Raw genomic sequence first — 54,832 nt, forward strand, 5'->3', positions numbered from 1 at the left:
GCAGCTGGTCCGCGACGAACTGGTCGGCGAAGCGCCCGGGGAAGGTCATGAGGTGGTCGGTGGCGATGGAGCCGGTGACTGCGATGCGCACGGCGTGGACTCTCCTGAGGGAGGCGGTTTGACACTTCACGCTACCGGGTGAGGACCGCCCGTAGAAGCAGACAAAACTACCCGATAGTAGACCTTTCTTCGTGACCTTCGGCCTGCGTACGGTGCCGACATGACGAACCTCAGGGTCCACGCCCCCTCTCCGGCCGACCTCGAAGGCGACCTGGCGTCGCTGCGCGGTGACTGCGCCCGGATGGCTCCCCGCTGGGCGGCTCCGGACCGGGTCGCCGCCCGGCCCGTCCCCCCGTCCCTGATCCACGGCGTGACCGTGCCGCCGGCGTCGGCCCGGCTCCTGGACGCGATGTCGGAGTACGGCGACTGAGCCGTAGGGCGACCGGGCCGTCCCCGGAGCCGCCGCCGACCGGACCGGCGCTCCAGGGGAACCGTGCGCTCCCCCGCTGCGTCCCATCGCTGTCCCCCGTGAAGGGGATGCGGGATACGACCCACCAGCGGTCCCGGCACGACCGGGCAGGGTCTTCCGGGACAGCTGTGCAGCCGAAGGAGCGATGCGGTGAACACCGAGCGACCCGACCACGACGACGCCGAGGCGCGGACCGCCCCGGGCAGCGCGCGCGACACGGGGGGCGCTTCGGGCGGCGGGGAGCCGAGCGCTCCGGAGCGACGGCCCCACCGGGAACGACAGGCCCCCGCACCCTCCGGTGCCGATGCCGTCGCGTCCGGGAGCACGGATCCCCGCACCGGTACCGACGGGCCCCAGGACGCGGAGCACGACGGCGACACCCGGAGCGCCGGGACCGGGGCCGGGGCCGGTGCCGACAGGGTCCCGGACGCCGAGACCGGGACCGGTGCCGCCGGAGCCCCGGGCGCGGAGACCGGGGCCGGTGGTGCCGGGGGCCGGCTCGGCGGTGGGTCCGGGACGCAGGGGGTGGCGGGTTCCGGCGGCGCGGGGGTGCGTGCCGACGGGGGTCCGGTGGACGGTGCGGGCGAGCCCGTGGTCGGGGACCGGGCCGCCGCGGGCGACCCGTCGTCGTCCCGGCGGAGGTCACCCGCGCTCGTCGCCGCCGTCGCCGCCGCCGTACTGCTCGCCGGCGGGGGCGGGGCCTATCTCGCCGCCAGTGCCTCCGGCGGTCCGGGCGGCGGGACGGCGCCGGGGGCCAACGGGGACGCCACTCCCCCGCCGCTCGCGCTCGACGGCTTCTCCGAGGACTCCGGCAACGGGATCGCCCCCGGCGAGCCCAACCCCTACGGCGCCACCTACCGCGCCGACGGCACGCTCCCGGACGGTCCCGGCTCGGCGCCGGTGTACCGCGCCGGGGGACAGGTCACCCAGGAGCGGGTGGCCGCGCTGGCGAAGGCGCTGGGGGTCGACGGCAAGCCGGTGGCGGAAGGCGGGGCCTGGCGGATCGGCGGTCAGGACGGCTCCGGGCCCACTCTGCGGGTGGACCGGCAGGCACCCGGTGCCTGGACGTTCAGCCGGTACGCCGCGGGCACCGACGCCTGCAAGGGCGCGACGTGCTCGACCCCTCCCACCGGCGGACCGGCGGTGAGCGAGGCCGTCGCGAAGAAGGCGGCCGCGCCCGTCCTGAAGGCGGTGGGCCAGGACGACGCGAAGCTCGACGCGGGTCAGATCACGGGCGGCAACCGCGTGGTGAACGCCGACCCCGAGGTCGGCGGACTGCCCACGCACGGCTGGACGACCGGAGTGGTCGTCGGTGCCGGGGGCGAGGTGGTCAGGGGCAGCGGCCGGCTCGCGGAGCCGGTGAAGGGGGCCGCGTACCCCGTGGTGAGCGCCGAGGAGGCGCTGGACCTGATGAACGCGGCGCCGGGCGCCGGCCACCGCGCGGGGATCGGCGGCTGCGCCAGTCCCGTACCGCTGGAGGAGCAGGGGCACCAGGAGCCGTGCGGTACGGCGACGATCCCGCCGGAGAAGGACACGCTCACCGTCCGCTCGGCGGTGTTCGGGCTGGCCGCGCACGCCGTGGACGGCCGGCCGGCCCTCGTGCCGTCCTGGCTGTTCGAGGTGCGGCCGGCGGGTCCGGGGGACGCCCTCACGGTGACGTACCCGGCGGTGGACCCGGAGTACCTGGCCCCGCAGGACCGGTCGGGGCGGCCCAGCTCCGGGCCGACCGCGCCGGGCGACGAACCGACCTCCACCCGGAACGTCGCCGTCGAGGGCTACACCGCCGAGGGCACGGAGCTGACCGTGGCCTTCACGGGCGGGGTGTGCGCCGACTACGAGGCGACGGCGAGCGAGAGCGCGGACCGGGTGACGGTCACCGTGACCGAGACGAAGCGGACGGACAAGGTCTGCATCCTGATCGCCAAGGAGTACCGGCAGACGGTGCGGCTGGAGGAACCGCTGGGCGGCCGTGAGGTCGTGGGCGCGGACGGCGAGCCGGTCCCGCTCCTGAAGGACGGCGCGCGGCTGCCGGCACCGCCCTCCGGGGCGCGGTAGGCCCGGGCGCGGGCCCCGCGGACATGCCGGAGGCGGCGGCCCCCCATCGGGGGGGGCCGCGGCTGCGCCCTCACCAACCCCTGGGCCGGCCTCGGCCCCGGGGTGCCGCCCCCCCCCCCCCCCCCCCCCCACATCGCCTGACCGCCGACGGACTCAGCGCGGCACAGAGATCGCTTTGGGCAAGATCACGGACACCGTGCCGAGCGGCCCTGCGCCGTCTCCTCGGTGAAGTCCGCGACCAGCGGGGCGAGCGCGCTCCCCACCTCGTCGGCGGGGAGCTTGCGGCCCTTCACCTCGAACGAGTGGCCGCCGCCGTCGATCCAGGCGATCCGGGCATCCTGACAGGACGCCACTGCCTCCTCGAGCTGCGACAGCGGCTGAACGAAAGGATCGTTCGTGCCCTCCACGAACAGCTGAGGAGGCGCCACCGCCGGCAGGTGCTCCACACGCGGCTTCTCGGGCCTGCCGGGCGGATGCAGCGGATAGCCGAGGTAGACGAGCCCGTCCACCTGCAGCCCCTCCGCCACCGCCATCGACGCCATGCGCCCGCCGTACGACTTGCCGCACGCCCACACGCGCGCGCCGGGAGCCTGGACCCGCGCCCATTCGACCACCGCGTTCCAGGTGAGGATCGCGTGCGCAGCCGGGCCCGGCATCCGCCGCCCCGCCTCCACGTAGGGGAAGTTGAAGCGCAGCGTGGCGAGGTCCCGCTCGCGCAACCCGGCGGCGAACCCGCGGAGGAACGGATGGTCCATCCCGGCCCCGGCGCCGTGCGCGATGGCGATGACGCCGCGTGATCCGTCCACCGGCTCCCACGCCAGCGACACCGAAACGGGACCGCTCGGCAGTGCCACCTCGAGCATCACGTCGCCGACCTCCCGAACGGAATCCGCACGACCTCACCGCGCCGAGCACGAAGCGTCCCGACGATCACCACCACCAGGTGCACGACGCACACCACCACGTACAGCGTCATCGGGATGGCGACCGGAAAGAGTCCGCGCGGCTGCGGCGGCATCCACAGCAGGGCGACAGCGATGCCGAGCTGCAGCACCAGCAATCCGGTGGAGACGAGAAGGAAAAAGGTGCCCCACCGCTTCGCCGAGCGAGCGTTCGCGGCCGCGAGCGGCCCCTGACGAGAGAGCGAGCCGTAGGCGGCGACCATCCCGCCACCCGCCGCCAAGGGACCCAGCAGCGGGATGGGCAGCAGCACGAGTAGCCCGAGAGCCCACGCCGAGGCGCCCGTGGCCGGTCGCGCCGACTGCGTCATCGCCCGGTGGACGGCTCGCCGCCGGAGGATCCACCGGGCTCGCCGCCCGGCACGTCTCCACCGGGCCCGCCCTGACCAGGCACGTCGCCACCCGGGGCGGAAGCGTCACCGACCTGCACCCCACCGACTTCGCCCTCGGGCACCTCCCCCGGCACGGGGGAACCGGCCCGCTCGGGAGCCGGCGGGGCGGGCTGCGGCGGCGGCACCACGTGCGGCTGATGCGGCGTCCCACCGGCAGCGGCTCCTGTCGCCGCCCCCTGACCACCGCCGGGCGTGATCCGCTCGCCGTACTTCGGCGGCTCGCTGAGATCCACCGGCGGCTTCGGCGTCTCGACCCGCTGCGGCCCCAGCACCTGGCGCGCCTTCGCCAGCGACCGCGGCTGCACGCGCACCTCATAGTGATCGGCGACCATCTGCGTGATGCTGGCGAAATCGCGGCGCCGGCGCACGATGGCGTAGGTCACCAGGCTCATGATCATTCCCAGCGCGACGCCGATGAAGACGAACCCGAGGAACAGCGACACCGGCGCGTCGGGGGTGCCGAACAGCATCCACGCCGACAGGAAGAGTCCGATCAGCACGCCGTTGATCGCACCCGATCGCGCGGCCGCCGCGTATCCGAGGCGACCCGTCACCCGCTCGACCGTGCGCACGCCCTCGCCGACGATCACGATGTCGCGCGCGGGCACCTCCCCCGCGATCAGCTTCGAGACGATCTGCTGCGCCCCCTCGTACTCACGGGACGAGGCGACCACCTCGCCGATGTCGGTGCCGTTCGCCGGACGATTCAGCATGCTCATCCGGCCATTCTTCCACGCCGCCTGCAATCGCCGCCCTGTGGCGACATCCCGGCTGCCCGCCCCGGCTCGCGGACTACGCTGGACAGGTGAGCACACAACGGGTTTTCGTCGCGCGCCTGGCCGGGTGCGCCGTCTTCGACCCCGTGGGCGACCGGCTCGGCAAGGTCCGTGACGTCGTCATCGTGTACCGAAGTACGGCAGCGCCCCGCGTGATCGGGCTCGTCGTGGAGATTCCCGGTCGTCGCCAGGTGTTCCTCTCCATCGGCCGCGTCACCTCGATCCGGGCCGGCCAGGTCATCACCACCGGCCTCATCAACGTGCGCCGCTTCCAGCCCCGCCCCGGCGAGATGCGCGTGCTCGCCGAGTACGTCGGCCGCCGTGTGCGACTCGTGGACGGCAGCGGCACCGCCGTCGTCGAGGACGTCGCCATCGAGCAGGACCGGCACGGCGAATGGGCCATCAGCCAGCTGTTCCTGCGCAAGGCGAAGACCAGCGCGTCGCCGTTCGCGAAAGGTCCCACCACGTTCGCGTCGTGGAACGAGGTGGCCGAGCTGCGCCAGCCCGGTGAGTCCCAGTCGGCCGAGCAGCTCATCGCCAGCTATTCCGAACTGCACGCCGCCGACCTCGCCACGACACTGCTCGACCTGCCCCAGCAGCGCATGATCGAGGTCGCCGAAGAGCTGCCGGACGAGCGCCTCGCCGACGCGCTCGAGGAGATGCCGGAGGACGAGCAGGTGCACATCCTCGACCGGCTGGGAGACGAGCGCGCCGCGGACATCCTCGACCAGATGGAACCCGACGACGCCGCCGACCTGCTCGCGCAGCTGCCGCCGAAGCGACTGGAGCAGCTGCTCGCGCTGATGGACCCCGAGGAGGCGGAGGACGTCAGGATGCTGCTGCGCTATGGCGCGGACACCGCGGGCGGCCTGATGACGCCCGAGCCCATCATCCTCTCCGCCGACGCCACCGTCGCCGAGGCGCTCGCAGTGATCCGCCGCCACGAACTGCACCCGGCCCTCGCCGCCGCCGTGTTCGTGACGCTCCCGCCGTTCGAGACGCCCACCGGGCGCCTTCTCGGCGTCGTGCACTTCCAGCGGATGCTGCGCTACCCGCCGCACGAACGGCTCGGCGCCATCCTCGACGACACCCTCGAACCGGTGTCGGTCACCGCGTCGGCCGCCGAGGTCGCCCGTCTGCTCGCCAGCTACGACCTGGTGTCGCTGCCCGTCATCGACTCCGCGCACCGCCTGGTCGGTGCGGTGAGCGTGGACGACGTGCTCGACTACCTGCTCCCCGGCGACTGGCGCACGCACGACGCCGACGAGACCGAGAGCGGGGCGGCGCGATGATGGCCCGGTCCCCTCGCCTCGACACTCCGCTCGGGCGCGGCAGTGCCACCCGCGGCGCGGCGCCCTCGCGCGACCGTTTCGGACGCTTCACGGAGTGGGTCGCCCGCGCCATGGGCACTCCCGCGTTCCTGCTGCTGCTCACCCTGTTCTGCGCGGCCTGGATCGCGTGGAACACCCTCATGCCGAAGCACCTGCGCTTCGACGATGCCGCCCTCGGCTTCACCGCGCTCACCCTGATGCTGTCGCTGCAGGCGTCGTACGCCGCGCCGCTGATCCTGCTCGCGCAGAACCGGCAGGACGACCGCGACCGCGTGCAGATCGAGCAGGACCGCCAGCGCGCCGAACGCAACCTGGCGGACACCGAATACCTCGCCCGCGAGATCGTGGCGCTGCGCCTGGCCCTCGACGAGCGCACCGCGCAGACCGTCACCAGAGACGTGCTGCGGCAGGAGCTGAAGTCGCTGCTCGCCGACCTGGAGCACTCGGACGGCGCCCGGCCGGCCGACCGCGATCCGGCGGATTCCGCGGCCCGCCGTGACGACGACGAGCGGCGACGATGACCCTCGCCGAACGGGTGCGCGACGCGGTCGCCGCCGTCACCGACCCGGAGCTGCGGCGTCCCATCGGCGATCTCGACATGGTGCGGGACGTGCGCGTGAGCGGCGCGACGGCGCACGTCGCGATCGTGCTCACGATCGTCGGTTGCCCGGCCGCCCAGCGCATCGAGTCGGATGTGCGGGATGCCGCGGCATCCGTTCCCGGTGTGGACGAGGTGACCGTCGACGTCGGCGTGATGACTCCCGACGAGCGCCGCGCCCTGACCGAGAAGCTGCGCGCCGGGCGACCGGCGCGGCACATGCCGTTCGGCCCCGACTCTCTCACCAGGGTGATCCTCGTCTCCAGTGGCAAGGGCGGCGTCGGCAAGTCGACGGTGACGGCGAACCTCGCCGTGTCGCTGTCGCAGCTGGGTCTGCGGGTGGGGCTGATCGACGCGGACGTGCACGGGTTCTCCATTCCGGGGCTGCTGGGCATCCCCCCGGGGACCCAGCCGACGCGTCTGGACGACCTCATGCTCCCGCCGGTCGCGCACGGCGTGAAGGCGGTGTCGATCGGCATGTTCCTGCGCGACGGCGAGGCCGTCGTCGCCTGGCGGGGGCCGATGCTGCACCGTACCGTGCAGCAGTTCCTCACCGACGTGTTCTTCGGCGACCTCGACGTGCTGCTCGTGGACATGCCGCCCGGCACCGGTGACGTGGCGATCTCGATCGGGCAGATCCTGCCCCACGCCGAGGTGCTCGTCGTCACCACCCCGCAGCAGGCGGCGGCGGAGGTCGCGATCCGCAGCGGCCTGGTCGCCCGGCAGACGGGTCAGCGCGTGATCGGGGTGGTGGAGAACATGGCGGCTCTCTCCCTGCCCGACGGCACCACGCTCGAGCTGTTCGGTTCCGGGGGCGGCGAAGCGGTGGCCCGCGCGTTGTCCGCCGACGGGCAGGACGTCCCGCTGCTGGCATCCGTCCCGCTCAGCCCGGCGCTGCGCGTCGGCGGCGACGACGGGCGCCCTGTCGTCCTCGAGAATCCCGCGGATGCCGCCGCCGCCGCGATCATCGACCTCGCGGGCGCCATCGCGGCGCTGGGGCGCGACCTGCCGCGACGGCCCCTGCCGATGCGCGTGTCCTGATCAGGTCGCCTCGGCGTCGAACGGCGGCGGGGTGCTGCTACTGAAGGTCGTGCGGGTCAGTCGCGGCCGCGGGGGCGGCGTGACCGGGTCGGTCGCCACGGCGGCGGAGGACGCAGGCGCGGCCGAATCGAACGACGGTTCCTCGAACAGAGCGTCGCGGATGATCCGCCTCGGGTCGTACTGTCGCGGGTCGAGCTTGCGCCAGTCGACGTCGTCGATGTCCGGCCCGAGCTCCTCCCGCATCTTCGACTTCGTCTCGCGCAGATACTCGCCCGCTCGGCGCACGAAACGCGCGAAGCTCTCGGCGGCCTTCGGCAGACGCTCCGGGCCGATGATGAGCACAGCGACAAGGCCGATGAGCAGCAGCTTGTCGAAGGTCAACCCGAGTTCCATCCCTCCAGGCTACCCGTCGCGCCTCCCCTTCCGATGCACTCCGGCCGCTTACGCTGGAGGCACCGGCTTCCCCAGGAGATCAAGCAATGAGCGAGCACGACGCGAACGCCCGATTCGCCAGCGAGACCATCGTCGAACCCACTGCGATCGCCAGGGCCCGCGCCCACGCCCTCGAACTCGGGGCGGCGCCGCTGAGCCCCAGCATCGGCGCGCAGTGCGCTGTCCTCGCCGCGGCGTCGGGCGCACGATCCATCGTCGAGATCGGCACGGGCGCGGGGGTGTCGGGACTGTGGCTGCTCCGCGGCGCCCCGCAGGCGGTGCTCACCACCATCGACAGCGAGCCGGAGCATCTCGCCGCCGCGCGCCAAGCGTTCGCCGACGCCAAGGTGCCGCCCGCGCGCGCCCGGTTCATCACCGGACGGGCCGCCGACGTGCTGCCGCGCATGAACGAGAGCTCGTACGACATCGTGCTCGTGGACGCCGACCCGGAGAACGTCATCGAGTACGTCGAGCACGGCCTGCGCCTGGTGCGCACCGGCGGGCTCGTGCTCGTGCCGCGCGTGCTCGGCGGCGGCCGCGTCGCCGATCCGGTGCAGCGCGACGCGGTCACCACCGCGTACCGCTCGGTGGTGCAGGAGACCCAGGAGTCGCAAGCAGTGCTGTCGGCCCTCACCACCGTCGGCGAGGGAATGCTGCAGCTCGCCCGCACGGCCTGAGCCGAGACACAAGAAGGGCGATGGATCACCCGATCCATCGCCCTTCTCCTTCTCGTTCTCAGGCGGGGTTCACGACGGCGCCCAGCACCTCGTGAAGCTCCTTCGCCTCGGCGTCGTTCACGGAGACGACCAGTCGGCCGCCGCCCTCGAGCGGAACGCGCACGATGATGAGTCGCCCCTCCTTCACGGCCTCCATCGGTCCGTCGCCGGTCCTCGGCTTCATCGCTGCCATCGTGGCTCCCTTTCCTCGGTGGTATGGATCAAGTTTATCGGTACCGCCGGACCGACCGTTGACCGCCGATCCGCATCGGTGCGCGCGTCTACGCGTGTCATCACGGGATCTGCCAGAAGGTCATCCCGAGTCCGTACATTCCGAGGATCCAGACCCACTGGCCGAGCAGGCACGCGGCCAGCACCGCCCATCGGTATCCCGGTCGGCGCGGCACCGCCACCGCTCCCCACAGCGGCGTCAACGGCATCAGCAGCCGGAACGTGCTGGACTGCGGGAAGAACACCGCGAGCAGGTAGAGCAGGTACGAGGCGCTCCACAGCCGGATGTCGACGCCGAGGCGCCGCACCGCCCGCACGCGCATCAGCAGGAAGGCCGCGCCCGCCACGAGCACCGCGAGTGCGATCGGGCCCCACCACCCCGGCATCCCCCAGTGCGAGAACCAGAAGACGGCGGCGCGGAGGAAGCCGTCGAACGGCACGAATTCGGCCGACGCGTCCGGGATCCAGTTGCGTCGCCATGCCAGTTCGGTCTGCAGATACGCGTCCCACTCACCGGTGACGACGGTCGCGATGAGCTGCCACGAGAACCCGACGGCGGTGGCCAGTGCCCCGAGCGCCACGATGTGGGCGGCCTCCCGGCCGCCCAGCGGCTCGACGCGTCGACGCACCCAGCGGCTCAGCCCGTGCAGGCCGAGGAACAGCGCGAAGGCGAGGATGCCGGGGCGCGTGAACCCCATCACCGGGATGAGCGCGTACAGCCAGGCGTACCGGTGCCGCGACACGAGGTCCAGTGCGACGAGCAGCAGCAGCACGAACAGCGCCTCGGCGTATCCGACCTGGAAGAGCGCCGCCAGCGGGCCGCACGAGAAGAACGCCACCGCCCACATCGCCGCGGAAGCGCCGATGCGATCGCGCAGCAGCCGGTGCAGCGCGAGGCAGGCCAGGAACCCGGCCACCAGCGACACCACGAGCGCCCCGGACGGCCAGAAACCGAAGCCGACCAGCTTGGCGACGTGCGCGTACACGGGCATGAACGCCCAGGCGTTCTCGGCGACCTCGCCGGTGTCGGTCCTGGGCAGCTCCGCGGGGTACCCGTACTCCGCGACCGTCCAGTACCACTGCGCATCCCAGCCGATCACGAACTCGGCGACGGACGCGTCGGCACCGAACCGTGACAGGGAGGTGGACTGCGCCGCGGCGAGCGCGAGCAGCGCCGTGGTCACGAGCCGGGAAAGGGCGTAGATCACCCCGATACGGGCGGCGACCGGCATCCGCACCCAGGAGCGGACCGCGCGGGTCAGGCTCCGCTCAGCCACGCGCGCAACCCGCGTTCGACGTCCTCGATCTGCGCGAGCGGCACGCGCTCCTCATCGTGGTGCGCCAGGTGGGGGTCACCGGGGCCGTAGTTCACCGCCGGCACCCCGAGCGCCGAGAAGCGCGCGACGTCCGTCCAGCCGTACTTGGGGCGCGCCTCGGCGCCCACCGCGGCGAGGAACTGCTGCGCGATCGGCGCGTCGAGTCCGGGGCGGGCGCCGTCGGCGGCATCCGTGATCTCCACCTCGAAGCCGGCGAGCACCGAGCGCACGTGCGCCTCCGCGCCGGCGATGCTGCGGCTGGGCGCGAACCGGTAGTTCACCTCGACCTCGCACAGGTCGGGGATGACGTTGCCCGCCACCCCTCCGGTGATGCGGACGGCGTTGAGTCCTTCGCGGTAGCCGAGGCCCTCGACGGGGATCTCCCTGGCGCGGTACTCGGCCAGGCGCGCCAGGATCGGCGCGGCGCCGTGGATCGCGTTCTCGCCCACCCAGGAGCGGGCGCTGTGCGCGCGGACCCCGCGGGTGCGGACGATGGCGCGCAGCGTGCCGTTGCAGCCGCCCTCCACCTGCCCGTTCGAGGGCTCGCCGAGGATCGCGAAGTCGGCCTGAAACAGCTCGGGCCGGTCCGCGGCGAGCAGACCGAGCCCGTTCTTGGACGCTTCGACCTCCTCGTTGTCGTACCACATCCAGGTGATGTCGACGATGGGCGCGGTGAGCTCGGCGGCGAGCCTGAGCTGCACCGCGACACCCGCCTTCATGTCGACCGTGCCGCGGCCCCACAGGAACTCCTCGCCCTCGATCGCGATGCGCCGCGTCGGCACGTTGCCGTTGATGGGGACGGTGTCGATGTGGCCGGCGATGACCACGCGCTGCGCGCGGCCGAGGTTCGTGCGGGCGACGATCGTGTTCCCGTGCCGGATCACCTCGAGATGCGGGTGCGCCCGCACCGCCTCCTCGATCTCGTCGGCGAGGCGCCCCTCTGCGCCGGAGACGCTCGGGATGTCGCAGATCGCGCGCGTGATGTCGAGCGAGGACGCGGAGAGATCGAGCAGCATGACCCCCAGCCTATCCGCGAGCACATCAGCGCCTCCGCTATTTTGGGGGGATGAGCACTGAGCGCACCGTGTGGGGTATCGGACTGTCCACGATCGCCGGCGACGGCACCGTCCTGGACGCGTGGTACCCGGAGATCGGCTTCGGAGAGCCGAACGCCGAGGACGCGGCCTCGGCGGCCGACACCTGGCAGGCGCTCGCCGAGCCGGATTCGCGCCGCAACGTCACGGTGGAACTCGTGCAGGTCTCGATCGACCTGGACGCGGCCGTCGCGTCCACTGTGGACGCGTACCTGCGCCTGCACGCGCTGTCCCGTCTGCTGGTGAAGCCGAACGAGCTGAACCTGGACGGCATCTTCGGGCACCTGCCGACCCTCGCGTGGACCAATGCGGGGCCGATGCTGCCGACGGATGCCGCACGGCTGCGCCCGGTGCTCCAGCGGCACGGCATCCAGGTGCAGGGGCTGGACAAGTTCCCGCGGCTGACCGACTACGTCCAGCCGGAGGGCGTCCGAATCGCGGACGCGTCCCGGGTGCGCCTGGGCGCGCACCTCTCCCCCGGCACCACCGTGATGCACGAGGGCTTCGTGAACTTCAACGCCGGCACGCTCGGCGCGTCGATGGTCGAGGGCCGCATCTCGCAGGGCGTCGTCGTGGGCGACGGCAGCGACATCGGCGGCGGCGCGTCCATCATGGGCACCCTCTCCGGCGGCGGCACCGTGCGAGTGTCGATCGGCGAGCGCACGCTGCTCGGCGCGAACGCCGGCATCGGCATCTCCCTCGGCGACGACTGCGTGGTCGAGGCCGGGCTGTACGTGACCGCGGGCACGAAGGTCGTCCTCGCCGACGGTCCGGACACCGCCGACGGCGGACGGCCGACCGTGAAGGCGGCCGAGCTGTCCGGTCGCGACGGCATCCTGTTCCGCCGCAACTCGCTCACCGGCGCCGTCGAGGCGACCCAGCGCACCGGCGTCGGCATCACCCTCAACGAGGCCCTCCACGCCTGACCTCCCCCTCGTTTGGGGCGGATTCTCGCGTTCGGGGCGGTTGTCATCCGCCCCGAACGGGGAAAACCGCCCCAAACGCGCGACGACGGGCGCACAGGGGGACGTGCTACTGTCAAGGGTCGCTCCCGTTCACGCGGAGCGCCTGCGTCGTCGAACGCTCCCGCGCCGTCCACCGGCCGCGAACTTCTCGAACGGCGAACCGATGCGCGAACCCGCGCCGTCGCCCACCTTCCCGCACGCCGGCTGAACGCCCGTGCCCTTTGGAGCCACCCATGACTTCCTTCCTCGACCTCGGCGTGCCCGCCGCCCTCGCCTCCGTGCTCGCCGCGGACGGCAAGACCGAGGCCTTCGCCATCCAGCGCGACACGCTGCCCGACTCGCTCGCCGGACGCGACCTGCTCGGCCGCGGCCGTACCGGCAGCGGTAAGACCATCGCGTTCGCACTGCCCCTGGTGGCGCGTCTCGCCGCGACGAACGCCTCCCGCCGGCCGGGCCGCCCGCGCGGCCTGGTGCTCGCCCCCACCCGCGAGCTGGCCACCCAGATCGCTGCCACGATCTCCCCACTCGCGGCAGCCGTGGGCCTGCGCGTCACCACCGTGTTCGGCGGAGTCAGCCAGCGCCCGCAGGAGCAGGCGATGCGCTCCGGCGTCGACATCGTCGTCGCCTGCCCCGGTCGCCTCGAAGACCTCATGAAGCAGAAGATCGTCGCGCTGGACGCGGTCGAGATCACCGTGCTGGACGAGGCCGACCACATGGCCGACCTCGGCTTCCTGCCCGGCGTGACCCGCATCCTGTCGGCCACGCCCGCCGGCGGTCAGCGTCTGCTGTTCAGCGCCACCCTCGACCGTGGCATCGACTCGCTCGCGAAGCGCTTCCTGAGCAACCCGGTCAGCCACGAGGTCGACGAGGCCAGCGTGCCGGTCGGCGAGATGACCCACCGGGTGCTGGTCGCCACCAGCACCGAGGCCAAGAAGCAGCTCGTCGAGCACCTGGCATCCGGTCTCGGCCGGCGGATCCTGTTCACGCGCACCAAGCACCAGGCGAAGAAGCTGGCCAAGCAGCTCACCGCGTCCGGCATCCCGTCGGTCGACCTGCACGGCAACCTCGGGCAGAACGCCCGGGAGCGCAACCTGGCCGCCTTCGGCGCCGACCCGGCCCAGGGCGGCGTGCGCGTGCTGGTCGCCACGGATGTCGCCGCGCGCGGCGTGCACGTGGACGACGTCGAGCTGGTCGTGCACGTCGACCCGCCGCTCGAGCACAAGGCGTACCTGCACCGCTCCGGCCGCACCGCGCGCGCCGGCGCCGCCGGCACCGTCGTCACCCTGGTGCTGCCCGAGCAGCGGCGCGACGTGAAGGACCTGCTCCGCAAGGCGCAGATCACCGCGCCGCTGGAGGACGCCAACGCCGGGATCGTGCAGGAGCTGGTCGGCGAGCGTGCAGCGCACGTGCGTCCGGCCCCCGCCGCCGCGCCCGCGAAGCAGGCGTCGTCGGGGTCCCGCGGCCAGTCCGCCGGCGGCTCGTCGTCGTCGCGGCGCCGCCGTCCGCGCGGGCAGGGTTCGCAGGGCGGACAGCAGGCGTCTCAGCACGCCGGGCAGGGCCGCTCCGCCGCCCACGGCCGCCCTGCGCACGGCGCGCAGGCTCCCGCCGGCCGCAGCGCTGGGCGGGACCACGACGCGCAGCGTCCGGCCCGTCACGACGCCCGCCCGCAGGGCTCGCGCCGCGCCAGCCGCCCCCAGGGCCACTGACCCGGTCACTGACCCCGGTCTCCACCTCCCGGGTCTCCACCTCCCGGGTCTCCGCCTCCCGGGTCTCCACCTACCGGGTTTGGGGCGGGTTCTCAACTTTGGGGCGGCGCACCACCGCCCCAAACGCGAGAATCCGCCCCAAACACCCCAGGACACGGGGTACGTGAGCGATCGGCGCCGGGCGCGGGTCAGCGGGCGGCGCGGGTCAGCGGGCGGGGTAGGACCGCTCGGGAGCGCCGATGTAGAGCTGCTGCGGACGGCCGATCTTGGTCTGCGGGTCCAGCTGCAGCTCCCGCCACTGCGCGAGCCAGCCGGGCAGCCGGCCGATCGCGAACAGCACGGTGAACATGCGCGTCGGGAAGCCCATCGCCTTGTAGATCACGCCGGTGTAGAAGTCGACGTTCGGGTAGAGCCGGCGCTCCTTGAAGTAGTCGTCCGCGAGCGCGATCTCCTCGAGCTCCTTGGCGAGGTCGAGCAGCGGGTCTGTGACGCCCAGCTCGGAGAGCACCTCGTCGGCGGCCTCCTTGACCAGCTTGGCGCGCGGGTCGTAGTTCTTGTAGACCCGGTGGCCGAAGCCCATCAGCTTGACGCCCTCCTCCTTGTTCTTCACGCGCTCGACGAAGCGCTGCACGCTCTGACCGGACTCGCGGATCTGCCCGAGCATCGTCAGCACCGCCTCGTTGGCACCGCCATGCAGGGGGCCGGAGAGCGCCTGGATGCCCGCCGAGATCGACGCGAACTGGTTGGCACCGGTGGATCCGACCAGGCGCACGGTGGAGGTGGACGCGTTCTGCTCGTGGTCCTCGTGCAGGATCAGCAGCAGCTCCAGCGCCTTCGACATCACCGGGTTGACCTCGTACGGCTCGCTGTGCACGCCGAAGTTGAGCTTGAGGAAGTTGTCCACGAAGCTCAGCGAGTTGTCCGGATACAGGAACGCCTGGCCCACGCTCTTCTTGTGCGCGTACGCGGCGATCACCGGCAGCTTGGCGAGCATGCGCACCTGGTTGAGCTCCACGTGCTCCGGGTTGTGCGGGTCGGTCTGGCCCTCGTAGTAGGTCGACAGTGCGGCGACCGCCGACGACAGCACCGCCATGGGGTGCGCGGTGTGCGGCAGTGCCGAGAAGAAGTGCTTCAGATCCTCGTGCAGCAGCGTGTGGCGACGCACGCGCTCGTCGAACTCGGCCAGCTCGACCGCGGTGGGCAGCTCCCCGTAGATGAGCAGCCACGCCACCTCGAGATAGCTGCAGCTGCGCGCGATCTGCTCGATCGGATAGCCGCGATAGCGCAGGATGCCCTGGTCGCCGTCGATGAACGTGATCGCCGACTTGGTGGATGCCGTGTTCACGAAGCCGTAGTCGAGTCCGGTGTAGCCGGTCTGCCGCGTGAGGGTCGAGAGGTCGATGCTGCCTGCACCGCTCGTCGACCGCAGCACGGGGAACTCCGCGGTCTTGTCGCCGACGGAAAGAGTGGCCTTGTCGGGCTGACCTGCGCTCACGCGAACCTCCTGCTGCGTTGTGCCTCTGGGGACGATGTCCGGCGCGCAACGCCGGGGCCGGGTCTCGACCGCATCGCGTGTACAGCCTAGTCGCGCACTCGGCCTACTGTGACATCCGCCAAGAGATCACGCGATCGCTCGTCGCCCCTCCACAACCTTCGCGAGGTGGAGAACGGGCTCATCGGGTGGCGGATGCCAGTCGCTCGGCGGCCTGTTCGATCCGGTCCAGCGGCGCGGTGAGCGCGAGGCGCACGTGACGAGCGGAGTGCTCGCCGTAGAAGTGCCCGGGGCCGGCGAGGATGCCGAGCTCCGCCAGCCGCTGCAGCGACTCCCAGGCGTCCCGATCCTCGGTGGCCCAGAGGTACAGTCCGGCCTCCGACCCGTCGATGCGGAAGCCGGCGGCTTCGACGGCCGGTTTCAGCACGTCACGGCGGCGACGGTACAGCTCCTTCTGCGCAGCGACGTGCTCGTCATCGCGCAGCGCGACAGCCATGGCGTGCTGCACAGGTGCGGGCGGCATCAGCCCGAGGTGCTTGCGCGCCGCGAGCAGGCCCGCGATGAGATCCGAGCATCCCGCGACGAACGCGGCACGGTAGCCGGCGAGGTTGGACTGCTTGCTGAGCGAGTACACGCTCAGCAGATCGGCGCGCGATCCGCCGGTGACCCGCGGGTCCAGCACCGACGGCACGGGCTGGTCGGCCCACGGCCCGTCCCACCCGAGTTCGGCGTAGCACTCGTCGCTGGCAAGCACGGCGCCCAGCTCCCTGGCGCGACGCACGGCGGCGGCGAGCTCCTCGACGCTCCAGGTGCGTCCGTCCGGGTTGCCGGGGGTGTTGATCCAGATGAGCTTGGCGCCCTCCGGCCATTCGTCGGGGTCGTCGGCTGCCACCGGGGTCGCCCCGGCGACCGTCGCACCGACCGCGTAGGTCGGGTACGCGATGCGCGGATGAACGACGACGTCCCCGGCGGTCAGGCCCAGCAGAGTGGGCAAAAGCGCGACCAGCTCCTTCGACCCGATGGTCGGCAGCACGTGCGCGGGTGTCAGGCCGGGCACCCCGCGGCGGCGCGCGTACCAGTCCACGATGGCGTCGCGCAGCGCGGGCGAGCCGACCGTCAGCGGGTAGGAGTGCGCGTCGGTGGCCTCCGCGAGAGCACGCCGGATGACGTCGGGGGTGGGGTCGATGGGCGAGCCGACGGAGAGGTCGACGATGCCGCCCGGATGCTGCGCGGCACGCTTACGGTACGGCTCCACCGCGTCCCACGGGTACGCGGCGAGGTCGAGGACCCCCACCTACTCCCCCTGCGGGGGCAGCGCTGCGATGATGGGGTGGTCGTGGTGGATGACGCCGACCTTGGCGGCGCCGCCGGGCGAGCCGATCTCCTCGAAGAACTCCACGTTGGCCTTGTAGTAGTCCTGCCACTCGTCGGGCAGGTCGTCCTCGTAGTAGATCGCCTCAACAGGGCACACCGGTTCGCACGCGCCGCAGTCCACGCACTCGTCGGGGTGGATGTACAGCGAGCGCTCCCCCTCGTAGATGCAGTCGACGGGGCACTCGTCGATGCAGGCACGATCCTTCACATCGACGCAGGGAAGAGCGATCACATACGTCACGGAATCAGTCTACGTCGCGCGCGGAGGTTCCCGTCGCGGTCGGGGCCGCGGTCGGCGGTGCACCGGCGGCTCCGTCCGTGTGGGCGGACCGCAGCCGGGACAGGTCCGGCCAGGCGACGACCAGCACGGTGATGCCGACGGCGAGGTACATCCAGATGTTACCCAGCGGCGTGTTCGGCACGACGACGGAACCGCCGGGGCCGCGCTGCGAGATGACGAGGATCAGCGCCAGCATCCCGATCCCGGCCACGAGCGCCGCCCAGCGGTCGCCGGTCAGCGCGCGCAGGGAGATGAGCAGGGCCGCGCAGGCGATGCCGCCGACGATCAACCCCACCGGCACCGGGCCCCAGAGGAAGCTGTGCGCGATCGTCGCAGCGATCCCGTAGACGCCGCCGACGACGGCGGCCGCGAGCCAGGACAGGCCGCGTGAGATCGATGAGGACACCGCCTCAGCATAGTGGCCGCGCCACCGGCATCCGGCCCGACTCAGACCGCCCAGCCGACCAGCCGCAGCAGCGCCGCCACCGCGGCCGCGGCGATCACGACCACGAGGAACGATTGGCGCATCCACAGCAGGCCCGCGGCGACCAGCACGGCGGGCACGCGAGCGTCCACGACCACCGCCTGCCCCGCGCCGAGCGTCTGCACGGCGACCAGCGCAGCGAGCAGTGCGACGGTGAGCAGGTCGGAGATCCGCGCGGGCCGCGGGGCCTCCATCACCTGCGGCGGCACCAGGTAGCCGAACGCCTTCAGCGCGACGCAGATGCATGCGGCGAGCAGCACGGCACTCCACACGCTCATGACCCGGACCCCGCATCACGTCCCGACCACGCCGACGGGCCGGTCGCCGCCCTGTCGCGGTCGAGCCAGTTGAACCAGCCGACCACGAACGCGACCAGCGCAGCCACCAGCACCGGCAGCCCGGGCATCAGCACCGGTGTCAGCGTCGCCGCCACCACGGCCGCGGCGGCTCCCACGACCACCGCCTGACGGCGGCGCAGGCGCGGCCATAGCAGTGCCAGGAACGCGGCTGCGGCGGCGGCGTCCAACCCCCATGCCTTCGGGCCGCCGACCTGGTCCAGCACGTCGCCGAGCAGCGCGCCGATGAGGGTCGTGAGGTTCCAGCCGAGGTAGATGCCGACGCCGGTGACCCAGAACCCGAGGCGGCTGAGCCGCGGATCGTCCTGCGCGATGGCCACGGCGGTGGACTCGTCGATCGTGAAGTGCGACGCCACCGCACGGCGGCGGAACCCGCTGCCGATGATCGGCGACATGCGCATGCCGTAGGCGAGGTTGCGCACCCCGAGCAGCCCGGCCGAGGCGATGGCGGAGGGCAGCGCCGCCACCCCGCCAGCGGCGAACACGCCGACGAACGCGAACTGCGAGCCGCCGGTGAACATCACCAGGCTCAGCACGCAGGTCTGCCAGACGTCCAGTCCGGACGCCACGGCGAGCGCGCCGAACGAGATGCCGTACGCGCTGGTGGCGATGGCGACGCCGAGCCCCTCGCGCCACACCTCACGTCGGCGTCGCTGGACCTCGGGGAGATGAGCCGCTGCACGCATGCCTTCCATTCTCGGGCATGCGGCGCGGCTCACCCGCGGGTCAGTACCAGTTCACGGCCTGCGAGTGCCCCCAGGCGTTGCACGGCGAACCGTACGCCGCCGCGATGTACTCCAGACCCCAGGCGATCTGCGTGGCCGCGTTCGTGCGCCAGTCGGCACCGGCGGACGCCATCTTGTCGCCGGGGAGGGCCTGCGGGATGCCGGTGGCGCCGCTCGAACCGTTGTAGGCCTGGTAGTTCCAGCCGGACTCCTTGGTCCACAGCGACTCCAAGCAGGAGAACTGCCCGTCTCCCCAGCCGTAACGGCTGGCCGCCATGTCGCGCGCGGTGGCCTTGGCGCCCTCCACGGTGTTCGCGGCCGCGAGGGCGGCGGCGGCAGCGGCCTCCTTCTCGGCCTTGATACGGGCGGCCTCCTCGGCCGCAGCCTTGGCCTTCTCGGCGGCGATACGCGCCGCCTCGGCCTGCTGCGCCTCGGTGAGCGCGGTCTGCAGCGTCTCGATACCCGCGAGGACCTCACGGGTCTCCTTGGCCGCACTGGCGGTGAGCGCGGTGAGACGGTCGGCTTCCAGCTCGTCGGGGTCGGCGAGCGCCCTGGCATCGGCCTTCAGTTCGGTGATGTCGACCGCCGGCTGCGCGACGTCGAGACCCGACGCCGCCACCACGTTGTTCAGTGCGACGGCGTTGGTCAGGGCGATGCCCGCCTCTTCCGCCGCATTGGTGCTCTTGCGGATCTGGACATCGGTCGGGGCCGAGGCGAGATCCGCCAGCGCGGACGGCGCCTGGATCAGGCCGGCGGTGAGCAGGACGCCCAGCAGCGCGGTGCCGCCGAGGATCGCGAAGCGGCGGCGGGGCCGGGGCGAGGGGGAAGCGGATGCCGTTGCGGCGGCGCGTCTGGACGCGCGGGTGTCGAGGGTTTCAGGCATGAGGATTTCGAGACTTTCGGGTCGTCGTTCGCCCGGTCCTGCCGGATGCAGGGTGGTACGTCGGGAACCGCTCACCCGGGCGCAGGAACCAGCCTTTCGGATCCGCCTGGACGAAACCGGCCCGTCACCTGGACATCCGGTGGGCATCCCATGTGAATGCATGCAAAAGGGCCCCGCGCCGCCTGTGGGCGGTGCGGGGCCCGGAGCCTGTGCGGGTCAGACGTTCGCGTCCTGACGCTTCAGGCGCGACGCCTCCCTGGCGCGGGTGGTCTGGTCGAGGATGACCTTGCGGATGCGCACTGCCTCCGGCGTCACCTCCACGCACTCGTCCTCGCGGGCGAACTCCAGCGATTCCTCCAGCGACAGGATGCGCGGCGGCGTCATCGACTCGAACGTGTCGGCCGTGGAGGAGCGCATGTTGGTGAGCTTCTTCTCCTTGGTGATGTTCACGTCCATGTCGTCGGCGCGGGAGTTCTCGCCGATGACCATCCCCTCGTAGACCTCCTCGGTCGGCCGCACGAAGAACGACATGCGCTCCTGCAGCGCGATCATGGCGAATGGGGTCACGACGCCGGCGCGGTCGGCGACGATCGAGCCGTTCTGGCGCGCGACGATCGAGCCGGCCCACTCGCCGTAGCCGTGCGAGATGGCGTTGGCGATGCCGGTCCCCCGGGTGATGGAGAGGAACTCGGTGCGGAAGCCGATCAGACCCCGAGACGGGACGATGAACTCCATGCGGATCCAGCCGGTGCCGTGGTTGATCATGTTGTCCATGCGACCGCGACGGTTCGCCATCAGCTGCGTCACAGCGCCCAGGTGCTCCTCGGGCACGTCGATCGTGAGGTGCTCGTACGGCTCGTGCACCTTGCCGTCGATCTTGCGCGTGACGACCTGCGGCTTGCCGACGGTCAGCTCGAAGCCCTCACGGCGCATGTTCTCGACGAGGATGGCCAGCTGCAGCTCGCCGCGACCCTGCACCTCCCACGCGTCGGGGCGGCCGATGTCGTTGACCCGGATCGACACGTTTCCGATCAGCTCGCGGTCGAGGCGGTCCTTCACCATGCGGGCGGTGAGCTTGTGGCCCTTGACCTTGCCGACCAGCGGCGACGTGTTGGTTCCGATGGTCATCGAGATCGAGGGCTCGTCGACCGTGATCTGCGGCAGAGGGCGCACGTCCTCCGGGTCGGCGATGGTCTCGCCGATCATGATGTCCGGGAACCCGGCGATCACCGCGATGTCACCGGGGCCGGCCGACTCGGCCGGGTAGCGGTCCAGCGCCTTGGTCATCAGCAGCTCTGTGATGCGCGCGTTCTGGGTGGTGCCGTCCTGGCGCACCCAGGCGACGGTCTGACCCTTCTTCAGCGTGCCGTTGAAGACACGGAGCAGGGCGAGCCGGCCCAGGAATGCCGAGGAGTCGAGATTGGTGACCCACGCCTGCAGCGGCGCCTCGTCGTCGTAGGACGGCGCGGGAACGTGCGTCAGAATCGCCTCGAACAGCGGCTCGAGGTCGTCGTTGTCCGGCAGCTCTCCGTTGGCGGGGCGGTTGGCGGATGCCGCACCGGCCCGGCCGGAAGCGTAGACCACGGGCACGTCCAGCAGCGCGTCGACGTCGAGGTCGGGCACGTCGTCGACCAGGTCGGACGCCAGGCCGAGCAGCAGGTCGTGCGCCTCCTCCTCGACCTCGGCGATGCGGGCGTCGCCGCGGTCGGTCTTGTTCACGAGCAGGATGACGGGCAGCTTGGCCTCGAGCGCCTTGCGCAGCACGAAGCGTGTCTGCGGCAGGGGGCCCTCGCTGGCGTCGACGAGCAGCACGACGCCGTCGACCATCGACAGCGCGCGCTCGACCTCCCCGCCGAAGTCCGCGTGACCGGGGGTGTCGACCACGTTGATCGTCACCGGCGCATCGGTGTGCTTGCCGTTGTAGGTGATCGCCGTGTTCTTGGCGAGGATCGTGATGCCCTTCTCCCGCTCCAGGTCGTTGGAGTCCATCGCGCGCTCCTCGACGTGCGCGTGCTCGCCGAACGAGCCGGTCTGACGGAGCATCGCGTCGACGAGGGTGGTCTTGCCGTGGTCGACGTGAGCGACGATCGCGACGTTACGGAGGTCGGGGCGGTGGGCGTGCGCCATGCAGAAGTCCTAAGAGGGGGTGTGGGTGTGCGCCGGGATGCCGACATTCCAGGATAACGCACGGTCCCTGAACGCCCTCCGACCGCTTCGAATCACGTGAATGGTGGCGTTCTGGCCGGGTTCGGAGCCATTCACACGATTCGAACGAGGGATAGCATCGACACCGTGACCGGAGAGCAGCCCGCCAGGACGTTCTCCCGCGCCCGGCTGTGGTGGGAGATCGCGATCGTGCTGGCACTGGGACTCGGGCAGTCCGCGGTGTACGCGGTCGTGCAACTGGCGTACCGGCTCACCGACGCCACTCCCCTCGCGGAGCAGACCGCCACGCTCAACCCCTCCCGCAGCGACCGGGAGGTGTTCGACCTCGTCTACCAGCTGCTGTCGATCGGGTTCTCGATCGTCCCGGTGCTGCTGGTGTGCTTCCTGCTGTGGCGCCCAGCGCGGCCGCACCTCGCTGCGCTGGGCCTGGATGCCGGACGGCCGGCGCGGGACACGGCATCCGGCATCCTGCTCGTCATCGCGATCGGCGTGCCGGGGCTGGCGCTGTACCTGGCGGGGCGCGCAGCCGGCCTCTTCGTCGCGATCGACCCGGCCGGGCTGGACGCGCACTGGTGGACCGTCCCGGTGCTGCTGCTGTCCGCCGCGCGCGCCTCCGTCGTCGAGGAGGTCGTGGTACTCGGCTACCTGTTCGCGCGGCTGCGCGCCCTGGGCTGGGGCACGTGGCCGATCATCATCGCGACCAGCGTGCTGCGGGCGAGCTATCACCTTTACCAGGGCCCCGGGGCGTTCATCGGCAACCTGGGGATGGGCCTGCTGTTCGGATGGCTGTTCGCGCGCGGCGGCCGGCTGCTGCCGTTCCTGATGGCGCATTTCGCCATCGACGCGGCGGCATTCGTCGGCTACCCGTGGGCCGCCGCCACCTGGCCCGAGCTGTTCGGGCTGCCGGGCTGACCCCGCGGTGGTTCAGTCGAACAGTTCGCTGAGCCAGCTCTCGCGCTTGCGCTTGTGGGGCCGATGCCCGCGGTCGTCGTAGCGGGGTTCCTCATAGCGGTCGCTGGGCTGGTCGTACCGCGGCGGCTCGTAGCCGGGCGCCGGGCGCACCGGCTCGGGCCGGTACGCCGCCGGCTGCGGAGCGGCGACGGAGCGGTCGATGATCTTGTCCAGCTCGCCGCGGTCGAGCCAGACGCCGCGGCACTGCGGGCAGTAGTCGATCTCGATGCCGCTGCGTTCGCTCATCACGAGGGTGGTTCCATCTGCGGGGCAAAGCATGCGGCCAGCCAACCAGGCGCGCCTATGAACCGGCTCCACCCGCGCGCGGGCGCTGGGCACCGCGCGACTTCAGGCGTACGCGAGCGCTGCCACCGCGGCGGCCCACACGATGAGACCGACGGTGACGGCGACCGCCACCCAGTCCCATCGGCGATGCACCGGCTCGTCGCTTCCGGCCCCGTGCACCGTTCCCACCGCACCGGAAGCGTGCTGCCGCCCGGAGTGCTCCGCCTTACGCCGGCGCAGCTCCGCCACCACGTCCTCCCCGGTGTGACCGGCATCCTCGAGCCGCCGCTCCGGGCCGAGGCGCCGCGGGCGCGCGATCGCCGGTCCGCCGAAGCAGCGCACGATCGCCCCATCCTCGAGCATCAGCTCGACCTGCCAACGCATCGCGACCTTCTGCACACGCCCCCAGGGGACGAGGATGCGCCGCAGCGGGTTTCGCACCTCCACCCCGTCCGCGTCGGCCCGGATGCCGGCCGACGCGACGAGGTACCCCGCCCAGAGGGCGAGCAGCGGCCAGGGTGCGATCAGCAGCGCCTCTCGCACTCCGGACCGCGCGACCGCATCCCAGAGCAGCATCCCCACGAGGAGTGCACCGATGGCGACGAGCAGGTATCCACCGGGCGGCCGGTACACGAAGGTCGCGGGACTCATGGCAGGGGCGCGAGGCCACCGCCCAGCGGCGCGGACGCCCCCGGGATCGCGTCGAGCAGCCGCCGCGTGTACTCCTCCCGGGGGTCGCTGAAGATGGAGTCGACAGTGCCCTGCTCGACGATCCGGCCCTTCTCCATCACGCACACCAGATCCGCGGCGACTCGCACCACGGCGAGGTCATGGGTGATGAACAGATAGGTGAGCCCCAGCTCGCTCTGCAGCTCCGCCAGGAGCCGGAGGATCTGGTCCTGCACGAGCACGTCGAGGGCGGACACGGCCTCGTCCAGCACGACGATGTCGGGCTTCAGCGCCAGTGCCCTGGCGATGGCCACGCGCTGACGCTGCCCGCCCGACAGCTCGTTGGGGTATCGCGAGGCGAGCTCGCGCGGCAGCGCCACCTGGTCGAGGAGTTCCAGCGTCTGCCGGTGCTGCTCCTGGCGGGTGCCGATGCCGTGCACCTGCAGCGGTTCGGCGATGAGGGTGCCGATGCTGCGGAGCGGGTCCAATGACCCGTAAGGATCCTGGAACACCGGCTGCATGCGCCGGCGCAGCCGGAAGATCTCCCCGCGGCTCATGGTGCTCGTGGACTGCCCGTCGATCAGGATCTCGCCGTCGGTAGGCGTCTCCAACTGCAGCAGCATCTTCGCGACTGTGGATTTACCCGATCCCGACTCCCCGACCAGTGCCAGCGTCTTTCCTCGGGGGATCCGGAACGACACGTCATCGACCGCTCTGAACCGTTCGCGGTGCAGCCCGCCCGTGCGGATCGAGTATTCCTTCACCAGTCCGCGTACCTCGATCACCGCGGGCGCCGTGGGCGCAGGCACGGCGGTCGCGCCGGAGGACCCGATGCGCTGCGACGCGAGGCTCGGCGCCGCGGCGACCAACCGCTGCGTGTACGGATGCTGCGGGTCGGTGAGGATGTCCGCGCTCGGCCCTGCTTCGACGATCTCGCCCTGGTTCATCACGATGATGCGGTCCGCGCGGTCTCCCGCAAGGCCCAGGTCGTGCGTGATGAGGAGCACCGAGGTACCGCGTTCGCTCGTGAGGCGCGCGAGGTGGTCCAGGATGACGCGCTGCACGGTCACGTCGAGCGCGCTGGTCGGCTCGTCCGCGATGAGCAGCTTGGGATCGGCGGCGAGGCCGATGCCGATCAGCGCGCGCTGGCGCATGCCGCCCGAGAACTGGTGCGGGAACTGATGCATGCGACGTTGCGCGTCCGCGAGTCCTGCCTGCTGCAGGACCTCCACCGCCCGGTCGTGCACCTCACGGCGACCCTGCGCCAGGCCGTTCGCCTTGACGGCCTCCTTCACCTGGAAGCCGATGGACCAGACCGGGTTGAGATTCGACATGGGATCCTGCGGCACATAGCCGATGTCGCGGCCCCTGATGCGCTCCATCTCCGCGCGCCCGGTCCGGGTGAGGTCCTTGCCGTCGAGCGTGATGCTGCCGCCCGTGACGTGACCTGTGCCCGGCAACAGGTCGATGATGGCCGACGCGGTGGTGGACTTGCCGGAGCCGGATTCGCCGACGATCGCGAGGGTCTCCCCTGGGAACAGGTCGAAGCTGACGCCGTGCAGCACCTGTCGCGCGTTCGTGCCCTTTCCGAACGCGACGGTGAGGTCGTTGACGCTGAGAAGCGGTGCGTTCATCGCTGTGCCCTCGCCTTCGGGTCGACGGCGTCGCGGAGCAGCTCGCCGAGAGTGATGAACGCCAGCACCGTGATGGTCAGTGCCAGCGAAGGCCAGAACAGCGCCATGGGGGCGGTGCGGATGCTGGTCTGCGCCTGGCTGATGTCGTTGCCCCAGGACATGATGGAACCGCCGAGGCCCACGCCGAGGAACGACAGCACCGACTCGGCGACGATCGCGGTGCCCAGGCTGAGGGTGGCGACGACGATCACCGGGGCCATGGCGTTCGGCAGAACGTGGTACAGCAGCGTCTTGAAGCGGGACACGCCGAGCGCCTCCGCACCCATGACGAAGTCGGCCTGTTTCACCCGCAGCACCTCGGCGCGCATGATGCGGGCGGTGGCCGCCCAGGCGAACCCGCCGATGGCGAAGGCGAGCACGAACTCGTTGCGCACCGGCATCACCGACATCACCACGACACCCGCGATGATGTACGGGATCGTGAAGAAGATGTCACCCACACGGGAGAGCAGCGAATCGAGCCAGCCCCCGTAGAACCCGGCGAAGGCGCCCATCACGATGCCGATCACGGTGCTGATGAGGGTCGCGAGCACGCCCACCACGACCGACGTGCGCGTACCCCAGATCACCCGCGAGTAGACGTCGCACCCCTGGCGCGTGAAGCCCAGCGGGTGCCCCGCTTCAGGGCCGCCGTTGCTCTTGGCGAGCTGGTAGCCGTTGTTGGGCGGGACGTTCGTGAACAGCCCGGGAAACAGCGCGACGACGATGATCAGCACGGCGAACACGACCGAGATCCAGAACAGCGGCCTGCTGCGCAGGTCGCGCCAGGCGTCCAGCCAGAGGTTGCTCGGCTTCGGGTCGATGCGGACGACGTCGACGGCGACGGAGCGGGTGGCGACCGGAGCGACATAGTGCTCCTGCCGTGGGTCAGGTCGAGACATAGCGGATCCTCGGGTCGAGCAGGCCGTAGATCAGGTCCACGATGATGTTGACGAACACGTACACGACGACGAACACGGTGACGAAGGACACCACAGTCGGGTTCTCGCCCCGGATGATGGCTTCGTAGAGCGTGTTGCCCACGCCGGGGACGTTGAAGATGCCCTCGGTCACCGTCGCGCCGACCATCAGAATGCCGAATACGGTCCCAAGGTCGGTCACCATCGGGATGAGCGAGTTGCGCAGCACGTGCACGGGGATGACCCGCCGCCGCGGCAGCCCCTTGCTGTACGCCGTGCGCACCCAGTCTTGGTTGAGGGTGTCGATCGTCGAGGAGCGGGTGAGCCGCATGCTGGTCGCGTACACGCTCACGCCGAGCACGATCGCCGGCAGCCAGAGGTCGCCCCAGTCGTTGCGGGCGCCGACCGTCGGCCGGAACCAGCCGAGCTGCACGGCGAGGAAGTACTGCGCGAGGAACGAGAGCACGAAGATCGGCACGGCGATGAACACCAGCGCGAGGACGAGCATGGCGTTGTCGAAGATCCCGCCCTTGCCCAGCGCCGAGAACAGCCCGATCACGATCGCGAGCACGAACGCGATCGCGACGGCCATCACCGCCAGCCGCAGCGTCACAGGGAAGGTGCGCGCCAGCACGTCGCTCACCGGCTGCCCGGAGAAGCTCACGCCGAAGTCGAGTCGGAAGATGCCGGCGATGTAGTGGAAGTACTGGGCGATGAACGGCTCATCCAGGTGATACCGCGCGCGCAGCCGCTCCAGCAGCGTCTCGCTGGGCTGTCGGTCCCCGAACAGCGCCGCGATCGGGTCGCCGGGCATGGCGAAGACCATGAAGTAGATGAGCAGGGTGGCGCCGAAGAACACCGGCACCGCCTGCAGGATGCGTCTGAGGATGTAGAAGGCCACCCTCGACCTCCCTTCGGGTACGAGCGCGCATCGCGCGCCAGGGGGCAGAGAGAACGAGGCGGTGGTGGACGTCACCACCGCCTCGTTCCGAAGGGTTACTCCGCCTTCTTCTCGATCTGCTCGAACAGCGGGACCGAGTTCCAACCGAACTTCACGTTGTCGACCGTCTCGGCGTACCCGCCCACGACGTTCGAGTACCACAGCGGGGTGGCCGGAAGGTCCTGCAGAAGGATCTCCTGCGCCTGCTGGAACAGCTCGTTCGCCTTCTCCGGGTCGGTCTCGGAGATGCCGTCCGCCAGCAGCTTGTCGAACTCCGGGTTCGAGTAGTCGCCGTCGTTCGAGCCGGCGTTGGTGGCGTACAGCGGGCCCAGGAAGTTGTACAGGCCCGGGTAGTCCGCCTGCCAACCGGTACGGAACGCGGTCTGGATGGAACGGTCGGTGACCTTGCCGCGAAGCTCTGCGAAGGTCGGGTACGGAGCACCGGAGGCTTCGATGCCGAGGGTGTTCTTGATCGAGTTCACCGTCGCGTCGACCCAGGCCTGGTGGCCACCGTCGGCGTTGTAGGCGATCTGGAACTCACCGCTCCACGGGCTGATCTCGTCGGCCTGCTCCCACAGCTCCTTGGCCTTCTCGGGGTTGTACTCCAGCACCTCGCTGCCTTCGAGCTCGTCGCTCCAGCCGTCGATCACGGGGGAGGTGAAGTCGCTCGCCGGGGTGCGGGTGCCCTGGGAGATCACGTCAGTGATCTCCTCACGGTTGATCGACATCGACAGCGCCTGGCGACGCAGCTTGCCCTCCTCCCCGCTGAAGTGCGGCAGACGCTCCGGGATGGTGAACGACTGGAAGACCGCCGCCGGCTGGTTCACGGCCCGGTCGCCCAGATCGGACTCGAAGGTCTCGTACGCAGAGTCCGGGATGGCGTCGAGCACGTCGAGTTCGTTCGCGAGCAGGTCGGAGTAGGCCGCGTCCTGCGTGGCGTAGAACACGATGTTCAGGCCGCCGTTGACGGGCTTGCGCGGGCCGTCGTAGTCGGGGTTGACGACGAGGTCGATGCCGACGTCGTGCTGCCATGCACCCTCGCCGTCGAGCATGTACGGTCCGTTGCCGATCGGGTTCTCACCGTACGCCGCCATGTCCTCGAAGGCCACGTCGGGGAGCGGGTAGTACGCCGAGTAGCCCAGGCGCTGCGCGAAGTCGGAGGCGGGCTTGTTCAGCGCGATGGTGAACGTGTACTCGTCGACCTGCTCGAGACCGGTGAGCTCGGAGTCCTCGTCGTAGCTGAACCCTTCGATGTCCTCGAAGAAGTAGCTGGACAGCTGCTCGTTCGAGGCCAGCGCCCCGTAGTTCCAGGCCTTGATGAAGTTGTCGGCGGTCACCTCTTCGCCGTTGGTGAAGGTCAGGCCCTCGCGGATCTTGATGGTCAGATGCTGCGGGTCGTCGACCGTGATCTCCTCGGCGACGTCGTTGAAGACGGAGCCGTCCTCCGCGTAGCCGATCAGACCGGCGAAGATCGCGTCGAGGATCTTTCCACCGCCGACCTCGTTCGTGTTGGTCGGGATCAGCGGATTCTGGGGTTCGGATCCGTTGACCTTGATGATGGCGCTCGAGTCGACGTCGGATGCGTCGTCGCCGCCCGTGTCGGGATTCTCGGATCCCGCGCAGCCGGAGAGTGCCAGGGCACTCGCCGCGAGCAGCGCGAGTCCCGCCAGGGTGATCTTGTTGCGCTTCACTGTGTCCTCCTGTGGACGAGTAAGCACGCGCTCATCCTTGAGCACGCCGATGCTCCGCGCGTAACCGTGGCCGGCGCCCGGGAGGAACTCCGTTAATGAACTGTTACTGAACGGCCGGTCGGGAAACGACGCGAGCCCGCCCCGGACGGTGTCGGGGCGGGCTCGGGAACGACGAGCGGATGCTACGCGAACGCCTCCACGGGCGGGCAGGCGCACACCAGGTTGCGGTCGCCGTACGCCTGGTCGATGCGCCGCACCGGGGGCCAGTACTTCCCGGCCACCAGCGTCGGCACCGGGTAGGCGGCCTCCTCGCGGGTGTAAGCGTGCTGCCACTCCCCCGCGATCAGCGAGGCGGCGGTGTGCGGCGCATTCACCAGCGGGTTGTCGGATGCCGGCCAGCGGCCCGCCGCGACGGCATCCGCCTCGGCCTTGATCTCGATCATCGCCTCGATGAACCGCTCGATCTCGCCCAGGTCCTCGGACTCGGTCGGCTCGACCATGAGCGTTCCCGCGACCGGGAACGACATGGTGGGCGCGTGGAAGCCGTAGTCGATGAGCCGCTTGGCGACGTCGTCGACGGTGATGCCGGTGGCTTCGCGCAGCGGGCGCAGGTCGAGGATGCACTCATGCGCGACCCGGCCGTTCTCGCCGGTGTACAGCACCGGGTAGTGGTCGGCGAGGCGCACGGCGATGTAGTTCGCGGACAGCACGGCGGCGGCGGTCGCCTCCCGGAGGCCGGCCGCGCCCATCATCCGGACGTACGCCCACGAGATCGGCAGCACACCGGCCGAGCCGTACGGCGCCGCCGAGACCGGCCCGCCCTCAAAGACGTGACCGCCGGCGTGCTGGGTGCGCTGCGCCAACGGATGGCCGGGCAGGTACGGCGCGAGGTGCGCCTTCGCGGCGACCGGGCCGACACCGGGCCCGCCGCCGCCGTGCGGGATGGCGAACGTCTTGTGCAGGTTCAGGTGCGACACGTCGCCGCCGAGGTCGCCGAACCGTGCGTAGCCCAGCAGGGCGTTGAGGTTCGCGCCGTCGACGTACACCTGCCCGCCGGCCTCGTGCACGGCCGAGGTGATCTCGACGACCTGCTGCTCGTACACGCCGTGCGTGGACGGGTAGGTGATCATCAGCGCGGAAAGCTCGTCGGCGTGCTGGGCGATGTTGGCGCGCAGGTCGTCGAGGTCGACGTTGCCGAGCTCGTCGCAGGCCACCACCACGACCTTCATGCCTGCGAGCACCGCGGATGCCGCGTTGGTTCCGTGTGCGGAGGACGGGATCAGGCAGACGGTGCGCTGCGTATCGCCGTTGGCGAGATGGTACCCGCGGATCGCCAGGAGCCCGGCCAGCTCGCCCTGTGAGCCGGCGTTCGGCTGCAGCGAGACGGCGTCGTAGCCGGTGACCTCCGCCAGCCACGCCTCGAGCTGGTCGATCATCGCGAGCGACCCCTCGACGTCGGATGCCGGGGCGAACGGGTGCAGCTGCCCGAACTCCGGCCAGGTGACGGGAGCCATCTCGGTGGCGGCGTTCAGCTTCATCGTGCACGAGCCGAGCGGGATCATGCCGCGGTCGAGCGCGTAGTCGCGGTCGGCGAGCTGCTTCAGGTACCGCATCATGGCGGTCTCGGAGCGGTGCACGTGGAACACCGGGTGGGTGAGGTACTCGTCATCGCGCAGCAGCGCCTCCGGCAGCGCGTCTTTCCCGGTCGTTGAGCGAGCACCGCCGAAGGCGGAGCGAGACGAAACGCCTCCGCCGAACACGCGCGCCACAGCCTCGAGATCGGCGACCGTGGTGGTCTCGTCGACGGAGATGCCGACGGTGTCGGCGTCGACGAGCCGCAGCAGGATGCCGGCGTCGTGCGCCGCAGCGACCAGCGCCTCCGCGTCACCCGGGACACGCACGTTCAGGGTGTCGAAGAACGCGTCGTGCACGACCTCGACGCCGGCCTCGACGAGCCGGTCGCGCAGCAGCGCGGCCTTGCCCGCCACGTCGGCAGCGATCGCCCGTAGCCCGTCCGGACCGTGGTACACCGCGTACATCGACGCCATCACGGCCAGCAGGACCTGGGCGGTGCAGATGTTCGAGGTCGCCTTCTCACGGCGGATGTGCTGCTCACGGGTCTGCAGGGCGAGGCGGTAGGCGGGCCTGCCCTCCGCATCCTGCGAGACGCCGACGAGCCGGCCGGGCAACTGCCGCTCCAGCCCGGAGCGGACGGCCATGTACCCGGCGTGCGGGCCGCCGAAGCCCATCGGCACGCCGAAGCGCTGGGTGGTGCCGACCGCGACGTCCGCGCCCATCGATCCGGGCGAGCGCAGCAGCGTGAGCGCGAGCAGGTCGGCGGCGACGACGGCGAGCCCGCCGGCGACGTGTGCGGCGTCGATGACGGCGGTCGGATCCCACACCCGACCGGAGGCGCCCGGGTACTGCAGGAACACGCCGAACAGCGCGGCAGGCAGCTCCTCACCGGCGGCCAGGTCGCGCTCCACGAGGTCGATGCCGACGGCATCCGCTCGGGTGGCGAGCAGCGCCTTGGTCTGCGGCAGCGCGTCGGCGTCGACGACGAACACGTTGGACGTCGACTTCGACGCGCGGCGCGCCAGCAGCATCCCCTCCGCGACCGCGGTGGACTCGTCGAGCATCGACGCGTTCGCGGTGGACAGCCCGGTGAGGTCGGACACCATGGTCTGGAAGTTGATCAGCGCCTCGAGCCGGCCCTGCGAGATCTCCGGCTGGTACGGCGTGTAGGCGGTGTACCAGGACGGGTTCTCAAGCACGTTGCGCTGGATCACCGAGGGGGTGAAGGTGCCGTAGTAGCCCAGCCCGATCATCGGCCGGTTCACCCGGTTGCGGGAGGCGAGCCGGCGCAGCTCGGCGAGCGCTTCCGCCTCGGTCGCCGCCGCGGGGATCACCGAGTCGGAGGTGGCGGGGGTGAAGATCGCGGCGGGCACGGCCTGACGCATCAGCGTCTCGACCGGCTCGTCCCCGGTGACGCCGAGCGCGGCGAGCATCTGCCGCTGCGCGTCGGCGGGCGTGCCGATGTGACGGTCTGCGAACGAGACCACTCTCAGCCCTCCGTGATCGCGACGTACGCGGCGCGGTCGAGCAGGCCGTCCAGGGCGCCGTCCGCGACCTCGACCTTGACCAGCCAGCCGTCCTCGAACGGCGCGGAGTTCACCAGCGACGGGTCGTCGACGACGGCGTCGTTGACCTCGACGACGGTGCCGGATACGGGTGCGTAGAGCTCGCCCACCGACTTGGTCGACTCGATCTCGCCGACGACGGAGCCCGCCGTGATGGCGGTGCCGACGGCGGGCAGCTCGACGAACACCACGTCACCGAGCTTGTCGGCGGCGTAGTCGGTGACGCCGAGCGTCACGACCGGGCCGTCGGCGGTGACCCACTCGTGCTCTTCGCTGTACTTGAGGGCGTTGAGATCGGTCATTTCTTCCTCCGGTAGAAAGGCAGTGCGGTCACGGTCGCGGGGACGAGGGTGCCCCGCACATCAAGGAATACTCCGGTTCCCTCGGCGGCGGAACCGGCGTCGAGGTAGGCCATCGCGATGGGGTGGCCGAGGGTGGGGCTGAGGGCACCGCTGGTGATCTCGCCGATCTCGGCGCCGTCGGCGTCCCGCACCGGGTAGCCGGCGCGGCCCGCGCGACGTCCCTCAGCGGTGAGGCCGACGAGGACGCGGGCGTCGGCGGCGGGTGCGACGGCGTCCTTGCCGACGAACCGCTCCTTGTCGGTGACGACGACCCGTCCGAGTCCGGCCTGCGCCGGCTTGGTGTCCAGGGTGAGCTCGTGGCCGTACAGCGGCATCCCTGCTTCGAGACGGAGGGTGTCGCGGGCGGCGAGCCCGGCGGGGACGAGGCCGTGCGCCGTGCCCGCCGCGGTCACGGCATCCCACAGCGCGACCGCGTCCTCGGCGCCCACCAGCAGCTCGAAGCCGTCCTCACCGGTGTACCCGGTGCGAGCGAGCAGCAGCGGGGCACCGGCGAACGTGGCCGACGCCCAGGCGTAGTACTTCTGCTCGCCCCACGGGATGCTCACGTCGCCGATGCCCTCGGTGGCCGCCAGGATCGCCTCGGCGTGCGGGCCCTGCACGGCGATCAGCGCGTAGTCGTCGGAGACGTCGGCGACGTCCACCTCGAACCCGGCCGTGCGCTCGGTGAGCGCGTCGCGGACGGCGTCGCGGTTGCCGGCGTTGGAGATGATCAGGTAGTCGTCCTCCTGCAGGCGGTAGACGATGACGTCGTCGACGATGCCGCCGGACTCGGCCAGCAGCAGCGAGTACTTCGCCTTGCCGACCGCGAGCGCGGACAGCCGGCCGGCGAGGGCGTAGTCGAGGAACGCGGGGGCGCCGGCACCGCGGACGGTGAACTCGGCCATGTGCGAGATGTCGAAGATCCCGGCCGCCTGCCGCACCGCGTGGTGCTCGGCGAGGTCGGAGGTGTAGCGCACCGGCATCTGCCAGCCGCCGAAGTCGGTGAAGGACGCGCCGAGCGCCTCGTGGCGCTCGCGGAGCGGTGTGTAGCGGAGTTCGGTCACGGAGTTCTCCCGGTCGGGACGGGCGGACCAGCGTCGGCGCTGATCCCTGGAACTCCCCCTCTGTCATGGGCCTGAGAGCTTCACCCGGACTCGATCTCGAGAGGGGCTTTCACCGTCGGCGGATGCCGGAGCATCGCTTTTCAGAGCGGCCTGGGCCCGGGCGGTGGGGGTACCTGAGAGATTGGCGGGGAGGCTTGCTCCTTCGGTGCCCGGCTGCGTTCACCGGGCTCTCCCGCACGGGTCGTACGGCCTGTGTTCGGTTGTGGCCCCAGTGTAGCGGCAGCGGGCGCCGCCCGCCGACCCGTAGGCTCGGTGCTGTGACCGGAGAGAGCACTGAGAACGACGCCATCCGCGTCGCCGTCTCCACCGTCATCTTCTCGCTGCGGGCGGCCCCGGACGGCGATCGTCTGATGCTGCCCCTGGTGCGGCGCACCCGCGAGCCGTTCCTCGGGATGTGGGCGCTGCCGGGCGGGTGGCTGGACGTGGCAGAGGATCTGGATGCCGCGGCGTCGCGCACCCTCGCCGAGACGACCGCCCTGATGCCCAGCTACCTCGAGCAGCTGTACACGTTCGGCGCGGTCGACCGATCGCCCACCCGCGTGGTCTCGGTCGTGTACTGGGCGCTGCTGCGCAGCGATCTGGTGGACGCGCAGCGTGCGGCGGCGGACGCGCCGGAGAACGTGGAGTGGTTCGACGTCGACGAGCTGCCTGAGCTCGCGTTCGACCACAACCGCATCGCCGAGTACGCGCTCTGGCGGCTGCGCAACAAGGTCGGCTACAGCACGATCGCGGCAGGCCTGCTGCCCGACGAGTTCACCCTCACCGAGTTGCGCGAGGTGTACGAGACGGTGCTCGGCCGTCGGCTCGACCCGTCGAACTTCCGCCGCCTGCTGGAGGGCTCGGACGAGCTCGTCCCGACCGAGCACTTCCGCACCGGCAAGCACCGCCCGGCCCGGCTGTACCGCTACAACGCCGAGGCCTGACCCAGGGTCGTCGCCCGCACACGCGAGAGCCGTTGCAGTTCTGGTCAATCCGACATAATCTGTGAGCAGCACAGTAAGTGTCAGATCGACCAGAAGAGGCGATGCCCGATGCCCACGCTCTCACTCCCCGCCGTCGACCCCTCGGTCGACCACGCGATCCAGGCGATCGTGGCCGGCGCCTCCGAGGACGCCACCTGCACCACCGACCTCGCCGCCGGCCCCTGGAACTTCGACACCCGACCGGGCTACGGCCCCGGCTCCTCGATGGGCGACGTCATCCGCGTCGGCGCTCCTCGGCAGGGCGAGCTGCCCGCCGAGTACCGCGAGGCCGGCGAGGACGAGCTGGACGCGCGCATCCGCGCCGCCCGCGCGACGCTCGGCGATCGCGTCGTCATCCTCGGGCACTTCTATCAGCGCGAGGAGGTCGTGCGGCACGCGGACTACGTGGGCGACTCGTTCCAGTTGGCCGGCGCGGCGAAGGGCCGCCCCGAGGCCGAGGCGATCGTGTTCTGCGGCGTGCACTTCATGGCCGAGACCGCCGACCTGCTGTCGGGCCCGGATCAGGCCGTCATCCTGCCCAACCTCGCCGCCGGCTGCTCGATGGCCGACATGGCGAACATCGACGAGGTGGAGGACTGCTGGGAGCAATTGGCGGACGTGCTCGGCCCGCTCGACGTCCCCGACGCCGACGGCCTGCTGCCGGTGATCCCCGTCACGTACATGAACTCGTCCGCGGCCATCAAGGGCTTCGTGGGCCGGCACGGCGGTATCGTGTGCACCTCTTCGAACGCCGCCACGGTACTGGAATGGGCGTTCCAGCGCGGGCGGCGGGTGCTGTTCTTCCCGGACCAGCATCTCGGCCGCAACACCGCCAAGGCCATGGGCGTCCCCCTTGAGCGGATGCCGATGTGGAACCCCCGCCGCCCGCTGGGCGGCGCGTCGGCGGAGCAGCTCCGCGACGGACAGGTCATCCTGTGGCACGGCTTCTGCTCGGTGCACCGCCGCTTCACCGTCGACCAGATCGACAAGGCCCGCGCCGAGCACCCCGGCGTGCGGGTGATCGTGCACCCGGAGTGTCCGATGGAGGTCGTCGACGCCGCCGACGAGGCAGGATCGACGGACTACATCCGCCGCGCGATCGAGGCGGCCACCGAGCCGACCGTGTTCGCGATCGGGACCGAGATCAACCTGGTCCGTCGCCTGGCCGCGCAGCATCCGCAGCACGAGATCTTCTGCCTCGACCCCGTCGTGTGCCCGTGCTCAACGATGTACCGCATCCACCCCGGTTACCTCGCCTGGGTGCTCGAGGAGCTCGTCGCCGGACGCACGCCGAACCGCATCCGGGTCACCGATGACGTCGCCGAGCCGGCCCGCGCGGCCCTCGAGCGGATGCTGGCGGCGAAGCCGCGATGAAGGTCCTCGTCGCGGGCGGCGGAGTGGGCGGGCTGAGCACGGCGCTCCTCGCCGACGCGCGCGGGCACCGCGTCGAGCTGCTCGTGAAGGGCTCGCTCGGCGACGGCTGCACGCCGCACGCGCAGGGCGGCATCGCCGGCGAGTACGGCCAGGGCGACTCCCCCGCCCTGCACGCCCTGGACACCATGCACGCCGGCGACGGGCTGGGAGACCCGGTGGCGATCGCCGCACTCGTGGACGGCGCCCGCGCCGCGCTGCGCCGACTGCAGGATGCCGGTGTCGCCTTCGACCACGCCGCGGACGGCACCGTCGCCCGCGGCCTGGAGGCCGCGCACAGCCGCGCGCGGATCGCGCACGCCGGCGGCGACGCGACCGGCGCCGCCATCTCCGCCGCGCTCGCCCGGAGGGTGCGCACCACCGGCATCCGGGTCCGCGAGCACGCCCTCGCCGCCGACCTGCTCACCGACCGCGGGCGCGTGTACGGAATCCGCCTGCTGGGCGGCGAGGAGATCGACGCGGATGCCGTCGTGCTGGCCACCGGCGGCGCCGGCCGGCTGTTCGCGCACACCACGAACCCGGCGGAGACGACCGGCGACGGGATCGCCATGGCACTGCGGGCCGGCGCGGAGGTCGCGGATCTGGAGTTCGTGCAGTTCCACCCGACCGTGCTGGCCGGCACCGGGTTCCTCGTCTCCGAGGCCGTGCGGGGTGCCGGGGCGACCCTCATCGACGGCGACGGGCGGCGCTTCCTGCTCGACGAGCACCCCGACGGCGAGTTGGGGCCGCGCGACGTGGTCGCCCGAGCGGTGGCGCGGCGTGCCGCCGAGCAGGGTGGTCCGGTGCGGCTGGACGCCACGATGCTGGGAGCCGCCGAGCTCGCCCGTCGATTCCCGACGATCGGCGCGGAGACCCGGCGGCAGGGCTGGGACTGGTCGCGCGAACCCATCCCTGTGACGCCGGCGGCGCACTACCTGATGGGCGGAATCGTCACCGATGTCGACGGCCGCACGTCCCTGCCGGGCCTGTGGGCGGTCGGCGAGACGGCGCGCACTGGCGTGCACGGCGCCAACCGGCTCGCGTCGAACTCACTGCTCGAAGGGGCGGTGTTCGCGGCGCGTGCGGTGGAGTCGCTCACCGTTGCGGTCCCTGAGCCCGTCGTCGGGCGCTCCGCGATGGATGCCCGAGGTGAAACTGTCCCCCGCCGCCCTGCGGGCGGCTCCCGCCAAGCCGGATGCCAGCTCGCCTCGGGCATCCATCGCTCCGCTCCGACCACAGCGCGGGAGAACCTCCGCGCCGCGCTGCAGCAGGTGATGTGGGAGCACGTCGGACTGCTGCGGTCCCGGGACGGTTTGGAGGAAGCAGTGCGCACGCTCTCCGGGTGGGAGACACCGGAAGCGGTCGATCGTGCCACGTTGGAGGACGCCAACCTCCTCACGGTGGCGTGCGCGATGGCATCCGCCGCCCTGGCCCGCACCGAGTCGCGCGGCGCCCACCACCTGCTCCCCGAACCCGCCCTGATCGGAGCCCGATGATCACCGCCGCCGCCCTCGACCGCGCCGTGCGCGCCGCCCTCGAGGAGGACGCTCCCTGGGGCGACCTCACCAGCAGCACGCTGCTCCCAGCGCACGCCACGGCGACCGCCGACCTCGTCGCCCGCGAGGCCGGCACCTTCAGCGGGGGCGACGTGTTCGCGGCCGCGTTCGCGCTCACCGACCCGTCCGTGCAGGTCGATCTGCACGTCGGTGACGGCGACCGCTTCCAGCCCGGAGACGTGCTCGCCAGCGTGATCGGCAGCGCGCGCAGCATCCTCACCGCCGAGCGCGTGGCCCTGAACTTCGCCCAGCGGATGAGCGGGATCGCCACCCTCACCGCGGCCTACGTCGACGCCGTCGAGGGCACCGGGGTGCGCATCGCCGACACCCGCAAGACCACGCCGGGGTTGCGCGAGTTCGAGCGGCACGCCGTCGTCTGCGGCGGCGGCAGCAACCACCGCCGCTCGCTGTCGGATGCCGTGATGGCCAAGGACAACCACCTCGCCGTACTGCAGCAGGACGGCAAGGACCTCGCCACGGCGCTGCGCGACGCCCTCACCCGCCTGCCGCACACCGTGCACGTCGTGGTCGAGGTGGACCGGCTCGACCAGATCCCGGCGGTGCTGGACGGCGGGGCGCACACCGTGCTGCTGGACAATTTCTCCCTCGCCGACCTCCGCGAGGCGGTCGCTCTGATCGGCGGAGGCGCCACGGCCGAGGCCTCCGGCGGGGTGAACCTCGACACGGTCCGCGCGATCGCCGAGACCGGGGTCGACGTGATCTCGGTCGGCGCGCTCACCCATTCTGCGCGTGCCCTCGACCTCGGACTCGACGTGCGGATCGGCTGACATGCCCGCAGGCATGCTGTACCTCGACCACGCCGCCACCTCCCCGGTACGCCCGGAGGTGCTCGCCGCGATGCGGCCGTACCTCACCGACGTGTTCGGCAACCCCTCCAGCCACCACACCGCCGGTGAGGCGGCCGCCGCCGCCCTCGAGGACGCCAGGGCGCAGGTCGCCGCGTTCCTCGGCATGCGCGCCCGCGACGTGGTGTTCACCTCCGGCGGCACCGAGGCCAACAACCTCGCCGTCAAGGGCATCGTGCTCGGCGGCGAGCGACGGCACCTCGTCACCACCCCGATCGAGCACGAGTCCGTCCTGGAATCCGCCGCCTACCTGCAGCGGTTTCACGGCGTCGACACGACGCTGCTGCCCGTGGACGCGCACGGCGCCGTCGACCCCACCACCCTGTCGGACGCGATCACCGACGACACCGCGCTGGTCAGCTTCGCGCACGCCAACAACGAGATCGGCACCGTGCAGGACGCGGCAGCGGTCATCGCCGTCGCCCGCGACCGCGGTGTGCCGGTGCACGTCGACGCCGTGCAGTCCGCCGGGTGGGTGGACCTCGCCGGCCTGCAGGCGGACGCGGTGTCGATCGCCGGGCACAAGCTGGGAGCGCCGAAGGGCACCGGCGCGCTCGGCGTGCGTTCGCGGATCCCCATCGAGCCGCTGCTGCACGGCGGCGGGCAGGAGCGCGGTCGCCGCAGCGGCACCGAGAACGTGGCAGGCGCGGTGGCACTCGCGGCGGCCGTGACGCTCGCCGACACCGAACGCGCCGCGGCCGCGGCATCCGTCGGCGAAGAGGTGCGCGCGTTCATCGCCGAGGTGCTGCGGACGGTGCCGGGCTCCGCACTCACCGGGTCGCCCACCTCCCGCCTGCCCGGTGTGGCGAGCTTCACGTTCGCCGGGACGTCCGGCGAGGCGGTGCTGCTGGAGCTCGAGCGCCGCGGCGTGGTCTCCTCCAGCGGGTCGGCGTGTGCTGCGGGCAGCGACGAGCCCTCCCCCGTGCTGCTCGCGCTCGGCATCCCCGCGGCCGTCGCGCAGACCGCCGTCCGGTTCACGTTCGACCGCACCCCGCCGCCCGCCGGCCTCGGCGCTCGGCTCGCCGCTCTGGTGGCGGATGCCGTGCGCGCCGTCGCCGCGTGACGCCGCCGGACGCGCGCGGCTGTCGAAGGCGGCCAGCGGATGCCGCCGCCGGCGCCCCAATAGACTCGGCTGGTGACCGCAGCGCCCCTCGTGACCATGATCGTGCCGGGGCGGGACGTGGCCGGCTACGTTCCTGCAGCCCTGGCATCGCTGCAGGCGCAGACCGAGCAGCGCTGGCGGGCCGTGCTCATCGACGACGGCTCGGCCGACGACACCCGGGCGGTCTTCGAACGTGCGGCCGCGGAGGACTCCCGCTTCACCGTGCTGCATCACCGTGAGGCCCGCGGCCTCGGCGGCGCGCGCAACGCCGGACTCGAACTGGTCGACACTCCGTTCCTGGGCTTCCTGGACGCCGACGACGAGCTCACCCCCGACGCCATCGCACGGTGGACGCGCGCTCTGGAGGAGTCCGGCAGCGACTTCGTCGCCGGAGCGTACGTCCGCACCCGGCTGGTCGACGGCAGGTACCGACCCGGCCGCGTGCAGCCGTGGGTGGAACGGGCGACGTCGCCGCGTGCCCTCGGCACCACCCTGGTGCAGCGTCCGCACGCGTCGGCGAACATCGTCGCCTGGTCGAAGCTGAGCCGCACCGGCTTTTGGGACGACCTGCGGTTCCCCGAGGGCGTGGCCTACGAGGACCAGATCGTCGCCCAGCTGATGTACACGCGCGCCGCGACGTTCGACCTGATCCCCGACGTCGTGGTGCGGTGGCGGGTGCGCCCGGACGGCACGTCGATCACGCAGGGCAGGGGCACCCTGCCCGTGCTGCGCGACTACCTGGCGGCGCTGCGCGGCGGCATCCGTGTGCTCGAGGCGGCCGGATGCGCGGACGCCGTCGTCGCCCGCCTCGATCTCATCCTCGCGATGGACCTGCCCCCGCTGCAGCGGATCGCCGACACCCACCCCGACCCGGCGTACCGTGCCGCGCTGGCGGCGTTCGTCGACGAGCTGCACGCGTTGCCGGAGTTCTCCGCGACAGCCCCCGATCCGTCGCTCGCCGCGGCCCTGGAATGGTGACCACATGACCTACCTCGACTCGCTCTTCTCCCTCCAGGGCCGCACCGCGGTCGTCACCGGCGGCAGCTCCGGCATCGGCCGTGGCATCGCCACCGCGCTCGCCCAGGCGGGTGCCGCCACTGTGGTCGTCGCCCGCGGCCGCGACCGCGTCGACGAGACGGTGCGGGAGCTGACGGATGCCGGATGCCGTGCCGCCGGCGTCACCGGCGATCTGTCGTCCGCCGACGGCATCCGCCGCCTCGCCGAGGACGCGACCGAGCCGTTCGGCGAACCCGACATCCTGGTGAACTCGGCCGGGATCAACATCCGCCCGCCGTACGCGGAGATCACCGAGCAGGACTGGCATGACACGATGACCGTGAACGCGCTCGCGCCGTTCCTGCTCGGGAAGCGTTACGCGCCCGGCATGGCCGAGCGCGGGTTCGGGCGGCTGCTGCACATCAGCTCGCAGCAGGCGCACCGGGCTTTCGTGGGCAGCGGCGTGTACGGAGTGTCGAAGGGGGCGGTCGAATCGCTGGTGCGCTCCGAGGCCGAGGCGTGGGGAGGCACGGGCGTGACAAGCAACGCGCTGGTGCCGGGCTTCGTGCTCACGCCGCTGAACGCCCGGCTGCAGGAGGACCCCGACCAGGTGGCGGCGCTGGCGGCGCGGACCATGATCGGCCGCAACGGCCTGCCCGAGGATTTCGCCGGCGCCGCCGTGTTCCTGGCCAGTCCGTCGTCCTCGTTCGTCACCGGGCAGTCGCTGTTCATCGACGGCGGGATGTCGGTGCACTGAGCGGGCGGCCGGTTACGGCGCGACCTCCTCTTCCGCGTCGAGCACTCGGCTGGCGGCCATCTGCTCCGCGGCGAGCGCGGCGTACAGCCCACCCGCCGCGAGCAGCTCGGCGTGCGTCCCCGATTCGACGATCCGGCCCGCCTCGACGACATGGATGACGTCGGCGCCGATCACCGTGGACAGCCGGTGCGCGATCGTGAGCGTCGTCCGACCCTTCGCCGCCGCATCCAGCGCGTCCTGCACCAGCCGCTCGGACACGGTGTCCAGCGCCGAGGTCGCCTCGTCGAGCAGCAGCACGGGGGGATCCTTCAGCAGCACCCGCGCGATCGCGATGCGCTGCTTCTCGCCCCCGGAAAGACGGTAGCCGCGCTCGCCGACCACGGTGTCGTAGCCGTGCTCGAAACCGGCGATCACGTGATGGATGTTCGCCGCGCGGCAGGCGGCCTCCAGCTCGGCATCCGTCGCCTCGGGCTTGGCGTACCGCAGGTTCTCGCGGATCGTGGCGTGGAACAGGTACGTCTCCTGCGACACGATCCCGATGTCGTCGATGATCGACTCCTGCCGCAGCGTGCGGACATCAGCGCCGGCGAACCGCACGGTGCCCGCACTGGCCTCGTACAGCCGCGGGGCCAGGTAGAGGATCGTCGTCTTGCCGGCACCGGACGGGCCGACGAACGCGACGTGACTGCCCGGCTCTGCCACGAACGAGACGCCGTCGAGCGTCGGGCGGCTGTCGCCGGCGGCATCGGGATAGCGGAACACGACGTCTTCGAACGCGACCTGACCTCGTGGGCCGGGTGCGTCGGCGACGTCGATCGCGTCCGCGGCGTCGCTGATCTGCGGCACGAGATCCAGGTACTCGAAGATCCGCGCGAACAGCGCACGGGAGGTCTGCAGGTCGAGCGCGACGCGCATCAGCCCCATCAGCGGCATGAGCAGCCGCGCCTGCACGGTGGTGAACGCGACGATGGCGCCGGCGGTGATCTCACCCGTGCCGCCGGTGATGAGCAGACCGGCGACGAGGTACACCACGGCCGGCACGCTGGACATGATCACCTGGACGACGGCGAAGAACCCCTGGCCGCTCATCGCCCTGCGCACCTGCAGTCGCACCTGGTTGTCGTTCTCGCGCTGGTAGCGCGCGGACTCGGTGCGCTGCCGGTTGAACGACTTGGACAGCAGGATGCCGGACACGCTCAGCGTCTCATGCGTGATGCTGGTCAGCTCGGACAGCGACTCCTGCGTCTCAGCGGCGATCCGCGCGCGCACCTGCCCGACGCGCCGCTGCACGAGGACCAGCACCGGCATCATCACGATCGCGATGAGCGTCAGCCGCACGTCGATCAGCAGCATGGCGACCAGAGAGGCGATCACGGTGACGGTGTTGCCGAGGATGCTGGTGACCGTGTTGGTCAGCACGCCGGACACACCGCCGACGTCGTTCTGCAGCCGGGACTGGATCACGCCGGTCTTGGTGCGGGTGAAGAAGCCCAGCTCCATGGCCTGCAGGTGCTCGAAGAGCCGCACCCGCAGGTCGCCGGTGACCTCGTTGCCGACGGTCGAGGTGAGCCAGGTCTGGGCGACGCCCACCGCCGCGGAGAGCAGGAACAGGCCGATCATGGCACCCACGAGCGTGGTCAGCAGACCGATCTGCGGTGGCCCGCCGTCGAGCGGGAACAGCGCGTGATCGAAGATGCGTTGCACGAGCAGCGGCGGGATGACCGCCAGCCCCGCGCCGATCACGACGAGCAGCGCTGTCAGGGCGAGCCGCCAACGGTAGGGGCGGAACAGCGCCACGACGCGGCGCCCGAGTCCTGGCACGCGCGGGGCCTGCGCGTTGAGCCGGCGCTGCGTCTGCTCGTCGACGCCGCGGAACCCGCCGCGCCCTCCGCCCATGCCGCCCATGCCGCCCATGCTCATCCCGCCAGGCTAATGCGCGGGGGCGACATCGCGGTTCCCCCGTCGTCGAACGAGAATTCACCCGGAGGAGGGAATCAAACGCACGCGGCTGCGGTTACGCTGTAACGCTGCGCCGCATCCCAACACTTTCCTCGGAGGAGACCCATGTCTGCTGTCCACACCGGTCCCTCGCCCACAGTCGCGCGCGACAACGGCATCATCCCGCGCAAGGACATGGCGGTCATCTGGGTGCTGCTGACCGCCGCGTTCGTCGCGATCCTCAACGAGACGACGATGGGCATGGCGATCCCGCACCTCATCACCGATCTCGGCATCACGCCGATCGCCGCGCAGTGGGTGACCAGCGCGTTCATGCTCACCATGGCGGTGGTGATCCCCACCACCGGCTTCCTGCTGCGCCGCTTCACGACGCGACAGATGTTCCTCGCCGCCCTGGTGCTGTTCTCGTCAGGCACGCTGATCGCCGCGCTCGCGATCGGGTTCCCGATGCTGCTCGCCGCGCGCATCGTGCAGGCCTCAGGCACCGCGATCATGATGCCGCTGCTGATGACCACCATTATGAACCTGGTGCCGCCGGCCTCGCGCGGCCGGATGATGGGCCGGGTGAGCGTGGTGATCTCGCTGGCGCCCGCGATCGGTCCGACCATGTCCGGCTTCCTGCTCGACACGTTCGGCTGGCGCGCCATCTTCGTGGTCGTGCTGCCGATCGCGCTGGTGGCGATGTTCATCGGCTGGCGCTGGCTGACCGACGTGGGCGAGACCACCCACGCGCCCATCGACGTGCTCTCCATCATCCTGTCGGCCTTCGGGTTCGGCGGCATCGTGTACGGACTGAGCCAGATCGGCAGCATGGGCGAGGGCATCAGCTGGGCGCCGCTGGCCGTCGCGCTCGCGGTGGGCGTCGTCGCGCTCGGCCTGTTCCTGTGGCGCCAGGTCGTGCTCCAGCGTGAGGACGACGCGCTGCTGGATCTGCGGATCTTCCGGTCGAAGGACTTCACCCTGTCGATGGTGCAGATGTTCCTGTTGTCGATGGCGTTCTTCGGCAGCATCACCGTGATCCCGCTGTACCTGCAGGACGCGCTCGAGATGAAGGCGGTGGATGCCGGACTCGTGGTGCTGCCCGGCGCCCTCGCGATGGGTCTGCTCGGCCCGGTCATCGGCCGCATCTACGACAAGCACGGCACGCGCATCCTGCTCATCCCCGGTGCGTTCCTGGCCGCCGGGATGCTGTGGCTGGTCACCACCCTCACCGTGCACAGCTCCGTCTGGCTGGTGCTGGTGGCGCAGACGCTGCTGTCCGTCGGGCTCGCCCTGTCGTTCACGCCGCTGTTCACCGCGTCACTGGCGTCGCTCACGCCCAAGTTCTACTCGTACGGCAGCGCGGTGATCGGCACGATCCAGCAGGTGGCCGGTGCGGCCGGCATCGCGGTGATCATGGCCGCGTTCACGGCGGTCAGCAACACCGGCGGCGGCACGCAGGTGCCTGAGGCGGTGGCGGCCGCCACCCGGACGTCCATCACGATCGCGGCGGTCATCGCGACCGTCACGATCGTCGGCGCATTCCTGATCCGCAAGCCGGAGGACCACGCCGAGCACCCGGGTCACGCCGCGCACTGACACGCTGCGTGCGCGAAGCGCCTCGCCTCTCGGCGGGGCGCTTCGTCGTCTCAGCCCTGCTCGGACTCGCGGTCCCGCTCGGGGGCAGGCACGGCGCACACGCCGTCCACGCACATGCCGGCATCCGCTCCAGGCGCCGACAGCAACTCGAGTCCCGGCGGCGGAGTGAGCACGGTTCCGGTCTGCGGGGTGACGGATTCGGTCATCCCTCGATCGTACGCCGCCCTAGCGAGCAGGGGGCCACCGATGCAAGCCCTAGCCATCCCGAACCGCGCGGGAGTACCGTCCCGAGACATGATCATCACTCCTCCTGACGTCGACACGGCCACCGGCGAGGCGGCGCGGATGTACGCCGCCGACCGGGATGCGGACGGGGTCGTGTACGGGCACACCCAGGCGATGGCGGTGAACCCCGAGGCGTACCACGCCTTCGAGTCGCTCATCCGCGCGATCGTGCCGTCCATCGGCATCCGCGTGTACGAGGCGGCCACGCTGGGAGCGGCCCGCGCGATCGGCTCCACGCACTGCCTGCTCGCCCACGGCCGCAAGTCGCTGCGCGCCGACGTGGTCGACGAGGCGGGCCTGCACGCGTTCGCCGACGGTGACGACAGTGCGTTCACGCCGGCCGAGCAGTCGGTCATCCGCTACGCCGCGCGCCTCTCCGGCGACGCCGCCACCATGACGGATGCCGACACCGAGGAACTGCGGGCGCACGGCTACGACGACCGGCAGATCGTCGACATCACGCTCGCCGCCGCGGCGCGCAACTACTTCAGCCGGGCGCTGCTGGCCCTGAACGTGCCGCTGGAGGACGTGCCGGGCATGGAGCCCGCGCTGGGCGCCGCGCTGCGGAAGGCGGCGGTGAGCCGATGAGGGGGCCGGATCACCGCCCGGACGGGCGCGACGAGACGAGGGAGGAGCGCGCCGACCGCAACTGGGACGAGCTGATGCAGGAGCTGCGCGTCATGCAGACCGGTACGCAGATCCTCACCGGCTTCCTGCTGGCGGTCGCTTTCCAGCCGCTGTTCGCCGAGCTCGACGGGTTCCAGCGCACGCTGTACGTGCTGCTCGTGCTGCTCGCGGCGACGGCCACCGTCCTCGCCCTCGCCCCGGTCGGCCTGCACCGGTTCCTGTTCGCGCAGCGCCTCAAGCCGGAGCTGGTCAGGGTCGCCGACCGTCTCGTCAAGGCGAATCTGGTGGTGATCGGGGCGGTCACCGTGGGAGTGACGATGCTGATCCTGGACGTCACGCTCTCGCGCACCGTGGCGATGATCGCCGGGGCCGGTGGTCTCGTGCTCGTGGTGGCGCTGTGGCTGCTGCTGCCGCTGATCCTGCGGTGGCGCGCGAATTCCGATTCCTGACGCCGTCGACGGCTGTGCGCGCTGGGAGGTTCGCAAGCGTCAGGTGTGAATGGCCTCACAGACCGCGAGCCGGGGTTGAACCTCGGCGGCATGTTCGGAATCGTGGCCCGGACATCGCGCCGGACGGTGCGGTGTCCGCCACGGAAGGAGAGTCCCATGCTCACCCTGACCGAGAACGCCGCCATGATCGCGACGACCATCGTCGCCCAGCAGAGCACGCAGCCGGATGCCGGTCTGCGCATCCACACGTCCGCAGGGGAGACCGACGCGCCCCGCTTCGCGGTGACCGTCGCCCCCACTCCCGAACCGGGCGACGCCGTGCTCGAGGATGCCGACCTGCGGGTCTTCCTCGAGCAGGCAGCCTCCGAGGCGCTGGCCGACAAGACGCTCGACGCCGCGGTGGACGAGCAGGGCGCCGTGTCGTTCACGCTGCTGCCGCAGCCGGCCTGACCGGCATCCGCTCGGCGCCGTCCGCACGCACAGGAGCCGCCGCGATCCGACAGGACCGCGGCGGCTCCTCGCGTGTGCGGGTCAGCGCCCCGACGGGGTGCGGTTCTCTGCGCTCACCATCCAGGCGAACTGCTCGAGCTTCTCGATCACTGCGTGCAGGATGTCGGCGGAGGTGGGATCCTCCTCGTCCACCTCGTCGTGCACCTTCCGCATGGTGGCGACGGCCGCCTCGAGCCGCTGCGTGACGAGGTCCACGGTGTCCTGCGTGGAGACCTCGCCCGTCGGGAAGGGCGGCAGGGTGGTGGTCTCAGCGATCGTGTCGCTGCGCCCGTCCGGCACGGCGTGCAGTGCCCGCATCCGCTCCGCGACGGTGTCGGCGAAGGCACGAGCGGCCTCGATGATCTCGTCCAACTGACGATGGGTGTCGCGGAAGTTCCGACCGACGACGTTCCAGTGCGCCTGCTTGCCCTGCAGGGAGAGTTCGATCAGGTCGACGAGCACCGCCTGCAGGTTGCCGGTGAGCTGCGCGGAGGCGGTGAACCCCTTCTCGGCGTTCTGCCGCCGCGTGGTCTTGGCGGCGGACGTGCTCGCGCCGCCCTTGGCCGCACCCTTGGTCGTGGTCGACTTCTTCGCTTCTGCCATGCTGGCCTCCTCGTCGTGCGCCGCCGATGCGGCGCGGGGTGGTTCGTCCCAGACCGTATCGGTGCGGCCGAGCGCCCCCGCAGGGGGTTGACAGCCCGCGCGGCCATTGCGCAGGGTGGCGTGCGACGAGAGGAGCAGCACATGACGGACGCCGACGGGCACCCGCAGGTCGAGATCAGCCCCATCCGCGTGGAGGATGCCGGCGAGGTGATGACCCTGCAGCGCGCCGCGTTCGTGTCCGAGGCGCAGATCTACGGCACCGCCGACATGCCGCCGCTCACGCAGACGCTCGACGAGGTTCGGGCGGAGCTCGCGGACTGCATCGGCTGGGTGGCGCGCGTGGACGGCCGGCTGGTGGGTGCGCTCCGCGCCCAGCAGTCGGACGGTCTGCTGCTCATCGGCCGCATCGCGATCGCGCCCGACATGCAGGGCGAGGGCATCGGCCGGATGCTGCTGGAGGCCGCCGAGAACGGCACGCGCGCCACGGAGGCCGAACTGTTCACCGGCAGCCTCAGCGAGGCGAACATCCGACTGTACGAGCGGTGCGGCTACCGGCAGACCGAACGGGTGCCGCAGGGCGACGGCACCGAGCAGGTGTTCATGCGCAAGCGGCTGCGCTGACCCGCCCGGGCCCCGCGCCCTCGCGGTGGGTCATTCCGCCATGCGCTCCCCGTCGGGTGAGAGCACCCACCAGACGTCGTTCACGCCCTGCCCCTTCACGTCGCCCGCCGCGGAGTCGCCCGCGAAGTAGTACAGCGGCCAGCCGTTCAGCGTCAGCTGCATCTCGCCGTCAGGGCCGGCGATCGTGCCGACCTCTCCGGTGACACCCTCCACCTCCGGCGACTCGCTGTCGACGGTCACCACCGGCCAGTTCTGCAGGCACTCCCCCTCGCAGGCGCTCTTGTCCGCACCCTGGGTGTCCTTGTCGAACATGTAGACCGTCATGCCCTCCCCGTCTACGACGATCTCACCGAGCGACGAATCGGCCGTCATGAGTGCGACGTCACCGGCGGGCGTCTCTTCGGAGGGGCTCTCCTGCTCAGCGGGCGGAGCTCCGTACGGGTCGACCGCCTCGTCGCCGCCTCCCCCGCCTCCGGGCGACGGCGAGGAGCAGCCGGCCAGGCCGAGCGTGAGCACGAGCGCGGTGCCGATCAGAGCGCCCCTGATCTTCGAATGCATGTCGAGCCTCCTGTCGTGATGCCGGCTCCGGACGGAACGCGGTCATCGTGGACACGAGCGCGGCTGCGCGCGGGTTCACCTCGGAGCGGAGTCCTCGGGGTCACCGGACAGCAGGACGTCGCCGGTCCTGGCCGCCCTGACCTCCAGCCGATCGATCTCGTCGGCGCGGAGCGCCGTGCCCGCGCTCACCGTCGCGGTGGACTCCGGGAACGCCCGCCAGCTCGACAGTGTGGTCTCCGAGCCGTCCTCACCCACCACGACGAGCAGATACGTCCACCCGTCCGCGGGCGCGTCGGCGGCGTCCTCGTACCGGCAGGTCATGTCGATGCGGGTGCCCCAGGCGACATCCTCCAGCCGGACGGATGCCGACAGCGGGCGGTCCGCGACCGGCTCCAGTGCCACGGTCAGGGAGTCGTCCGGCGAGAGCGAGCGCATCACCGGCACGATGAGTACCGCGGCGATCACCGCTGCGGCCACCCCGAGTGCGGCGATGCGGCGCATCCGCCGACTTCGGCGCGCACGCGCCCGCCCGATGCGGATGATGTCGGCGCGACGTGCGGGATCGGGGGCGGCGCCGACCGGCGCTGCGGCCTCGTCCAGGCGGTCGGCGGGCACCCGCGAGAGCAGGCCGGGGATGGGTGCGAGTTCGGCGATCGCGGTGCGACACCGGTCGCACTGCGCGAGGTGGGCCTCGTAGCGCACGCGGTCGGCGGCGCTCAGCGCGCCGAGCACGTATGCGGCGTCCCACTGCGCGAAGCGGGCGTGGTCGTCGGTCATCGCGTCACTCCCCTCTCCTGCAGCGCCAGTCGCAGCGCCCTGAGCCCGTAGTGCAGCCGCGACTTGACGGTTCCTTCGGGGACGGTGAGGTCCTGCGCGATCTCCGCGACGCTGAGGCCGCGGTAGTAGGCCCGCACCACCACATCCCGGTGCGCCGGCGACAGCACCGCCAGCGCTTCCTCGATGAGCATGGCGTCGAACAGCGCGTCCGTGGCGTCCCGCACCGGCCCGTCCGGCGTCTCCGGCACGGTGATCTCGCGCTGGTGGCGGGCGCTGCGCGCCTCGTCGATCACGAGGTGTCTGGCGACGGTGTACATCCAGGAGCGGGTGGCCTCCGGCTCGTCCGCCAGGATCCGGGGAGTGCGCCACGCGCGCAGGAGCGTCTCCTGGACCACGTCGTCGGCGGCCGCTCTGTCGCCGGTGAGATGCACGACGTAACGCCAGATCGGTCCCGCGTGGGCATCGTAGAGCGCGCCCAGCCGCGCAGCATCGTCATCCGGCATCCGTCACCTCCTGCTCAGGACACGGGAGCGGCGCCCCGAGGGTTCATTCCCGCCGGACGGCACGCTCGTTCCGAGTATGGACCCGTCCGAGTGCGCTGCGGCGGGATTCGTCAAGCCCCCCGACAGTGTGCCGGAGCGCCTCTAATGTCGAAAGCACCTCACCGGCGCACCCGAGCGCGGGGCGGAGAAGAGACGACGATGCCGACGCTTGACGAGACACCCACCGAAGCACTGCTCGAAGGACGCTACCGACTCGGGGAGTGCATCGGCCGGGGCGGCATGGCGGTCGTGCACCGGGCCGAGGACCTCATGCTCGACCGCACGGTCGCGATCAAGATCATGCGCTCCGGGACCGAGGGGCCGGGTGCCGGGGCGCGCACCCGCCGGGAGATGTCGGTGCTGGCATCGCTGAACCATCCCGGCCTGGTCACGCTGCTCGACGCCAGGGTCGTGGAGGGCGGCCCGGAGTACCTGGTGATGGAGTACGTCGACGGCCCGAGCCTGCGGGAGCGGCTGGACGAGGGCCCCCTGACGCCCACCGAGGTCGCCTCCCTCGCGGGCGACCTCGCGGAGGCGCTGCACGCCGTGCACAGTGCGGGCGTGGTGCACCGCGACATCAAGCCGTCCAACGTGCTGCTCGCACCGACCGGGTTCCCGTCGCACCCGTTCCGCGCGAAGCTGGCCGACTTCGGCATCGCACAGCTGTTGGACGGGGCACGGATGACGTCCCCGGGCATGGTGCTCGGCACCCCCGCGTACGTCGCCCCGGAGCAAGCGCGCGGCGCGGCCCCCGCCCCTGCGGCGGACATCTTCGCGCTCGGCGTGGTCCTGCTGGAGGCCTTCACGGGCAAGCGCCCCTTCTCGAACGCGACCCCGGCCGAGGCCATCGCCGCGCGGCAGACGCTGCCGCCGGACATCCCGGACGGTCTCGACCCCCGCTGGGCGGCGCTGCTGCGGCGGATGACGTCGTTGGACCCCGTGCTGCGCCCCACCGCCCTCGAGGTGGCGTCCGCGGTGCGGCCGCTGAGGCCGGAGGGCGACACGCAGCCGTGGAGCGGCGGATCAGCGGCGCCCGGCGCCGCAGCGGGGGCGTCGCTGGTCTCCGCGAACAGTTCGGAGGTCACCGCCGGAGGCGACGACGGCGGTACGCGGACGCTCGTGATGCCTCCGGTGCCGACGGCGAACGCCCGGCCGCGGCGGGCGGGCGGGCGTCTGCGCGTGCTCGCCGCGCTCGGGACGGGGTCGGCGGCGGCGCTGATCGCGGCGGTGGTGTGGGCCAGTTCGCTGGGCGACGGCACGCCCGAGCCGGTCAGCAGCGTTCCTCCGGTGGTGGCGCCCTCGGCGCCCGTCGAACAGGCTCCGGCGGTCGACACCTCCGACGACGACTCCCAGGAGGACGGCGGCGAGCAGGATGACGACGCGCCCCAGCAGAACGAGAAGGAGGCCGCGAAGGCCGCCGAGGAGCAGGCGAAGCAGGCCGAGAAGGCCGCCGAAGAGCAGCGGAAGAAGGCGGAGGAAGCCCAGAAGCAGGCCGAAAAGGCCGCCGAGGAGAAGCAGAAGTCCGGCAAGGGCAACGGCGGCGGCTGAACCGCTCGCCACGCTGCGGTGCCGAGAGTGAACTTTCGGGCGGGCTCCATCGTGAGAAGGAGGGGGCTGTCGCGTCCGGCGTCGCCCCGCGAATGGCAGACAAGGAAGTGAGGCAGCATCATGCACCATGTCACTCGAGCCGCGATCGCCGGCGGGATCTCGTTGCTGGCGGTCTGCGGAGCGGTCGCAGCGAGCGCCGCGCCCGCGGTCCCGCTGAACAACGGGCAGGAGACCACCGACGCCAAGGGCGGCGCGCACGGCATGTTCAGCTACACGATCGACGGCGATCAGTTCTGCTACACGATCGAGGTCGATGGACTCACCACCGCGGCTGCGGCCGCGCACGTGCACCTCGCGCCCCGGGGTGAAGCCGGCCCGATCCGCATCCCGCTCAGCGTGCCGAACGAGACGTCGTTCGACGTGTCGGGCTGCGCGACGGTCTCCGACCCGGCGATCCTCGCCGGAATCCAGGAGGATCCCGGCGACTGGTACGTGAACGTGCACACCCCGACGTACCCCGGCGGTGAGGTGCGCGGCCAGCTGAAGTAGTGGCCGATCGGATGCCGCGTGCGCGCCGGCGCGCGGCATCCGCGCTCAGTCCCAGTCGAGGTACTCCTCGATGATCACGGCGGCGTCGACGGGGTGGGTCGCCGGGAAGAGGTGGTCCGCGCCCTCGAGCGTCTTGAGGCTCGCGCGCTCCGGTGCGGTGGCCTGCAGCTTGTCGCCGGTCGCCGGGACCGTCACCTCGTCGTCGGAGCCCTGGATGATGAGCACCGGCATGACCGGCGGCAGGGGGATGTCGACGTCCTCCACGCCGAGCAGCAGCAGTCCGTTCACGCGGTCGGTGTGCGCGTTCGCGAAGGTGCGCGCGACCGTGCCGCCGAGGCCGTGACCGCCGATCCAGGTGTCCTCGATGCCGAGGTGGTCGATGACCGCCAGAGTGTCGGCGACGCGCTCTTCCAAGGTCTCCTCGCCCTGGGACCCGGAGTCGATCCGCACCACACGGAACCCGGCCTCCTCGGCGAGGTAGTGCGAGATGACGCCCAGCACGTCGGCGTCCAGACCGCGGCCGGGGATCAGCACCAGCGTGACGGGCCCTTCACCCTCGTCGACGTACGCCACGGCACGGCCTGTCGGTTCGAAGATGCTGCTCTCGGTCACGTGCTTCAGTCCTCTCGTGTGGCCGGGGTCACATCAACCTTATCCGGCGCGGCGGGGCGGGTGCGGGGTCCCGTCTCGTGTGACAGAACCCGGACCACCGCGCCTGTGCGCGGCGTGTCGCGCTCCGACACGCCGCGCGCGCCTCGGTTCGTCCGGGATCCGGCACGCCCTGCCCCCGGCATCCGATCAGGGCGAGCGGATGCCGTCAGCCGCAGAACGCGTCCAACGATTCCTTCACCCGCTCGACGGCCTCGACCGTCTCGGGCGCGCGCAGGTCGGCCGAGTCGGCGAGGCGCTGCGCGTTGGACGAGATGAGGTCGCCGATCTCGCCGCCGATGTCGTCGGCAGCGCCCTCGAGCGTGGCGACGAGATCATCGCGCGCAGCGGCGATCTGCTCTTCGCTGGCGTTCCCGTCCGCGAGAAGGGTCTGATACTGCCCGTAGGCGTCGTCGAACGCCGCGCAGATCTCACCGACCGGAACTCCGGCGGCCTCTCCGGCGAGCTGCGTCACCTGCGAGCAGCCGGTGAGGAGTCCGAGAGCGAGGAGCGGAATGATGGCGAGTCGGCGCATACCGCGAGGCTAGCCGGGGAAGCTGTGCGTCGCCGTGGCGCCGGTTCACTCGTCGGTCAACCCGGCCCGCGCGAGGTTCCGCTTCAGCCAGTCGGGCCGGTGGTCGGGTGAGCGCGGGTACTTCCGCTGCTCCGTGAGCCACTCCCGGTCGGCGACGTCGACGTGCCAGGACGGCTCGTCGTCGTAGTTGTACGTCGCCTCCGCTGCGCCGTCACGGCGCACGGTGAGCACCATGGAGAACCACGTGCCGCGGTCGGCCTGGTACATCGCGGCGCGCAGGCGCCTGCGTACCAGCGAGAGGCCCGGCGGGATGTCGGCGGCCACCGAGCTGCCGTCGAGCAGTTCCGCGACAGCGCTGATGTCGGCCACGCCCCCGACCGTCGAGCACTCGTATCGGATGCGTGCCCACCCATCGGGCGCGGCCGCAGCGAGGGCCTGTGCCATCTCGGCGCGCAGGCGCGCCTCGGCGAGGAGCGGGGACTCGGTCGGTTCTAGGTCGGGCGTCTTGGCGTGCACGTCACCATGCTCGCACGTCGCTCACTCGACGTGTTTGGTGTGATCCTCGACGTCGGGTTCGGCGCGGAGGACGTCGGCGATCTCCTCCTCGGGGCGCGGGGCGATCGTCTCATCCTCCTCGAGCTCGGGAATGCTGGGCTCGTCCGGCGCGGGGACGTGCCCGTGCGGAGTCTGGTCGTTGTGGTCGGACACGGCTGTTCCCTCCGTCGATGACACCACAGCGTACGCCGGTCGGGACGCCCACGGCGCGGTCGAGGCGCTGCCCACGAGTAACCTGATCGCGTCGGCGGCGGGCGGAGGGGCGGCGGTCCGATAAGGACGTCGACGGGCGCCTGTCTGGCTCCGCTTCTAGACGACCGCCCCGGTGGGCTCCTCATCCGCGGCAGTCGGCACTCGCCCCTGGAGCGTCGCGAAAGCGACGACTGCGGCTGTGAGCAACACGCCGGCGCTGACCAGAAGCGCAGCCCGATAGCCGTCCACCAGAGCGTCCGCGGTCGCGCTTCCCGTCGCCGCCGTCACTGTGGCGGCGACGCCGGCCAGCAGCGCCAACCCGAGAGCGACGCCGATCTGCTGTGCGGAGTTCAGGAGTGCCGAGGCGATGCCGGCCTTGTCGTGATCGACACGATAGACGGCCGCCTGGGTGAGGGCCATGACACCGAGCCCGAAACCGACGGCGAGAACGAACAGTCCTGGCGCGAACCGGAGCCCGTCACCGTGGTCGCCCACGGCCCACCAGATCCACAGGGCGCCCACTACGCTGAGGAGCCCTCCTGTCGCAGTGACGTAACGCGGCGCGATCGTGAGCAGCACTCTCGGCGCCGCGCCAGCCCCGACGATGATGCCCGCCGCGAACGGCAGCATCGACAGACCGGTGACAAGCGGTGAGTACGCCTGCACCTGCTGCAGGTAGAGCGTGGCGATGTAGAGGATGCCCATGGGTCCGATCGCGAGGCCGAGCATCGTCAGATATGCCCCTGTGCGGTTGCGATCGCGGAAGAGTGCGAGCGGCACGAGCGGGTTGGCGACGCGGCGCTGGGTGAGTACGAACACCACCAGCAGGGCGACGGCGAGACCGATGAGAGCGTAGCCTGCGGAATCGGTGAGCCCGGCTTCAGCGAACCGCGTGATCGCGTAGACGACAGCGACCATGCCACCCGTGCCGAGAACCGCGCCGAGGGCGCCCACGCGTCCAGCGTGCGGGTTCGCAGCCACGAGAGTGCGGCTGCCCAGCAGCACCAGCACGCCGATGGGGATGTTGATGAAGAAGACCCACCTCCAGCCGAGGAGATCGGTCAGGACGCCACCCAGGAGCACCCCCACCACG

General features: G+C 71.4%; 58 protein-coding genes and 1 riboswitch (1 of these 59 cut by a window edge). Of the genes, 23 read left to right on the plus strand and 35 right to left on the minus strand.

Annotated elements, in window-relative coordinates; genetic code table 11:
* Window positions 1–220 precede the first annotated feature (220 nt).
* On the plus strand, window positions 221–430 hold the full coding sequence (locus tag RIF65_RS00005) for a hypothetical protein (protein WP_309060438.1): 210 nt from the start codon (window positions 221–223) through the stop codon (window positions 428–430).
* 189 nt (window positions 431–619) lie between these two features.
* Window positions 620–2,524, plus strand: a complete 1,905-nt coding sequence (locus tag RIF65_RS00010) for a hypothetical protein (protein WP_309082481.1) — start codon at window positions 620–622, stop codon at window positions 2,522–2,524.
* Between the two features lie 185 nt (window positions 2,525–2,709).
* On the opposite strand, the gene RIF65_RS00015 is transcribed toward RIF65_RS00010, so the two are convergent.
* From RIF65_RS00015 to RIF65_RS00025, 3 genes are read right to left on the minus strand one after another with little or no spacing between them, the layout of a single operon-like run.
* A complete protein-coding gene (locus RIF65_RS00015; protein ID WP_309066619.1) occupies window positions 2,710–3,387 on the minus strand; it encodes an alpha/beta hydrolase family protein in 678 nt (225 codons plus the stop codon).
* Window positions 3,387–3,794, minus strand: coding sequence for a hypothetical protein (locus tag RIF65_RS00020; protein WP_309066612.1), 408 nt, complete (start codon window positions 3,792–3,794; stop codon window positions 3,387–3,389). Before RIF65_RS00020 ends, RIF65_RS00015 begins: the two co-directional genes overlap by 1 nt.
* Window positions 3,791–4,594, minus strand: a complete 804-nt coding sequence (locus tag RIF65_RS00025) for a general stress protein (protein ID WP_309066611.1) — start codon at window positions 4,592–4,594, stop codon at window positions 3,791–3,793. The genes RIF65_RS00020 and RIF65_RS00025 overlap by 4 nt, the downstream gene beginning before the upstream one ends.
* A gap of 86 nt (window positions 4,595–4,680) precedes the next feature.
* Between RIF65_RS00025 and RIF65_RS00030 the strand changes: the two genes are divergently transcribed.
* The 3 genes from RIF65_RS00030 to RIF65_RS00040 are packed head-to-tail and all read left to right on the plus strand — an operon-like array spanning window position 4,681 to window position 7,621.
* Window positions 4,681–5,943 carry a magnesium transporter MgtE N-terminal domain-containing protein gene (locus RIF65_RS00030; protein WP_309066610.1) on the plus strand — a complete coding sequence of 421 codons (1,263 nt, stop codon included), beginning with the start codon at window positions 4,681–4,683 and terminating at the stop codon, window positions 5,941–5,943.
* Window positions 5,943–6,503 carry a DUF1003 domain-containing protein gene (locus RIF65_RS00035; RefSeq protein WP_309066609.1) on the plus strand — a complete coding sequence of 187 codons (561 nt, stop codon included), beginning with the start codon at window positions 5,943–5,945 and terminating at the stop codon, window positions 6,501–6,503. The genes RIF65_RS00030 and RIF65_RS00035 overlap by 1 nt, the downstream gene beginning before the upstream one ends.
* The gene (locus tag RIF65_RS00040) at window positions 6,500–7,621 is read left to right on the plus strand and encodes an Mrp/NBP35 family ATP-binding protein (protein ID WP_309066608.1); all 1,122 of its coding nucleotides are present in this window, start codon (window positions 6,500–6,502) and stop codon (window positions 7,619–7,621) included. Before RIF65_RS00035 ends, RIF65_RS00040 begins: the two co-directional genes overlap by 4 nt.
* On the opposite strand, the gene RIF65_RS00045 is transcribed toward RIF65_RS00040, so the two are convergent.
* Window positions 7,622–8,014 carry a twin-arginine translocase TatA/TatE family subunit gene (locus RIF65_RS00045; RefSeq protein WP_309066607.1) on the minus strand — a complete coding sequence of 131 codons (393 nt, stop codon included), beginning with the start codon at window positions 8,012–8,014 and terminating at the stop codon, window positions 7,622–7,624.
* Between the two features lie 86 nt (window positions 8,015–8,100).
* Between RIF65_RS00045 and RIF65_RS00050 the strand changes: the two genes are divergently transcribed.
* Window positions 8,101–8,730: an O-methyltransferase gene (locus RIF65_RS00050; protein ID WP_309066606.1), complete on the plus strand. Its 630-nt coding sequence runs from the start codon at window positions 8,101–8,103 to the stop codon at window positions 8,728–8,730.
* A gap of 58 nt (window positions 8,731–8,788) precedes the next feature.
* Here RIF65_RS00050 and RIF65_RS00055 read toward each other — a convergent pair whose 3' ends face one another.
* The 3 genes from RIF65_RS00055 to dapE all read right to left on the minus strand — a co-directional run bounded on the left by RIF65_RS00055 (window position 8,789) and on the right by dapE (window position 11,332).
* Complete coding sequence (locus tag RIF65_RS00055; RefSeq protein ID WP_309066605.1) at window positions 8,789–8,962, minus strand: DUF3117 domain-containing protein; 174 nt, start codon at window positions 8,960–8,962, stop codon at window positions 8,789–8,791.
* Between the two features lie 100 nt (window positions 8,963–9,062).
* A complete protein-coding gene (locus RIF65_RS00060) occupies window positions 9,063–10,277 on the minus strand; it encodes a hypothetical protein (protein WP_309066604.1) in 1,215 nt (404 codons plus the stop codon).
* Window positions 10,259–11,332: a succinyl-diaminopimelate desuccinylase gene (gene dapE / locus RIF65_RS00065; protein ID WP_309066603.1), complete on the minus strand. Its 1,074-nt coding sequence runs from the start codon at window positions 11,330–11,332 to the stop codon at window positions 10,259–10,261. Before dapE ends, RIF65_RS00060 begins: the two co-directional genes overlap by 19 nt.
* A gap of 50 nt (window positions 11,333–11,382) precedes the next feature.
* Here dapE and dapD point away from each other — a divergent pair, with 50 nt between their 5' ends.
* Both dapD and RIF65_RS00075 read left to right on the plus strand, forming a co-directional pair.
* Window positions 11,383–12,336 (plus strand): 2,3,4,5-tetrahydropyridine-2,6-dicarboxylate N-succinyltransferase, encoded by a 954-nt coding sequence (dapD, locus tag RIF65_RS00070; protein ID WP_375142100.1) that lies wholly within the window; start codon window positions 11,383–11,385, stop codon window positions 12,334–12,336.
* Window positions 12,337–12,608: 272 nt separating this feature from the next.
* Entirely contained in the window at window positions 12,609–14,081 is a 1,473-nt protein-coding gene (locus tag RIF65_RS00075; protein WP_309066602.1) for a DEAD/DEAH box helicase, read from the plus strand.
* Window positions 14,082–14,286: 205 nt separating this feature from the next.
* On the opposite strand, the gene RIF65_RS00080 is transcribed toward RIF65_RS00075, so the two are convergent.
* From RIF65_RS00080 to typA, 8 genes are all read right to left on the minus strand, one after another.
* Complete coding sequence (locus RIF65_RS00080; RefSeq protein WP_309066601.1) at window positions 14,287–15,576, minus strand: citrate synthase; 1,290 nt, start codon at window positions 15,574–15,576, stop codon at window positions 14,287–14,289.
* A 178-nt stretch (window positions 15,577–15,754) separates the two neighbouring features.
* Window positions 15,755–16,867 (minus strand): succinyldiaminopimelate transaminase, encoded by a 1,113-nt coding sequence (gene dapC / locus RIF65_RS00085; protein WP_309066600.1) that lies wholly within the window; start codon window positions 16,865–16,867, stop codon window positions 15,755–15,757.
* On the minus strand, window positions 16,868–17,188 hold the full coding sequence (fdxA, locus tag RIF65_RS00090) for a ferredoxin (RefSeq protein ID WP_309066599.1): 321 nt from the start codon (window positions 17,186–17,188) through the stop codon (window positions 16,868–16,870).
* A 4-nt stretch (window positions 17,189–17,192) separates the two neighbouring features.
* Window positions 17,193–17,633 (minus strand): histidinol dehydrogenase, encoded by a 441-nt coding sequence (locus tag RIF65_RS00095; RefSeq protein WP_309066598.1) that lies wholly within the window; start codon window positions 17,631–17,633, stop codon window positions 17,193–17,195.
* Between the two features lie 41 nt (window positions 17,634–17,674).
* Window positions 17,675–17,989, minus strand: coding sequence for an AzlD domain-containing protein (locus RIF65_RS00100; protein WP_309066597.1), 315 nt, complete (start codon window positions 17,987–17,989; stop codon window positions 17,675–17,677).
* On the minus strand, window positions 17,986–18,753 hold the full coding sequence (locus RIF65_RS00105) for an AzlC family ABC transporter permease (protein WP_309066596.1): 768 nt from the start codon (window positions 18,751–18,753) through the stop codon (window positions 17,986–17,988). The genes RIF65_RS00100 and RIF65_RS00105 overlap by 4 nt, the downstream gene beginning before the upstream one ends.
* A gap of 40 nt (window positions 18,754–18,793) precedes the next feature.
* Window positions 18,794–19,675 carry a phospholipase gene (locus RIF65_RS00110; protein ID WP_309066595.1) on the minus strand — a complete coding sequence of 294 codons (882 nt, stop codon included), beginning with the start codon at window positions 19,673–19,675 and terminating at the stop codon, window positions 18,794–18,796.
* A gap of 216 nt (window positions 19,676–19,891) precedes the next feature.
* Entirely contained in the window at window positions 19,892–21,802 is a 1,911-nt protein-coding gene (gene typA / locus RIF65_RS00115) for a translational GTPase TypA (protein WP_309066594.1), read from the minus strand.
* A 165-nt stretch (window positions 21,803–21,967) separates the two neighbouring features.
* On the opposite strand from typA, the gene RIF65_RS00120 reads away from it, so the two are divergent.
* Window positions 21,968–22,753 (plus strand): CPBP family intramembrane glutamic endopeptidase, encoded by a 786-nt coding sequence (locus RIF65_RS00120; protein WP_309066593.1) that lies wholly within the window; start codon window positions 21,968–21,970, stop codon window positions 22,751–22,753.
* Window positions 22,754–22,765: 12 nt separating this feature from the next.
* On the opposite strand, the gene RIF65_RS00125 is transcribed toward RIF65_RS00120, so the two are convergent.
* From RIF65_RS00125 to gcvT, 9 genes are all read right to left on the minus strand, one after another.
* On the minus strand, window positions 22,766–23,071 hold the full coding sequence (locus RIF65_RS00125) for a TFIIB-type zinc ribbon-containing protein (RefSeq protein WP_309066592.1): 306 nt from the start codon (window positions 23,069–23,071) through the stop codon (window positions 22,766–22,768).
* 69 nt (window positions 23,072–23,140) lie between these two features.
* Window positions 23,141–23,728, minus strand: a complete 588-nt coding sequence (locus RIF65_RS00130) for a PH domain-containing protein (RefSeq protein ID WP_309066591.1) — start codon at window positions 23,726–23,728, stop codon at window positions 23,141–23,143.
* Entirely contained in the window at window positions 23,725–25,380 is a 1,656-nt protein-coding gene (locus tag RIF65_RS00135) for an ABC transporter ATP-binding protein (RefSeq protein WP_309066590.1), read from the minus strand. Before RIF65_RS00135 ends, RIF65_RS00130 begins: the two co-directional genes overlap by 4 nt.
* Complete coding sequence (locus tag RIF65_RS00140) at window positions 25,377–26,321, minus strand: ABC transporter permease (protein WP_309066589.1); 945 nt, start codon at window positions 26,319–26,321, stop codon at window positions 25,377–25,379. Before RIF65_RS00140 ends, RIF65_RS00135 begins: the two co-directional genes overlap by 4 nt.
* Complete coding sequence (locus RIF65_RS00145) at window positions 26,308–27,240, minus strand: ABC transporter permease (RefSeq protein WP_309066588.1); 933 nt, start codon at window positions 27,238–27,240, stop codon at window positions 26,308–26,310. Before RIF65_RS00145 ends, RIF65_RS00140 begins: the two co-directional genes overlap by 14 nt.
* Before the next feature lie 95 nt (window positions 27,241–27,335).
* Window positions 27,336–28,970, minus strand: a complete 1,635-nt coding sequence (locus RIF65_RS00150; protein ID WP_309066618.1) for a peptide ABC transporter substrate-binding protein — start codon at window positions 28,968–28,970, stop codon at window positions 27,336–27,338.
* Window positions 28,971–29,152: 182 nt separating this feature from the next.
* Window positions 29,153–31,978, minus strand: coding sequence for an aminomethyl-transferring glycine dehydrogenase (gcvP, locus tag RIF65_RS00155; protein WP_375142110.1), 2,826 nt, complete (start codon window positions 31,976–31,978; stop codon window positions 29,153–29,155).
* Between the two features lie 56 nt (window positions 31,979–32,034).
* A complete protein-coding gene (gcvH, locus tag RIF65_RS00160) occupies window positions 32,035–32,412 on the minus strand; it encodes a glycine cleavage system protein GcvH (protein WP_309066586.1) in 378 nt (125 codons plus the stop codon).
* Window positions 32,409–33,515 (minus strand): glycine cleavage system aminomethyltransferase GcvT, encoded by a 1,107-nt coding sequence (gene gcvT / locus RIF65_RS00165; RefSeq protein WP_309066585.1) that lies wholly within the window; start codon window positions 33,513–33,515, stop codon window positions 32,409–32,411. The genes gcvH and gcvT overlap by 4 nt, the downstream gene beginning before the upstream one ends.
* 151 nt (window positions 33,516–33,666) lie before the next feature.
* Window positions 33,667–33,760: riboswitch (glycine riboswitch) on the minus strand.
* 72 nt (window positions 33,761–33,832) lie between these two features.
* On the opposite strand from gcvT, the gene RIF65_RS00170 reads away from it, so the two are divergent.
* From RIF65_RS00170 to RIF65_RS00200, 7 genes are all read left to right on the plus strand, one after another.
* Window positions 33,833–34,498 (plus strand): NUDIX hydrolase, encoded by a 666-nt coding sequence (locus RIF65_RS00170; RefSeq protein ID WP_375142101.1) that lies wholly within the window; start codon window positions 33,833–33,835, stop codon window positions 34,496–34,498.
* 108 nt (window positions 34,499–34,606) lie between these two features.
* Window positions 34,607–35,911, plus strand: coding sequence for a quinolinate synthase NadA (gene nadA, locus RIF65_RS00175; RefSeq protein WP_309066584.1), 1,305 nt, complete (start codon window positions 34,607–34,609; stop codon window positions 35,909–35,911).
* Window positions 35,908–37,443 carry an L-aspartate oxidase gene (gene nadB / locus RIF65_RS00180; protein ID WP_309066583.1) on the plus strand — a complete coding sequence of 512 codons (1,536 nt, stop codon included), beginning with the start codon at window positions 35,908–35,910 and terminating at the stop codon, window positions 37,441–37,443. The genes nadA and nadB overlap by 4 nt, the downstream gene beginning before the upstream one ends.
* The gene (nadC, locus tag RIF65_RS00185) at window positions 37,440–38,291 is read left to right on the plus strand and encodes a carboxylating nicotinate-nucleotide diphosphorylase (RefSeq protein WP_309066582.1); all 852 of its coding nucleotides are present in this window, start codon (window positions 37,440–37,442) and stop codon (window positions 38,289–38,291) included. The genes nadB and nadC overlap by 4 nt, the downstream gene beginning before the upstream one ends.
* A gap of 13 nt (window positions 38,292–38,304) precedes the next feature.
* On the plus strand, window positions 38,305–39,432 hold the full coding sequence (locus RIF65_RS00190; RefSeq protein ID WP_309066616.1) for a cysteine desulfurase family protein: 1,128 nt from the start codon (window positions 38,305–38,307) through the stop codon (window positions 39,430–39,432).
* 72 nt (window positions 39,433–39,504) lie between these two features.
* Window positions 39,505–40,449: a glycosyltransferase family 2 protein gene (locus RIF65_RS00195; protein ID WP_309066581.1), complete on the plus strand. Its 945-nt coding sequence runs from the start codon at window positions 39,505–39,507 to the stop codon at window positions 40,447–40,449.
* A gap of 4 nt (window positions 40,450–40,453) precedes the next feature.
* Window positions 40,454–41,224: an SDR family NAD(P)-dependent oxidoreductase gene (locus tag RIF65_RS00200; protein WP_309066580.1), complete on the plus strand. Its 771-nt coding sequence runs from the start codon at window positions 40,454–40,456 to the stop codon at window positions 41,222–41,224.
* A 12-nt stretch (window positions 41,225–41,236) separates the two neighbouring features.
* Here the strand turns inward: RIF65_RS00200 and RIF65_RS00205 are convergent, their stop codons facing one another.
* Window positions 41,237–43,129 (minus strand): ABC transporter ATP-binding protein, encoded by a 1,893-nt coding sequence (locus tag RIF65_RS00205; RefSeq protein ID WP_375142111.1) that lies wholly within the window; start codon window positions 43,127–43,129, stop codon window positions 41,237–41,239.
* Window positions 43,130–43,288: 159 nt separating this feature from the next.
* Between RIF65_RS00205 and RIF65_RS00210 the strand changes: the two genes are divergently transcribed.
* Window positions 43,289–44,761, plus strand: coding sequence for an MDR family MFS transporter (locus RIF65_RS00210; RefSeq protein WP_309066579.1), 1,473 nt, complete (start codon window positions 43,289–43,291; stop codon window positions 44,759–44,761).
* 50 nt (window positions 44,762–44,811) lie between these two features.
* On the opposite strand, the gene RIF65_RS00215 is transcribed toward RIF65_RS00210, so the two are convergent.
* Entirely contained in the window at window positions 44,812–44,967 is a 156-nt protein-coding gene (locus RIF65_RS00215; RefSeq protein ID WP_309066578.1) for a hypothetical protein, read from the minus strand.
* An 88-nt stretch (window positions 44,968–45,055) separates the two neighbouring features.
* Here RIF65_RS00215 and RIF65_RS00220 point away from each other — a divergent pair, with 88 nt between their 5' ends.
* The 3 genes from RIF65_RS00220 to RIF65_RS00230 all read left to right on the plus strand — a co-directional run bounded on the left by RIF65_RS00220 (window position 45,056) and on the right by RIF65_RS00230 (window position 46,572).
* The gene (locus RIF65_RS00220; protein ID WP_309066577.1) at window positions 45,056–45,634 is read left to right on the plus strand and encodes a carboxymuconolactone decarboxylase family protein; all 579 of its coding nucleotides are present in this window, start codon (window positions 45,056–45,058) and stop codon (window positions 45,632–45,634) included.
* Window positions 45,631–46,122, plus strand: coding sequence for a DUF6328 family protein (locus RIF65_RS00225; RefSeq protein WP_309066576.1), 492 nt, complete (start codon window positions 45,631–45,633; stop codon window positions 46,120–46,122). Before RIF65_RS00220 ends, RIF65_RS00225 begins: the two co-directional genes overlap by 4 nt.
* Before the next feature lie 156 nt (window positions 46,123–46,278).
* A complete protein-coding gene (locus RIF65_RS00230) occupies window positions 46,279–46,572 on the plus strand; it encodes a Fe-S cluster assembly protein HesB (protein WP_309066575.1) in 294 nt (97 codons plus the stop codon).
* Window positions 46,573–46,653: 81 nt separating this feature from the next.
* Here the strand turns inward: RIF65_RS00230 and RIF65_RS00235 are convergent, their stop codons facing one another.
* Complete coding sequence (locus tag RIF65_RS00235; RefSeq protein ID WP_309066574.1) at window positions 46,654–47,214, minus strand: Dps family protein; 561 nt, start codon at window positions 47,212–47,214, stop codon at window positions 46,654–46,656.
* Between the two features lie 141 nt (window positions 47,215–47,355).
* Between RIF65_RS00235 and RIF65_RS00240 the strand changes: the two genes are divergently transcribed.
* Entirely contained in the window at window positions 47,356–47,835 is a 480-nt protein-coding gene (locus tag RIF65_RS00240; protein ID WP_309066573.1) for a GNAT family N-acetyltransferase, read from the plus strand.
* 30 nt (window positions 47,836–47,865) lie between these two features.
* On the opposite strand, the gene RIF65_RS00245 is transcribed toward RIF65_RS00240, so the two are convergent.
* The 3 genes from RIF65_RS00245 to RIF65_RS00255 form a co-directional block, all read right to left on the minus strand.
* Entirely contained in the window at window positions 47,866–48,393 is a 528-nt protein-coding gene (locus RIF65_RS00245; RefSeq protein ID WP_309066572.1) for a COG4315 family predicted lipoprotein, read from the minus strand.
* Window positions 48,394–48,468: 75 nt separating this feature from the next.
* Window positions 48,469–49,170, minus strand: coding sequence for an anti-sigma factor family protein (locus RIF65_RS00250; protein WP_309066571.1), 702 nt, complete (start codon window positions 49,168–49,170; stop codon window positions 48,469–48,471).
* Window positions 49,167–49,673, minus strand: a complete 507-nt coding sequence (locus RIF65_RS00255) for a sigma-70 family RNA polymerase sigma factor (protein WP_309066570.1) — start codon at window positions 49,671–49,673, stop codon at window positions 49,167–49,169. The genes RIF65_RS00250 and RIF65_RS00255 overlap by 4 nt, the downstream gene beginning before the upstream one ends.
* Window positions 49,674–49,871: 198 nt before the next feature.
* Between RIF65_RS00255 and RIF65_RS00260 the strand changes: the two genes are divergently transcribed.
* Window positions 49,872–51,260 (plus strand): serine/threonine-protein kinase, encoded by a 1,389-nt coding sequence (locus RIF65_RS00260; protein ID WP_309066569.1) that lies wholly within the window; start codon window positions 49,872–49,874, stop codon window positions 51,258–51,260.
* A gap of 120 nt (window positions 51,261–51,380) precedes the next feature.
* Window positions 51,381–51,809: a CHRD domain-containing protein gene (locus RIF65_RS00265; RefSeq protein ID WP_309066568.1), complete on the plus strand. Its 429-nt coding sequence runs from the start codon at window positions 51,381–51,383 to the stop codon at window positions 51,807–51,809.
* Window positions 51,810–51,854: 45 nt separating this feature from the next.
* On the opposite strand, the gene RIF65_RS00270 is transcribed toward RIF65_RS00265, so the two are convergent.
* From RIF65_RS00270 to RIF65_RS00290, 5 genes are all read right to left on the minus strand, one after another.
* Window positions 51,855–52,421 carry an alpha/beta fold hydrolase gene (locus tag RIF65_RS00270; protein ID WP_309066567.1) on the minus strand — a complete coding sequence of 189 codons (567 nt, stop codon included), beginning with the start codon at window positions 52,419–52,421 and terminating at the stop codon, window positions 51,855–51,857.
* A gap of 205 nt (window positions 52,422–52,626) precedes the next feature.
* Window positions 52,627–52,992, minus strand: a complete 366-nt coding sequence (locus tag RIF65_RS00275) for a hypothetical protein (RefSeq protein WP_309066566.1) — start codon at window positions 52,990–52,992, stop codon at window positions 52,627–52,629.
* 45 nt (window positions 52,993–53,037) lie between these two features.
* Window positions 53,038–53,508: a hypothetical protein gene (locus RIF65_RS00280; protein WP_309066565.1), complete on the minus strand. Its 471-nt coding sequence runs from the start codon at window positions 53,506–53,508 to the stop codon at window positions 53,038–53,040.
* A gap of 21 nt (window positions 53,509–53,529) precedes the next feature.
* Entirely contained in the window at window positions 53,530–53,700 is a 171-nt protein-coding gene (locus RIF65_RS00285; RefSeq protein ID WP_309066564.1) for a hypothetical protein, read from the minus strand.
* Window positions 53,701–53,856: 156 nt separating this feature from the next.
* On the minus strand, window positions 53,857–54,832 hold the 3' portion of the coding sequence (locus RIF65_RS00290) for an MFS transporter (RefSeq protein WP_309066563.1). Its footprint extends 446 nt past the window's final position; the window shows 976 of its 1,422 coding nt (coding positions 447–1,422); its start codon lies beyond the right edge, outside the window; the stop codon is at window positions 53,857–53,859.

The sequence above is a fragment of the Microbacterium sp. genome, from assembly GCF_031180975.1.
Taxonomy (GTDB): Bacteria; Actinomycetota; Actinomycetes; order Actinomycetales; family Microbacteriaceae; genus Microbacterium.

What these genes read in the sequence shown, in the direction of transcription:
- RIF65_RS00005 (WP_309060438.1), top strand. Translation starts at nt 221, where the DNA reads ATGACGAACCTCAGGGTCCACGCCCCCTCTCCGGCCGACCTCGAAGGC.
- RIF65_RS00015 (WP_309066619.1), bottom strand. Translation starts at nt 3,387, where the DNA reads ATGCTCGAGGTGGCACTGCCGAGCGGTCCCGTTTCGGTGTCGCTGGCG.
- RIF65_RS00020 (WP_309066612.1), bottom strand. Translation starts at nt 3,794, where the DNA reads ATGACGCAGTCGGCGCGACCGGCCACGGGCGCCTCGGCGTGGGCTCTC.
- RIF65_RS00025 (WP_309066611.1), bottom strand. Translation starts at nt 4,594, where the DNA reads ATGAGCATGCTGAATCGTCCGGCGAACGGCACCGACATCGGCGAGGTG.
- RIF65_RS00035 (WP_309066609.1), top strand. Translation starts at nt 5,943, where the DNA reads ATGGCCCGGTCCCCTCGCCTCGACACTCCGCTCGGGCGCGGCAGTGCC.
- RIF65_RS00040 (WP_309066608.1), top strand. Translation starts at nt 6,500, where the DNA reads ATGACCCTCGCCGAACGGGTGCGCGACGCGGTCGCCGCCGTCACCGAC.
- RIF65_RS00045 (WP_309066607.1), bottom strand. Translation starts at nt 8,014, where the DNA reads ATGGAACTCGGGTTGACCTTCGACAAGCTGCTGCTCATCGGCCTTGTC.
- RIF65_RS00050 (WP_309066606.1), top strand. Translation starts at nt 8,101, where the DNA reads ATGAGCGAGCACGACGCGAACGCCCGATTCGCCAGCGAGACCATCGTC.
- RIF65_RS00055 (WP_309066605.1), bottom strand. Translation starts at nt 8,962, where the DNA reads ATGGCAGCGATGAAGCCGAGGACCGGCGACGGACCGATGGAGGCCGTG.
- dapE (WP_309066603.1), bottom strand. Translation starts at nt 11,332, where the DNA reads ATGCTGCTCGATCTCTCCGCGTCCTCGCTCGACATCACGCGCGCGATC.
- dapD (WP_375142100.1), top strand. Translation starts at nt 11,383, where the DNA reads ATGAGCACTGAGCGCACCGTGTGGGGTATCGGACTGTCCACGATCGCC.
- RIF65_RS00075 (WP_309066602.1), top strand. Translation starts at nt 12,609, where the DNA reads ATGACTTCCTTCCTCGACCTCGGCGTGCCCGCCGCCCTCGCCTCCGTG.
- RIF65_RS00100 (WP_309066597.1), bottom strand. Translation starts at nt 17,989, where the DNA reads ATGAGCGTGTGGAGTGCCGTGCTGCTCGCCGCATGCATCTGCGTCGCG.
- RIF65_RS00105 (WP_309066596.1), bottom strand. Translation starts at nt 18,753, where the DNA reads ATGCGTGCAGCGGCTCATCTCCCCGAGGTCCAGCGACGCCGACGTGAG.
- RIF65_RS00110 (WP_309066595.1), bottom strand. Translation starts at nt 19,675, where the DNA reads ATGCCTGAAACCCTCGACACCCGCGCGTCCAGACGCGCCGCCGCAACG.
- typA (WP_309066594.1), bottom strand. Translation starts at nt 21,802, where the DNA reads ATGGCGCACGCCCACCGCCCCGACCTCCGTAACGTCGCGATCGTCGCT.
- RIF65_RS00125 (WP_309066592.1), bottom strand. Translation starts at nt 23,071, where the DNA reads ATGCTTTGCCCCGCAGATGGAACCACCCTCGTGATGAGCGAACGCAGC.
- RIF65_RS00130 (WP_309066591.1), bottom strand. Translation starts at nt 23,728, where the DNA reads ATGAGTCCCGCGACCTTCGTGTACCGGCCGCCCGGTGGATACCTGCTC.
- RIF65_RS00135 (WP_309066590.1), bottom strand. Translation starts at nt 25,380, where the DNA reads ATGAACGCACCGCTTCTCAGCGTCAACGACCTCACCGTCGCGTTCGGA.
- RIF65_RS00140 (WP_309066589.1), bottom strand. Translation starts at nt 26,321, where the DNA reads ATGTCTCGACCTGACCCACGGCAGGAGCACTATGTCGCTCCGGTCGCC.
- gcvP (WP_375142110.1), bottom strand. Translation starts at nt 31,978, where the DNA reads ATGCTCGCCGCGCTCGGCGTCACCGGGGACGAGCCGGTCGAGACGCTG.
- gcvH (WP_309066586.1), bottom strand. Translation starts at nt 32,412, where the DNA reads ATGACCGATCTCAACGCCCTCAAGTACAGCGAAGAGCACGAGTGGGTC.
- nadA (WP_309066584.1), top strand. Translation starts at nt 34,607, where the DNA reads ATGCCCACGCTCTCACTCCCCGCCGTCGACCCCTCGGTCGACCACGCG.
- nadB (WP_309066583.1), top strand. Translation starts at nt 35,908, where the DNA reads ATGAAGGTCCTCGTCGCGGGCGGCGGAGTGGGCGGGCTGAGCACGGCG.
- nadC (WP_309066582.1), top strand. Translation starts at nt 37,440, where the DNA reads ATGATCACCGCCGCCGCCCTCGACCGCGCCGTGCGCGCCGCCCTCGAG.
- RIF65_RS00190 (WP_309066616.1), top strand. Translation starts at nt 38,305, where the DNA reads ATGCTGTACCTCGACCACGCCGCCACCTCCCCGGTACGCCCGGAGGTG.
- RIF65_RS00200 (WP_309066580.1), top strand. Translation starts at nt 40,454, where the DNA reads ATGACCTACCTCGACTCGCTCTTCTCCCTCCAGGGCCGCACCGCGGTC.
- RIF65_RS00205 (WP_375142111.1), bottom strand. Translation starts at nt 43,129, where the DNA reads ATGGGCGGCATGGGCGGAGGGCGCGGCGGGTTCCGCGGCGTCGACGAG.
- RIF65_RS00210 (WP_309066579.1), top strand. Translation starts at nt 43,289, where the DNA reads ATGTCTGCTGTCCACACCGGTCCCTCGCCCACAGTCGCGCGCGACAAC.
- RIF65_RS00215 (WP_309066578.1), bottom strand. Translation starts at nt 44,967, where the DNA reads ATGACCGAATCCGTCACCCCGCAGACCGGAACCGTGCTCACTCCGCCG.
- RIF65_RS00220 (WP_309066577.1), top strand. Translation starts at nt 45,056, where the DNA reads ATGATCATCACTCCTCCTGACGTCGACACGGCCACCGGCGAGGCGGCG.
- RIF65_RS00225 (WP_309066576.1), top strand. Translation starts at nt 45,631, where the DNA reads ATGAGGGGGCCGGATCACCGCCCGGACGGGCGCGACGAGACGAGGGAG.
- RIF65_RS00230 (WP_309066575.1), top strand. Translation starts at nt 46,279, where the DNA reads ATGCTCACCCTGACCGAGAACGCCGCCATGATCGCGACGACCATCGTC.
- RIF65_RS00235 (WP_309066574.1), bottom strand. Translation starts at nt 47,214, where the DNA reads ATGGCAGAAGCGAAGAAGTCGACCACGACCAAGGGTGCGGCCAAGGGC.
- RIF65_RS00240 (WP_309066573.1), top strand. Translation starts at nt 47,356, where the DNA reads ATGACGGACGCCGACGGGCACCCGCAGGTCGAGATCAGCCCCATCCGC.
- RIF65_RS00245 (WP_309066572.1), bottom strand. Translation starts at nt 48,393, where the DNA reads ATGCATTCGAAGATCAGGGGCGCTCTGATCGGCACCGCGCTCGTGCTC.
- RIF65_RS00250 (WP_309066571.1), bottom strand. Translation starts at nt 49,170, where the DNA reads ATGACCGACGACCACGCCCGCTTCGCGCAGTGGGACGCCGCATACGTG.
- RIF65_RS00255 (WP_309066570.1), bottom strand. Translation starts at nt 49,673, where the DNA reads ATGCCGGATGACGATGCTGCGCGGCTGGGCGCGCTCTACGATGCCCAC.
- RIF65_RS00260 (WP_309066569.1), top strand. Translation starts at nt 49,872, where the DNA reads ATGCCGACGCTTGACGAGACACCCACCGAAGCACTGCTCGAAGGACGC.
- RIF65_RS00265 (WP_309066568.1), top strand. Translation starts at nt 51,381, where the DNA reads ATGCACCATGTCACTCGAGCCGCGATCGCCGGCGGGATCTCGTTGCTG.
- RIF65_RS00275 (WP_309066566.1), bottom strand. Translation starts at nt 52,992, where the DNA reads ATGCGCCGACTCGCCATCATTCCGCTCCTCGCTCTCGGACTCCTCACC.